Raw genomic sequence first — 57,671 nt, forward strand, 5'->3', positions numbered from 1 at the left:
GTAATTCCTTTGTGCGTCGCGCGTTCGTATCGAAAATGGCCACGATTTCGTAATGCTCGTTGCTTAGCGCTTGGTTAATAATGCGTTCGCCGACAACACCTGTACCGATAATGCCGATTGTTGTTTTTATCATCGTTAGAGGGCTCCCCTTTGTTAGAGTATTCTGATAGTTAGTGTAGCATATTTTTCGGGTTTCGGAATATAGTGGAGGGAGATTTTACTTGGCGCAGGGGTGAAAAAACTGCGTGAAAAATAGATGCCTTTCACACAAGTTTTGGGGATTCGCAAATGTAAATTGAAAATCGCAAATATCCACGTAATTTCGCAAATATCTCAACCTACATAGAAATTTACTGAAAATTCCATCGATTCAATAGACGCCGTTCATGTAAAGTAATTGGAAATATGTTTTACTAATGGTAAGTTAACTCATATATATAACATTTGACTGTAAAAAAGAAAAATAATTTCCGAATAGGGTAAAGACTTAGAGGGAGTGATAAATAATGAAGGTAGTTATTATTGGTGGAGATGCTGCGGGAATGAGCGCGGCAATGGAAATTGTGCGCAACAATCCGGATGCTCAAATTGTCGTTTTAGAACAGGGGGAGGTCTATTCGTATGGTCAATGTGGGTTGCCCTATGTGATTAACGGCAAGGTGCCACATACCGATGATTTAATCGCAAGGGATGTGGAAGAATTCCGCGAAAAATATGGGATTGATGCGCGTATTTTTCATAAGGTAACCGCGATTGATACAAAGCTCAAAAAAGTGAGTGGTATCGATGTAAATAGTGGGGAGTCCTTTGAATTTTTATATGACAAATTGTTAATCGCAACAGGGGCTGCACCTACGATTCCAAGGGTAGAAAATGCAGATATACAAGGCATTCATACGGTAAAAACCATTCCACAAATGGAGGCGTTGATGCGTGAATTACCTCAGGTGAAGCATGTAACGGTCGTTGGTGGGGGCTATATTGGCTTGGAGGTTGCGGAAACGGTTCGTGAGCGCGGGCTAGCGGTGCGTATCATCCAACGTGGGAAGCAGCTGATGACGGCATTAGATCCAAAGCTTGCACAAATCGTATTAGAGGAGGCGCAAAGGAACGGTATTGACGTCTTGCTCAACGAATCGCTGCTCGGCTTTAAGGGAGAAACACATGTCGAAGCAGTACGTACGGCAACGGGGATCTATGAAACGGATTTAGTCATTATGGCAACTGGGGTACGTCCGAACACACAGTTTGCGGCGGGCTTTGCAAAGCTTGAAAACGGTGCATTAATTGTCAATGAGCAGATGGAAACCTCTATTGAAGATGTCTATGCTGCGGGGGATTGTGCAACGCAATACCATCGCATTAAGCAACAGGTCGATTATTTACCACTCGGCTCGACAGCAAATAAGCAAGGGCGCATTGCCGGCTTGAATATCGCCGGCTTTGAGCAAAAATATCAAGGCATTGTGGGCACGTCGATTTTGAAATTTTTTGATTTGCATATTGGAATGACGGGGTTAAATAATGCGGAGGCCGATCAATTGCATGCATTGGTAGAAACATATGAGATGGAAGTCAATGATATCGCCGGCTATTATCCGAATGTACGCCCGATGAACATTCGCATGCTTGTCGAGCAGCAAAGTCGTCAGCTACTTGGGATGCAGGCCGTCGGGAAAAATGGAGTCGATAAGCGTATCGATGTTTTCGCCACAGCGCTGTATAACGACATGACATTTGAGGATTTATTGCATTTGGATTTAGCCTATGCACCGCCATTTAGTGGTGTATGGGATGCGATTATGCAAATGCCCAAGCGTTACGGCAAAAAATAAGACAATGAAAGAAGGCACGAGCTACTATTGGGAGGATAGCTCGTGCCTTCTTCTTTTTTTGTATAGGCTAGGTGTGTACTAGCCCGCTTTATGAAAGAGGTGGTAGTCAAATGGTTCAAAACTGATTAAATAATTAGACGTTTTACATGCGAGCAGCTAGGTATCCTGCATCGGTGGAATCATGTAAAAAGTGTAACCATTCGTTTGAACTTGTCCTTACTATAACGTAAAAATAGCGAAAAAATGTCATTTTAATGAAAGTGTAAATGAGATGTAACGTAGGGAAAATGGGATAAAGCTTGTTCTATCAACGTTTTGTTGGAGTTTGGTGGAATTTGCTCTGTCATGTTATGAAGATTATATAACAAATATATGACGTATATGACGGAGGAGAAAGTTGCGTGAAAGTGCTCAGAATTTTTTATGTGCGTTTTTCGAGAAATGCGTGCGAATACCCAAAATTATTCTTTTTCATTCCAATTTAACAGTGTTTACTCAATCCTTTTAATAATTTTTACGAACCTGGGTCAAACTTTATTTTGAGAAGTTTTAATTAGACGATTCGTTTGATTAAAACTTCTCAAAAAAAGAATGGAGGATGGTTATGTCAAATATGAACACAAATCGTCAGCATGCAAAAGCAAAGGAAAGACAAAGTGGAGACAAAAAAGAAGTAGCCCCAAATTATAAGAAGCTCCAGCAAGAGGAGTTCGGCGCTGAATTTGACTTTGCTCAGGGTTCAAAACAGGTAAAAGAAGGTCCTCAACAACCTGTAAGTGAGCGGACGGCATGGCATTAATTAATATTTGACAACTGTTTAATCCAAGAAACTAAAGAACTAAGGGTTATGCCTTAGTTCTTTTTATGAGTGTATTACTGACACTTCAATCTTTTAAAATCCGGCTCTCTAATAAATACGTCACCTTATATTTCTCCGCAAGTGTCTTTAACAGCTTTAATAATCCATCAAAATCGTCAGCCTGCAAGAGCTGCTCATAGGCGGTCTTTTCTTCGGCTATTGCGTATTTTTTAAAATAACCCCACATATGCATGATCGCATTGCGCTGACTGCCGAGAGTTGGTGGTACACGGAGCGCCTCAGAAATAAGCGGCTGGATGTCGGCGTAGCGTGCATTTTTCATGGCGATGCGGATCGTATTGTAATGATACTGACTATGAAACATCACATGATATTTTTCCTCACGCCACAAAATTTCGACCTGTTTTTTGTCCATCGTCTCAGCTCCTTTGAAAATAAGCATAATGTTAGTGGATGAAAAGGGGGTATTTGGGAAACTGGGCATAAAACAAGAAATCCGAGCATAAACATCAGAAAACCGCGCAAAAAATTGTCCCACCTACAACATCCTATAACTTCAGTATAAAACATGTGGAAATGTTTTACCTTTGTGACAATTCAAGTCGTAATGTAGATGAAAAAAATTGTATAATAGAGGAAGAAGCCATTTTGGTTTTTTTAAATGAGGTTACATAATCTATCAAAATTTTTGAATTTTCATATTATAGGGGGTTTTTACATGACGAATGAAGTGAATACAGCAAACAACCCTGCAATAGATGTAGGAGATACACTGACATTTATGGAGGAGCCGACTGTACAAGCGGCTGAAACATTATTTGTAAACGAATTTACAGATGGGATTTTAAATCCAAATGCGGCGATGCTAGGACCACTAAAAGATGGGGGGACGATTATTGCTAATACGGCGCCGGGTTGCTGGGGTCCGATGATTACACCAGCAATTCGTGGTGGGCATGAGGTAACAAAGCCCGTTTATGTAGAAGGGGCAGAAGTCGGGGATGCACTTGTTATTGAAATCCAATCGATTCAGGTAACTTCGCTCGCGACTTCTTCAGGGACCGATGAAGCACAGAGCGACCGATTTATTGGCGACCCGTTTGTGAAAGTGAAGTGCCCGGGCTGTGGTAAGCTTTATCCGTCAACAATTGTGCAGGGCATTGGCCAAGAAGCGATCAAATGTGCGACATGTGGGACCGATACAACGCCATTTAAAATGACGAACGGCTATACGATGGCGCTAAGTCATAAGGGGGATATCGGGTTAACACTTGGTAGAGAAGCAACACGTCGCATCGCGCAAAATGCCAAGGAATTTATGCGCACGCCTGAAAATTCGATTCAAAATCCAGTCACTGCCTTTGCGCCGAGCGATTTAATTGGGCTGATGGCGAGAATGCGTCCATTTGTTGGGCAACTGGGGACAACGCCATCAAAGGCTATGCCGGATTCACATAATGCCGGTGATTTTGGAACGGCTTTAATCGGTGCACCACATGAATTCACGATGACCGTTGATGAGCTAGACATTCACCGTACAGACGGGCATATGGATATTAGCCGTGCACGTGCGGGAGCCGTTGTCATTTGTCCGGTAAAAGTACCAGGTGGCGGTGTGTATGTTGGGGATATGCATGCGATGCAGGGTGACGGCGAAATCGCGGGGCACACAACGGATGTTGCCGGGATTGTGCAGCTAAAGGTAAGCGTACTAAAAAAGGTCGATATACAGGGGCCAATTTTATTGCCAAACAGCGAGGATTTACCGTATACAGCGAAGCCCTTTACGAAGGAAGAAAAGCGTGTTGCGCGTAATTTAGCAGAGGAATTCGGTGTCAAAACGATTGAGGATAGCTTCCCACTGTCATTTGTCGGCTCTGGCGCAAACTTAAATGTGGCGACGGACAATGCATTAGCACGTGCGGCAAAGCTCTTTGATTTAACCGTAGAAGAAGTGAAAAATCGTGCAACAATTACCGGTTCGATTGAAATTGGTCGTCATCCAGGCGTTGTGACAGCGACGATGCTGATGCCTAAAACCTTGCTAAAGCAGGCACGCATTTATAAACCAATTAAGCGCCAATATGATTGATTGCCACGTTTTTAGTCGTCACTTTTCGGGAAAACAATCTAATAGAAACGTAGAGAGGTGATCTGATGCAGCCATTAATCAAAAAAATTGAAGCACTTGTCCTCTCGATTAGCGTCCAATCGGGTGTTGGTATGATCGAAACGATGAGTGAAAAAGACGAAACGAAAAAAGCAATTTTTAAAATTACTGGGCAAACCCCGCTGCTGACAAAGGATGGACATCAAATTGGGGCATCTGCCATTCCAGTGAAGGGACGCATTATTGCATTTGTCGATTCTAAAACGCCTTTGCCAATGGTATCACCACCACAAATAACCCCGCTACTCGTTATTTTTGATCAGTATGACAAAAAGGGCGAGGTTGCGATTGGGGTGTTTGATCAGATGCTGTTTAGTGAGCAATTGAAGCTGAAATTGCACCTCAAGGACTCGACGGAAATCGTGAATTTGCAAGGAAAGCGTGTTGATAAAGAGGTGCTAAGCGGGAAAATGCTCATCGTCTTTTATAGCACAACGACGCGCAGTATCCCTGCACAAACGAATCCAACTAAAATTATTGTGACGGATGTCTTGCCAACCGAATAGAAGGAAACGACTGCATTGAATGAAAGAACGTTTAATGCAGTTTTTTTATTTTACCATTTCATGGGCGGGCATGATTTGTTATATTTTTCTATAGAAGAAAAGTGGGATGTGTTAAAGGAGGAATGGCGGTTGTTGCTTCCATTTGATGAGCAGCTTTTGAAAGAAACGCAGGGACAAATTGGGGAAGAGCTAGAGCAACGTATGCGTGAGACGTGTGGGGAGACGTCGATTTGGGGCGGCATGCTGGATAGTGAAAGCTTTTTATTTGATCAGGAGCGTGCGGAAAGATTTTGCTTTTTGCTTTTGAAAAATTATTGGGGGAAAGTGAATTTATTTTTCTATGATTCTTTTCATGAGGCTAATTTTAATGTTGAGGTGGTCAATGAAAAAATACAGCAATTTTTTGAGGAGCCGGATAATAAAAAAGCGCTCTTTGCTTTTATACATAAGCAAGGTGAGATTCAATTTTCGCAGCTAATCGAATTCCTGTTTGCCAAATCAGTTCAAACACCGATTACGGAGACAGGCTTAGCGCGGCTCGTTGTTTTTAAAGTGGGCGAGCGCTATTTCGTGCAGCCGCTTTACTCGGATCAGCAAAAGTTTTGGGCCTATATAGCGGGTAAAAAAATCTATTCGCTGTTTGTCCAACAGCCATTGTCAACGATTGAGCGACCGCTGCAAATGATGCGTACCTTTAAAGGGCTGCTGCAAGTACAATTTACGAAAAACCGAGTAGCGACGATGATTCATCAGCTTGTGCAGCATATCGATTATGAAAACCCAAAAAGCTATGCATTAAAGCAGCTGCATTTATTGAATATTTGCTCGCATTATTCGAGCGGGCGTCGTCATTTTAAGAAGCTGCGAAAATGTGTAGCCAATGTGCAGGCAGAGTGGAATCAGGGGGTCTTTGCGCTCAATGATAAGGAGCAAACCTTGCTGAGCTATATATTGTTCCAAGAAGCGATTGACCGTCATGACAATGCGACGATTATGAAGCATGGGCTGCATTTGATTGAGGATGAGCGACTGTCCAATCATGCCATTGAGCTCATTGTAGATTATGAGGAGATTTTGCAAAGCATGAACCCGCAGCCGCATGCACTGGTCAAAAATTACACGGACAATTATGTGGAGCATTTGTTTTTTGTGCTGCTCGACACGTTGGTAAAAGAGGCGCAGTGGCAGCGGGCATGGGAACTCGTGAAATGTTATGAGCTTGCAACCTGCTCGTCGATTTACGAGCTGATCCAGCAACAAAATCCACAGTCGATGCTGCATGTCATCGAGGCTACAGTGCAGCAGGATATTGCGGTATTCGTGGATGGTAAGACCCAAATGATCCGTGAGTCACTTCTGACCTGGCATGCACAGTATTTGGAAAAAAACAGTGCGTATTCGGATGTTGCCGAAATGACCTCACAACATGTATGCAATTTATTGAAAATATTATTTTATGCGGAACAAGACCTTTTAGTAGAAAAGCTATTGGTCGTGTATAAAAAATATTTACACATACCGGCACACTTTGAAAATTTGCGTCAGTTTATTGAACAGCGCACGGCAGTAACCGTGTAATGCGCAAAAAAATACAAGCTTTCGTGTGATTTTTCTCACAGCTAAAAGGCGACTCCTTCTATTACACTGAAGGTAGAAGGAGTGAGCAAAATGATTAAAGGCTTTTTATTAGGTAGTGTGGGCGTAGTATGCTCGGTATTACTAGGAATCAGTATTTATTTTAGCTTCGTATCAGTAGGATGAGTAATGAAAAAAGGTGTAGCAACGAGGAAGTAACGAATCGTTGATACACCTTTTTCTATTGCTTGGTGACAATTATTTGAGGACGCCTGCTTTCGTTAATTCCTCAATTTGCTGAGTGGAATAGCCGTATTCAGTCAAAATTTCTTCGGTATGAGCGCCCATTTTTGCACCGACATAGTGATAAGTTGGCTCAACGCCTTCAATTTTTAAGGCGGTTCCGATTTGTCGTTGTGTTGAACCGTCTAGCTTGGGTACATCGACAAGCATATGGCGCGCTTGGATTTGTGGATGTTCGCATGCTTCATCGAATGTTAGTACAGGTTCGACGCAGCCATGGAAATCCTCATTGAAAATTTCGAGCCATTGTGCGAAGGTTTTGGTACAAAAAGCGTCCTTTACGGCTTCTTTAAAGCGCTGCTGCGTATAGACCGAATCATTGAACGTGCTGTCAATCAGCTCTGGAATATCAAGCGCTTCACATAAAAGCTTGCGGAATTGCGGCTCCAAGCTCCCCACTGAAAAATAGCGCCCGTCCTTAGTACGGTAATAATCATAAAAGGTACCGCCGTTTAAAATTTCTTCCTCAGGCTGAGGTGCGCGCCCGCTTCCGAAATATTGTGCGCCGTATAGTGCGTTCATCGCAAACATTGCATCCGTCATTGACACATCGATAAATTTGCCCTCGCCTGTTTTTTCACGGTGAAGCGCGGCCGCCAAAATGCCAACTGCTGCATGCATCGTTCCCCCGGCGATATCCGCAATTTGAATCCCCATTGCGACGGGCTTTTTGTCCTTTAGGCGCGAGTGATGGAGCACGCCACCAATGGATAGATAGTTGTTGTCATGACCCGGTCTTGTAGCATATGGGCCGGTTTGTCCGTAGCCTGTAATCGCACAGTAAATCAAGCGCGGATTGATTTCACGCAGTGTTTCGTAATCAATGCCAAGACGCTTCATCACACCCGGACGGAAGCCTTCAATGACAATGTCGTAGTCCTGCACAAGCTTTTTAATAATGTCGATACCGGCATCGGTTTTTAAGTTGATTTTGAGCGATTTTTTGGAGCGATTCAAATGCTGATGAATGTACGACTCGCGCTCATCATCGTACGGTGGCATAATGCGCATTAAATCCACGCGACGCTCCGACTCCACATGAATGACTTCAGCCCCCAAATCTGCAAACATCATCGTCGCAAGTGGCCCCGGCAATAGCGAACAAAAATCTAAAATCTTTAACCCATTTAAAATTGTCATGACTCCATCCCCCTTATGCAATCAAAATTGTAAACTGTAATAATACAGTATTTCGTTATTTTAAACAGTATTATAACAGTTAAGTCGCTAAATTCCTATAATTATCCTTTTTTCTCTCTGAAAATTTTTGAAACAAAATATGAATATAAGAAAACCAACCTTATGAAAAGGTAGTAGGCTTACTAATATTATATTTTAAATTATCAGAAAATTATAGTGCGAAAACAAGTAAATTTTTTGCAAAAAAAAGGCTGTCCAGAAAATAAATTCTAGACAGCCCATCGTCTTTATAGTGAATAAAAATTAATCGTGAAATACGGTTGGTTATTGCTGTTGAAGTCAACGCCTACGAAAACATGTGTGAATTCTTTGCGTAAAATATTTTCGCGGTGGCCGAGAGAGTTCATGAGTGCCTCGTGTGCATGGATGGCGCTATATTGCCCATAGGCTAGATTTTCGCCCCACCAATTGTACGTGACCCCGCCTTTTTTCATACGATCGCCCCCGCGCAAGCCGTCGAGATCCGAATGGCCAAAGAAGTCATTGTCGGCCATGCTTGTACTATGCTCGCGTGCAATGGAATTATATGTGGGCGTGTAGATTAATGGATGTAAGCCGTGTGCCACTCGCGTTTGATTGATTAATTCGACCATTAAATCTTCAAAGCTTCCGCGCAATGCTGTGGATGGCGTCGCAAAGAAGCCCGGCTTTGACATTTCAGTTGCCGCGTTTACCCAACTCACCGAACGAACGCGATTGTTTTGATGCGCATCATAGAAAAAAGTAACGTATTGACCGTCTATTAAATAAGTCCCGCTTGTTTCTTGGTCGTACTTGTCTGTGTAGTTTAGTGTGTATTTCGTATTGTATTTGGTAATGCTTGCGAGCGGTGCGCCGTATGCTGCCTTCACCGAATCGCGCGTGCCCCCAATTTTTATGTCAAAAACGGTGTGACCGGCACGTGTTTCATAGCCGCCAACTGCTTCATGATTTTTGGTCCCAACTAAGTGAAACTGCTTATAGTCGGCGCTCGGCATTTGCCATTGTAAATCGTATTCAGAGGCAAAGGTTTTGACGGCTGTAGTTGCTGTTTCTTTGACAGTTGTGAATGGAATAATTATTTCTTCGTTCATCGCTTTTCCCTTCGTTGATTGGAGCTGATTTGTGACGATGATTTTGTAACTTGCTTGATGCTTTAGCCTTGTAGCAGGCTGGATTGTTAATTGTTTTCCGGAAGTCGTAGTTGTGATGGCGATGGGCTTGTTGTTGGCATCGATTAAGAATACATTGCCTGTGATGGACTGACGATCGATTGATTGTTGGAAGGTAATCGTCCATTTCTTATCGGTTGCTATATTGGAATAGGATTTCCACTCAGTCGAATGGTTTGCCTTCGTTGCGAGTAATGTCGTGCTAAAAATGATAGGAACGATGAGTGATACCATGAAACTAGTTTTTTTCATTTTGGCCGTTCTCCTCCATATACTGATGGTCACTACGGTATTCTATAACGGAATGAAGGGAGATTTCATGTGATTGGATTGGACGGTTTGGGTGGATCAGCCCTTGATCGTAGGGGATTTGAGAGAAATGCTCTAGGTTTTATCCTGAAAATGGTAATCACGTTTTGGGGGTGTATATTATTCGAAACTAATATTTTGTGTTGAGAGAAGGATTTTCGTACATAAACGAAGAGAATTGATAGAAAGCTAGTTTGGGTATTTTTCCTGGGTTCGGTCTTCACAATTTCGACATTTTGGAGTAGGACATTTTAATTATTTTTGCTAGGGTGCGCATGGTTGATTACTGGGAATTGGGTGGATATGGTAAAACGAGCATAAATTCCGAAAACCGAGCATAAAAGTCGAAAAACTGGTCTTAAGTCAATAAAATGGACATAAAAAATCGAGCGTTTTAGTACTACCGCCCTTCGGTTGGTCTGGTAGTCGTATCGTTAACCTCCAAATTGGAGCTTAACGATACAACTACCTCTAAGCAGATTTTGAGCGGCTAGATGTGTTTTTTGGGTTGTTGATTCGCTCATATTGATTCGGAGACACATATCCCAATGTTGAGTGACGTCTTTTCTTGTTATAAAACTCAATGATATAAGCTTGAACTACTTGTTTGGCCTCGTGTTTTGTTTGGAATCGTTGACGATAAATACATTCTTTTTTGATGGTCGAATGGAATGACTCGATACAGGCATTATCATAAGGATCGCCTTTTTTACTCATGCTTATTTCCATCTGATATTCTTTTAATAGGTTGGTATACGCGTTTGAGCAGTATTGTACCCCTCTATCGGAATGATGAATGCAACCTGCTGGTGGTTTTCTTATTAGTAACGCTTTTTCCAATGCCTCTAAAACCAAGGCTTCTTTCATGTGGTCAGCGATTGCCCAACCAATAATTTTACGTGAGTATAAATCCATAATGCTCGCTAAATAAAGCCATCCCTGCATCGTCCGTATATACGTAATATCCGCCACCCACACTTGATTTGGCTCTTTCACATCGAAGTCACGCTTCACTAAATCAGGATAAATAAAATGGTCGTGATCGGAATTGGTTGTTCGTTGATATTGTTTAGGAATGACAGCACATAAACCGAGCTCTCGCATCAAATTCGCTATTTTCTTTTGAGATAAAACATATCCCCATTCTTGTAAGTCCTTTCGAATACGAGGGCTACCATATGTACCATAGCTTTCATGAAAGGATTGATGTACCTTTTGAGTAATTTCAATTTCTCTCTCTTCACGTTCAGTTAGGGGGGCAGATTGTTTCTGAAGCCAATTATAGTAGCCACTTTTGGAGACACCAAGTACGTTACACATCTTTACAATCGTAAATTCACCTACATGTGCTTGAATAAAGGTATAAATTACGGCTGGTTTTTCGCAAAGATGTGCATCGCCTTTTTTAGGATCGCATTTTCCTCCTCAAGCGCACGCAATTTCTTTTCATAATCATTTTGCATTCGTTTTAACTCTGTCGGTGTGACATACTGAATACCCTCTGTTTCGGCTGCCTTTTGATCACGATATTCTTTTACCCAGCGTCGAATAGAAGATTCTCCAATCCCTAACTCATAGGCTAGTTGAGTGGCTTTTTTCCCTTCTTCCACTACAAGCTTTACGACATACTCTTTGTACTCTGGTGTGGGCCTTTTACTCATTTTGAACACGTCCTTTAATGTATTAGTCTTATCATACATACGCTCGCAATTACGTGTCCATTATTTATACTAACCTCAAAACCGAGCATAAAATCATAAATTCGATCACAAATCACCCGAAAACGAGCATAAAACCACAAAAACCGAGCATATTCCGCGTGAAGGAATTAGGATTGAAGAAATGAACCGTATATTTCGGTAGCGTAACCCAGAAATATGGGAATTCGCACGCAAAATTGAAATATCGCACGTATTTTCGAAAAACCGCACGCAAACACCCGAAATTCGCACGCAAATTTAAAATATCGCACACAAACACAAAAAAACCGCACGTATTTTCATAACGGCAGTCGCCCACAGCTCCCAATGGATTTAAAAAGCTTATATAAAGAGGAAAACAAATGCTAGTTTTTTGTACAGTTTTGGCTAGGAAGTGCCGATATAAAGAATGGAGTAGTATGAGTAGATTCAACATGACTTTACAATTCAAAAAGGGGAGGTTTTCTCTAGCATGGAATCGAAAAAAGCACAAAAGCTTTCAAAGGCAACCGTGGCTACTGTTTTGGCAGCAAGTGGTGTCATCGTAGCAATGCCACAGTCATCGAGTGCCAGCACATTTAGTGATGTCAGCCAATATTCAGATTATTATGAGCCGATTGTCGATTTAGTGAATCGCAAAATTGTGAGTGGCTATCCAGACGGTACATTCAGACCTAATAAATCCATCACGCGTGAAGAGGCAGCAAAAATGCTTGCACGCACGATTGATGTCAATATAACAAACCCAGCCAATCCAGGCTTTAAGGATGTCAGAACGAGCGATCCCAACTATCGCTATATCGCAGCACTTGCATCAGAGGGAATTATTAATGGCTATCCGGACGGGAAATTCCATCCGAAAGAGCCGATTACCCGCGCGCAAATGGCCAAAATTTTGTCGTTAGGCTTCAAATTAGGGATTTCGACAAAGTTAAATCATGGCTTTAAGGATGTGCCGAGCAACAATCCAAATGCGTACTTTATTCAAACGCTGTATGATTTGAATATTACAAAAGGGGTCACAGCCATCAAATTCGACCCATTCAATACCGTTACCCGCGCGCAAATGGCGACGTTTATTTGGCGTGCAGAAAAGGCCGACCGTGGTACACCCGTCTATGAGGTTGGCGATATCATCGGGGACCAAATCTACATAAACGGTGTTGCGCATACCATTGCCAGTCATCTTCGCAGTATTTTAAATGCCTCGAACAAAAATATGTTAAAGGGCGCTTATATTGAGGGCGATTTTACGGGCAATAAAATTAATAACATGACGAAGCTAACGATTAATGCAAGCGGTACGTCCTCACGCCTACTTGCGATGGATGGCGACTATACATCCTTTGCGGGCGAGCTTGTTGTTAATGGCAGCTATTTGCGCTTCAAGAATATTAATTTTACAGGGCGAGTAGAGATTGCAGAGGCTCCGCGCCGTTCGTTAGCGGAATTCGCAGGTGTTCGTGTAGCGGGCATTTCAACTTTTGCGGGCTTTATTGATTGGACGCCACCAACGAGTAATGGCGATGACGGCTCGTTAAATCCAGATGAGGACGAGACGTTAGTGGATAAGCCAGACCCGTCGAAGCCGGAGACGAAATACAAGGATCGTATGCCGAATCTAAAGAAATATGTCGATTTTGAAAGCGCGGAGTTACGTCAAGTGTATGTAACGGCCAATCATGCGTTTTTAAAGGCGGATAGCGATATTGACCGCCTATATGTACAGGGAGAAATCTCGAATTTTGAGCTTTATGCCAATGCCAATGCGATGTATGTGGATACAGATTTCAATACTACAATTTACGGGTCACATGATATTAAGTATGCGTACAAAAACTCGCTGAAAAACGTGTATCTAAGATCGGATGCAACGTACGATTATTACTACGTTACAGCGGGTAATGGCTATACCAATCTTGGGGAATTTGCCTATATTTCAAACGCCGTTATTCCGGTAAAGGAAACGGTGAATGATGTATTCGACGATTTCGAAACAGATGAACCAAATATTGGATATATTGAAGACGAGGACGGGAAAGAAGTTTCGCGTGATCCTGTTGGCGATAATGAGGTATCGGACAAAACACAGCCAATTATTACACAGCTAGATGTCAAGGCTGGTGGTACCGTGGCAGATGTGACGATGACAGCCAATGAAGATGGTACGTACTACTATGTGGTAAGACCGTCCAGCGAAAAGGCACCGTCGATTAGTGAGATTAAAACAGGTGGCTTCAAGTTCAATGGCAGTGGCCCGATCACGATGGATGAGCAAGTGAAATTCCAAGTAACTGGCTTAGAAACGAAGACGGAATACACGATTTACGCCATCGTAATTGATGATGCAGACAATGTATCGGAGAAGAAGTCTGTTGATTTCACGACGATTGACAATAGCCCACCACGCTTTACATTACAGCCGGGTGCCAAACAGCCAGGCGGTAAGCGTTTTGAGGTGAAGTTCACTAGAATTAGCGAGCCCGGAACGATTTACTACTATGTCCGACAAAAGGGCTCATCAGGTGTAGACCCAACGTTTGAGGACATCATGAAAAAGTATACAGGCACTGTCTTGGTGACAAAGCCAGAAGACCTACCAGAAATGATTCGACAAGTCGGTGCAGATCCAAATAAAAGCGCTGTTCTGCCAAATACAACCTATGAAGTCTTTGCCATCATGGTCGACAAAACCGATAACCGCTCGAATTTGGTGGAGAAGATAGAGGTTAAGACGGAAGCGCCTGATACGACTCATCCATATGTTAATAATACGGAGTTAGTATTAGAAGGAAATACAGTTTCTAATGATGGCTATTTCTATTTGACAGTAAATGAGGAATTAGACAAGGAAAGTGCTGAGAATATAGATAATTATGTGTTATCAGGTACCGGTATTGTTAACATTTCAGGGCAAAAGGAAATTAAACCGAGTGAAGTTGTTTATTCAAATAAACGAATTCGCTTAAAAATCCCTTCTGTTACGGCATTAGTAAATGGAGATACGATTCGAGTAACAGTACTACCTGGAGTAAAAGATTTAGCTGAGAATCCATTTGAAAGTACAGAAACAGCGCCAAATGGAAATCCACCGCGAAATTATGCTATATATAATCATTTAGATCCGTTAGCGCCAACCTTAAAGATTGATAAGGTTGAAAACTCGCCAACAGATAATAAATTTTTAGTGAATGTAATAACAAATAAAGCTGGTACGTACTACTACATGATTTTGGAAAATGGCTATTTTGATCGGGAAGGTAAAAACGGTATTACACCTCGTGACTTTGTTGATGAATTTGATTCGGAGACGATAACTGGTAAATTCGATACGGATACAAAAAAGGATTATTTAGCAAAAGGCTCGGGCTCTGCTGAATTAGGTAAAATTAAACTACCGCCGATTTCGCGACCAGATGGTGTAAGTGAGTTTAAAGATTACTCGATTTATATTTTATTAAAAGACCGTTCAGGTAAAATTTCGATTTGGGATCAAAAAACATTAATTACGGACACGAAACCGCCTTTAACGAAAGAATATAAAATTGAATCGCCTAAAACAGGTACGGATAAATATAAAAATGAAACAGCATCTATTACATTTAATGCGGATGAAGCAGGAACACTTCATGTAGCGGCGATTCCAAAATACAAAAAGGATGTGCCTCCAAATAATAAAAATTATATTTGGAACAAAGATTCAGCAGGTAATAGTTATTTTGATACGACTACAGGGAAATTAAATACAAATCGTTCAGACATTAGTGTTATTTATGACATGATGTATGATAATGCAACTCGTTTAAAAAACTTTAAGGACTTTGCACAAAAGGCTGGGAAATATGTTGATAAAGGGTATGAAGCTGGAAATCCTACTGTTGATATTGAAGGTCTAGATCCACATATGGAATATATGTTCTTAATGGGTGTAGAAGATACGTACGGGAACTTTACAATTCGCCAACTAAGTGATAACCCACCGCCAATCTCTTCGGATGAGCCAAACGGTGCGTTGATTGTAAAAGATTTTTATACCGACGGGGTGCAGCCGCATATTGCTAAGGATGGCATTATTGTTCGTGAAGGCCAATTAGATAATGCGGATAGTACATTTACGATCACATTTAACGAAGCTATTATGCGACAAAATGGTATTTCAAATCCTGCAAACTTTAATAAACCGTTAGATAAATCTGAAATTAAGTTAGAGGATATTTTAACTATTGCAGGTGATGCAGGTGATATTACATCTAAATTCATTGTTGAAAATTATATTTATGAAGCAGATACTACTAAATCATCTAAATTAATTATTAAAGCAAAAGATGGATTAAATACGGCAAATACAACATTTAATGTAACAATGAAAGCTAATAAAGAAAAAGCATACGACTATGTGAATCATAATACATTTGATATTAGCAAAATTGGTAAATACATTTATCGAGTACTTTCTTCAGACTTTACGGAAATTACACAAGTTGGTCCAGGCTTAACACCATCATCAAGTTATAAAGTAATTGCTGTCTTTGATTTAACGTCAACAGATCCAAACTTTGCGATTAATGAAAATCTAACATACTATTATGCAAGTTATTCTAAGGCAATGCAGTCATATGTTATGGGATTAACACCAGATAAGATTGTTGATATAGCAAATTCAAGCGTTGCCATTGATCAGGCGTTAAATAGAGGTAAAGGTACTGTTTTAGCTACTGGGGGTCGAGCAAACATCCCACTAGAACATTCTACTGGTTTCTATAAAGACGATTACATTGTAATTGTACTTGAGGATAAATATGGAAATAGGTTGCACGGATATCAAAAGGTAGGGTATTCTAGACCATAAATCTCCTTTGTGTATTGCACCGGTGCACAAATTATGTGTTGCACCGGGTGCATAAACAAATATCATGCTTGATTTCACACGTGTTGATTAACCAAAATCATCCAGTACGTATTTGATTTAAATCATAATGAAACGCGAGGATTTCTTTTAGTCCAAAACGCCACTCAATTGACAAGGTTTTTGCGCGTAACTTACGTGCAAAACTAACAAAAGATAAGGGTTTACAGTGAGTTTTCTTTTGACCTTCAGTATGCATAAATTTTAATAAGACGTAGGCAATCATAGCCGCAAAAAGCTGACTGAATACCGCATTTTTAGTCGTGCCAAATAACACTGGCACATTTAAGTTTTGCTTAATCCAGCGGAAAAAAGATTCAATTGCCCAGCGTTGTTTGTACATTCCAGCGATTTCTTCTGCAGTTACATCGCGAAGATTCGTGACAACACGTACAATTTCGCCTTCATAATCTAGAAATTCAACAACACGATGGCGGTTTTTCGTTTCATTTTGAACTGTGCCAAGTGTACAAGTGAAATCAGCGATGATATTTGAGCCTTCATCAACGTTTCTTTTTAACGATTTTTTGCGATTTAATTGGATATTCTCTTTTAAACGAATGACAAAATCTTGTTTCGTTGTCGCATATCGATCCGCCTTTTCAATTGAAAAATAGGCACGATCTGCGACTATAATGAAGCGCTTATCTTCGAGTTCAACACCGATTGGACCATCGTGCTTTAACCCAGTTGTTTCAACGATTTGAAGGGGCATTCCTGTTTTATTCGTAAAACTTACATGAGTTTAATACCTGAACGCTGCCCATGATATAAGGCCCAAGGTAAGCGGTTTTTTCCGACCGTAATCGTTGTAGAATCAATTGCGAGCAGTTCCTTTTTTAGTTTAAGTGTGCGTCTCGCCGATCGATTTAATCGACTTATAATGACTTCGAAAATACGTTTGACAATCAAATAATTTAATTCACCTAAACGTTTGGAAAGTGTGGAATTTAATGCACCGGGTGCACAAACAATTCACTACAATTCATAAATATTCATATGTGTTGTTAGTTATAGGGGAGTCGTAAGTGAGAGAAATCTTGCTTACGGCTTTTTTACGTTGGGTGAAAGGCCTAACAACAACTATTGAGCGTACAATTAATGACCTGCCACCCTAAAAGTGATAGACACCAATCATAAAAATCCCTAATTTTATTTTTGATTTATCAAATAATTAACGGAATTTTCAGTCGTTAAATGTTAAATTAGTAGTAAAAGGAAGAGCGGGTTAATTGCATAATCAATATACTTTACACGCAATTATGAATAATGGTAGTAGAAAGATATTAAGAATTGATGATGATTATTTAAAGGTACTGCTGGCTTTTGTTAATGGTACGACAATTCATGATGAAGTGATAAAAATTGTGGATATATTAACAGTGGGTGAGCTTGAATTCTTATCTAAAGTAACTTCTGGTGAATGCGATTATTTTCTTCTTACATCAAAATACTCAAAAATAATTAGACGAATCGAAACAAAGATATTCTTTGAAACGTGATGTTTTACTATACTGTTGTATTTACTGCACCGGGTGCACGGGCACTTATTGTTGAATCGCTCGGACGAGTTTGATATTGCACATCTGTTTTCATGTGTCGATCCACAAGATTATGGAGATTCAATTTTTCATGAGAGTACTCAACCTATTTAGGGGTAGATGAAATGGATATAAAAGAAGAAAAGGTGATTTTTGGTGCTAACAATGCATATAGATCCAATATAAAAAACTACAGAGAACAAATTAAATATTATATTAACGTTACTTTGGTTGAATTACAGTAATTGTAACATCCTAACCAAATATAAAATTTAATCAAAAAATCCTCTTACCTATATTTACATCCAAAGTTTAATGCCTTAGCCTATTTTGTATATTTACAAGGAAAAGCAATTTTAAGTAACTTTACATATGATGTATACTTACGATAATTAGGAGAAGGGAAGTGTGTTAAATGGATAATTTAAATGCTTTAGATCAAGAATTCCTTCAAAATAATCCTGAAATGGCTAAATTCTTTTTTTCAAAAGAAAATACTGTAGCGACTAAGTTGATTGCGGAAAGACTTAAAATATCAAAATCCACTTGTTTTCTTTCATTTCTTTGTGAATAGCCGGTGTTAATAATTCTACAAGCTCATCTACGTCAACTTGCTAATCAACAATCTAGAAGAATGTCCAAAGAAGGAATAAATCGGTATCAAATCTTCATCATATAAAATGTTGATTTAACAGCATTATTGTCACTTTATAGTGCATAGATTTTTTAAAAAAAGCCTAATTTAGCTTATATAAAGGTTAATAATTTATTAAGTGATCATTAACATTGCATTAATTTAAAACACATTATATCAAGAGTCTTTCTATCTAAAAATATCCCAAAATTAGGTATTCCATTGCACGAAAAAACTCCTTATAATTAGGTTTGGTAGTTCTGTCCAAATCCCAATTTAAAGGAGCTTACCCATGGACAAGGATACCACAAAATCCACATTAAATGAATTGTTAAAAGTACTCGATGAGAAAACATTTTTAAAAGTTGTGAACGTTTCAAATCTCGACTCTTACATTAAAAAGTTGACAGCTTATAAGTTTCTTCAGCTGTTCATCATTGCGCAATTGAATGAAAAAAGTTCGCTTAAAAAATTAGCGAAACAGCTGAAAGATACCGAAGAACTTCATACATTTATTCAAATGGATGCCATTAGTTCGTCGCAGCTTTCGCGTAAACAATCCTGCCTCACCCCTAGAATATTCGAAAAAGTCTTTCGCCATCTCGCCGTTTCCATTCAGGTGAAAATGAAAGGAAACTCACCGTTTCTTCGTGATATTGGGAAATTACTTGTCATCGATTCTTCTACGATGTCGATGAGTCTAAGCCAATATCCTTGGGCAACGTTTCGAAAAACAAAGGCAGGCGTTCGTCTACATTTGCGCGTGGTTGTCACAAAAGATGTGACACTTCCTGATCAAGCGGTCATTTTACCAGCGAAACACGCAGATCGCACGCAAATGAACAAGTTAATTGATGTCGATTCCGATGCGATTCATCTGTTTGACCGAGGCTATACGGACTATCGACAATACGATAAACTCTGCGATCGAGGAATTCGTTTTATCACACGACTGAAGAAAAATGCAAAAATCGAAGTGTTGAATGAACAAGTCCCAGACGTTGAAAATAACATCTTTTCTGATCAAGAAGTCTTTCTAGGTGATGAGCAGAACCGAACGAAAATGCAGAATACACTACGTTTAATTCGAACGAAGGACAGTGAAGGGAATGAAATTATCATTCTTACAAGTTGTTTCGATTTATCGGCGAAAGAAATTGGTGACCTCTATCGCTATCGTTGGAAAATCGAAACGTTTTTTAAATGGATGAAACAACATCTAAGAATCAAAAGCTTCTACGGAAAAAGTCAAAACGCTGTGTATACACAAATTTGGATCGCCTTAATTACGTATTGCTTACAGGTATTATTAAAACTGAAATTGAACCATAATGGACCTCTTTTAGACTTAAAAGAAACGCTCCAAAATCTACTCTTTAAGCCATTTGAAGTATTTATAAAAGCGCTATTTAGGGCGCCAACCAGAAAATCAAAAGGACGGAAAAAGTACGATTGGAACAGAGAATTTCAGCACATCGTCAGACAGTTCCACGAAAGAGAGGTGGAACATCTGGACGAATTAACGTATGATCCAATTTTCTAAGCTGTATCGGATGTAAATAATTTACAATTTGTGGATAAGAGCTACCGCTTATGCGCATGTTGACTTTTTTTAAAATCTAGGAAGAACAATTGTTCAGAAAATTCTGGAATTAATATTAAATAGGTATTTTATCTCTTTTGACAAACGTTAAAAATTTTTATGCAACGTTAATGTTAAGTGATAATTATATATAGAATTTTTAATTTCTGCTATACTATAAGTAATAAAACTTACTTCCAAAGGTGGTTAATAGTATGGAACTTCGTGAAGTAAAACTAGTAATTAAAAATATTCCTGATTTTTTTGCAGATAATGGGATAGAGGATTTTTTAACAAGAATTCCTTTAATTCAATTAGAAAAACAAGTATCTGAATTAAATAAATTAGCTGTAGTAAATTTTAAGGATGATCAGACTAATTTTTCATTAGTAATTACATCTCAACAAATACATCTAATATTAAAATCTTTAGAACAATTGAGTGAAGCTCTTAAAATTTTCGATTCAATGGATGAAATTATTAAAAAAAAATTACTAGTAGATTTTGTTATTTTTAGTGGGGTAGTTAATACTGATGAGGGTATAGATAGCTATAATTCTCTATTAAGTAAGGAACCTTCAGATTCAATTAAAGTTAAGATGCTAGGGGTAGAGTTTCAATCTACAAATTTTGAGTATAAGGTTTCTTTTAATAAACATACAAATTATACAAATATAAATATTAAATCGTTGTTACAATGTGGAGTAAACGATACCATACAGAATACAAATGATTCTTATAAGGAGTTAAGTGTTCAATTCCCAAAATTAAGTATGTTCATCTAAGGAGATGATTTTTTGGTTACAATTCAAGATTATTTTTATGATGAATATGTTGAAAGAGTGGAACATATAATGCCAACAATTCGCAATTACTGGGATATGGATATGGATATTGATAAAGATACTTTTTGGGTAGAAGGATTAAATGATTACTTTGCTGCAAATATGTGTATACCTATTTTAAAAAAGGAAAAGAGTGTACATTTGAGCAAACATAGACCTAAAAAATTGCCAGATCATTTATTGGGAAATCTTAAGATAATACAAGAAGCTAGTAAGGAAAACCCTTTAAAAATTTTAGAAACTAAAGATGAACAATTTAATTTTATCAAACAAATGGAAAAGGTTTGGGGACGAACTACTCAAGAACATATATACTATATGAAAAATAAAGGATTTGAAGGGAACGTAGATGAACGGACTTGGTATCGAACAGCCCTTCAGTTGAAGAAAATTGGCGTATTAAAGGACTTGGAGGTTTAGATTTTTGGCAGATACGGTAAAATCTATACTAGAAAGCAAATTTATATCTCATTCATATCCTTACATTGAAATGTTGCAACAATATTCAGATCAAACTTTCGATGGATTTTATTTGTTGGCGCAAGAAATTGAAAAAGAAATATGTAGAGTTTTAGAAAAAAATAAAATAGACTTTTTGCGTTCTCCAGATGTTGGTACTCTATTATCGGTTGAAGAAGAAATTAATCCTGTATTTATCTATAGAACTCCAGATAGTGAAGATGAATATGATTTTTATAAAATAGGAAGATTGACAACATACTCACCTAATAGTCATACAGAAAAGCCTAGTGGAATTATTTTAAGTGATAGTTCCTATTTACAAATAGATTTCACGTTTGCACATAATCTTGATTCTTTAAAAATGTATCTAATGTTTTTAACTTTTCATTATGGGAGATGTAATGAGAATAAAGAGGAGTTTTATTTTTTTAGGTTTGATAAAGAAAGTGATTATATGATTACAGCTGAGGATGCTGAATTATTAGATTATAAATCGTTATACCATTTCCACGGCAATTGTGATGAGCCTCATTTTCCGTTAACGGCTTTTGATTGGCGAGAAAAAATTAAGTATGTAGTCGAGTTGTTAGCAATAAATTTAAAAAGAATTGAGCTAAAAACTGGCCAAGCTACCTTTTAAAAACTTATACAGCTACAATTTATGTAAGTTTTTTGATTTTCTTAAGCTATTGATTACCTGCATCGAGCACACAAACAACTTCAACAATACCCTACAGTTCATAAAGCTGCATATAAAGTGTTAGTTAGTTTTAGAGAAGTCGTAAGTGAGAGCAATCTTGCATGCGGCTTTTTTGCGTTGGGTGAAGGGCCTAACATCAACTAGTAGGTCTAGAAATAATTACTTGGTATCCTAAAAATGGTAGACAATGACTCTAAAAAATGCTCCTTCATTTCAACAAATAGCCATTCATTTTCATGAATATGAACTATTACATAATTAGAATGACTAAATATCAACAGGCCTCATTTTATTTGGGGTTACTATACCGCACCGAGTGTATAAGAAATATTTGAATATCGAGAAAATTATGTAATACATAATTTTCCTATATTATAATAGATGTGTATTTTAACATTAGATTTGGAGGGGTTTTTTATGAAGAAATTGTTTATCTGTGTATTATTAGCAGTAGCATTTTTTTGTGTGGACAGCTCTGTAAAGGCTGCTACATTTAAAGATGTGACTAAATCCAATTCGCATTATGATACGATTTTATATTTGGCGGATAAAAAAACTATTAGTGGTTATAGCGATGGAACGTTTAAACCAAATAATCCAGTAACTAATCGCCAGGTGGCAGTGATGATTATTCGGGCGTTAAACGTTGATACGCAAAATGCTAAAGCGCCTAGCTATAAAGATGTTTCGAAAAAGGATGCAGCGTATTTAGCAATCGCAAAGGCCACAGAACTAGGTATTTTTCCAGATGGCTCAAGCTTTAAACCTGATGCTGAAATTACGCGTGATTCAATGGCAAGGGTGTTAAGTAATGCCTATCAATTAAAAGCGAGTACGGATAATACATGGTATAGTGATGTGCCGGATACATATTGGGCAGCACAATATATTTATAATCTTTCTGAAAATAATATCGCGTCAGGGTATAGTGATCATACATATAGACCAAAAGAAAAAGTAACACGTGCCCAGTTTTCATCATTTTTGGCACGGGCAATAGAAGAGAAGTATCGCCCGACAAATACAGTGGCACATCCATTTAAAAGTTTAAAAGTACAACAATCTGTAACGCCACTAAGCAAAAGCATTTTAGCCGCTTATAAAGGTGCAGAGCCGGGCTCAATTCGTGAATTCAGTTATGATGGCGGAAAGTACGCAGCGATGGAGTTTAATGAGAGCTTGTATGCGTATGATTTTACGACAAATAAACTCGTTGCAAATTTAGATAGACATTTTGAAGCTTTCCAGACGAAAAATGAGATCGTCTATGTTGAAAATGATTTTCGAACGATAAAAACTTATAATATCGATACAAAAAAAACGGATATTTTTGTTGCACATGATAAATTAGACCGTAATACTGTAAGCTTGTCAGAAAATGGTCGTTATTTAAAATTTAGAACAAGCCAAAAAAATGAATTGTTCGTTTATGACCGTAAAAATAAAGATTTAATCAATGTACCAGCTCGTATTATTGAAACCAAAGTAGATAACCCATGGGATGGCGATACTTTTTATTTCTGGGGTTATACCGAGTCGAATTTTAAGAAAAGTCCTTGGAGCGGTGGCGGTATGGTTGAAGTAGGGACGAACCAAGGTATTTGGTCTTAAATATGTCGCACCGGGTGCACAAACAATTCTGGTAATACAATGCAATTCATAAAAATACATATGCGATGTTAGTTTGAATAAAGTCGTGAGTAAGAAAAATCATACAGCGGCTTTTTAACGTTTTGCTGTCAAGTTAGTTCAGATGGTGTTTTTAACTTTTACACCATGCTAAAAACAATTTAATATCAGTTAATTATTATAGTAATAACGGATATTATATATTACAATATATGTAATAAATGTGAATTTGGAGGGCTATCATATGGGATTGGCTAAAGCGGATTTTTATTATGGAGCATTATTGTCGCAGCTTGTAAATAGTGGATTTGCACCAGCGATTATTGAAAAAGGGGAGTCTCGGAGGATCTATAAGCTAGCGAATGATTATAGCGATTATACCTTGTACTGCAAATACATAAAAGGTCCGAAATTAAATGAAAAAGGCTCGGTAACGTGGAATTTTATATTTAGCGCAGAAGAGGTACAAGTGATATTGACTAACACAGCAATTGATATGTATGGCTTTGTTTGTGGGAAGGAAAATTTAAGAGGTAGTGAAATCGCATTTTTAACTAGGGACGAGGTTATTCAGTGTATTGGGGAAGACTACTCATCACCAGAGAGACGTGTTTCCATTCAGCTGGATAAGAGCGGCATTCGAGCATTCAAAGTGTATGGTACCGCTATCGAAATAAAAGAGTCGCCTTTAAAAATTACAAGAAATATGGATACAAGATTACAAGAATTTATGCCGAGTAGGGTGTGAGCGATTGCATGGGGTGTGCTCAATTAAGAAAGCAAACCTTTTTTACAATATGACATAATAAAAGTTATACTTAAAATTAATCAAGAGGTAAACAATAAGTTCACCTCTTGATGTATCTAATAATTTATTTAGCATTAATTCTAAAATATTACTAGTCTTCTTTTTTTACCACGTTCGAATAATTTAAATTAGGTAATGTAAGTGGAGGGAAACCGCCCATACTTGTTAAATTTAAAACATAACTTTTAATATATGGATAAAGTTCTTGCAATCCTTTTTGGATACATAATTTTTCTTGTTCTGTATCATCTATATCTACAACCAAATCGTCTGTGTCAAAACGTCCCTGAACTTTTAATGAAATTTCAAATGGATAATTTTTTTCTTTACTATTTTCAAAAATATTAATGTGAATATAAACCAACAAAATTTCTTGTTCAGTTAAACCTAAAAATGCTTCAACGCTTAGGTCATAAGGAATTTCATCTTGTTTATCTGATTCAAAATCATCATTTACAATAAAATTAGACTCACTCACTCTAAAATCTTCAAATAAAAGTTTGTTAATATCAATTGTTATTTTATTTATCCCCTAATTCTGATATGAATACGTTACTTTATTAGTTTTCTTATATCCATATATATTGAATTGATTTTCGGCTTCATCAATTGAATTTAAATGTACAATATGACCTCTTTTTAAAGTCTCCATATTGATTTTATTTGATGCCCTCATTACAGGAATTTCCTTAACTGAACCATTGATCGATAAAATTCCCGATCGAAATACATCCATAGGCTTGTAATTATCTATACCCATTGGCACTATAAAAACCTTAAATTCTTCTAACTCTTTATCATCAATAGGCTCAATATATTTCATAGCATCTGCATCTTTAATATCTTGTAGCAATTTTTCCTTATTACTTTTAGCTAAATAAGAATCCAATTGTCTAAAAAGATCTTCTGCATTGAACATATAATCTACACCTCTTTCATATTTTTAGCACAATTTTCTTCTCTAACACAGAATACTAACGAATTGGGTACTCTGGACTTCACTTTATTTGGCAATTCAAGAAAAGGATAAAAATCTCTCTTTTTAATCACATCAATTGGGAATTTATTTTCCATTATTGTGTCCCACATATTGAAAAATAACCCATCAATGAACACATTATTTTTTTATAATCAATTTATGCTTCATCAAGAAGTGCTCTACCATATTTTTCTTGTAATTTAGTGATTGTATCCATCATATCAGGATTAGTTAAATCTAATAATCTTGACGATTCTACTACAATATCTGCAATCATAATACTAGGATTATTTTTGTGATTTTTTCCCCAGTTCTCAGCATGTTTCTTTCCATTTGAACTTTCATCAAAAAAATATGACCCATCACCTAACCAATGTGAATCTCCTACACTTTTGTAAGGCTTCTTGAGTTTTAATGCCCACTGTACTGTATGTGCCTCATTACAATGATATGCTTGGAATTTTTGCGTTGTCAATTTAAATACCCCATAACTCATGAAATGAATATATATACATTATTTTACATTAAAAAATTATAAAGTCACTATATTTATCAGTTTATTTGATAGATGTTGTATATAATTTACCGCATGGGGTACACAATCAATTCACTACAATCCATAAAAATGCAAATATAGTGTTAGTTTTAGAGAAGCAGCAAGTAAAAGCGATCTTTCTTGCTGATATTTTTCGTTTTGCCGCTAAGTTAATTCCCATGCTGTTTTTAGGATTCACAATAAGCTTTCTCCAGTTTAATATCAGGTATTTACTATAGTAATAAGGTGTAATTCTATTTACATTATATGTAATGTGGAAGGGATCAGCTATTTTTGGTTAACTTGTGCAATGATAACAATGGCAATCGCAATTAATGCGGTAATAAAATATAAAAAGGCGTCAACTAAGAAAGATGTGGAAGTTTAATATTAAGGGAAGAGTTACCGCACTGGTGCACAATCAATCGTATGTACCGACAATTACCCTTGATAGCCACAGCAAATAAGGTAGTGCCGCTTGCTTTTTAATTTCTAACCTAAAAATATGAATTTAGAGGGTGTAAAAACGATGAAAATAAATAAAAATATGGGGATTTTTATTGTAATATTTTACTTTATTGTATGTGCAATTGTTGCAAATCTATATGAATTGGCAACAATTATTAACTATATATTATGTGCCATTGGTTTGTTATTAGCATTATTATTCCGCTATTTATATAGCAAATCATTAACATTGCATTAAATTAAAACACTATTCATCAAGAGTCCTTCTAACTAAAAAAATTCCAAAACAAGGTATTCCGTTGCACAAAAAAACTCCTTATAATTAGGTTTGGTAGTTCTGTCCAAATCCCAATTAAAAGGAGCCAACCATGAACAAGGATACCACAAAATCCACATTAAATGAATTGTTAAAAGTACTAAATGAGAAAACATTTTTAAAAATTGTGAACGTCTCCAATCTTGATTATTACGTGAAAAAGCTGTCAGCCTATAAGTTTTTACAACTGTTCATCATTGCACAGCTGAATGAAAAAGATTCGCTCAAAAAATTGGCGAAACATCTGAAGGAAACTGAAGAGCTTCAAACCTTTGTTCAAATGGGTACCATTAGTTCGTCGCAGCTTTCACGCAGACAGTCCTGCTTGACGCCGGGCATATTTGAAAAGGTCTTTCGCCATCTCGTCGTTGCCGCCCAGGTAAAATTGAAGAGAAGGCAACCGTTTGTTCGGGATATCGATCAACTACTTGTTATCGATTCTTCTACCATGTCCATGAGTCTGAGCCAATATCCCTGGGCTACGTTTCGAAAAACCAAGGCAGGTGTTCGTCTGCATTTACGCGTCGTTGTCACAAAAGATGTGACGCTCCCAGATCAGGCGGTTCTTTTGCCGGCGAAACATGCAGACCGTACGCAAATGGATACGCTGGTGGCGTTCGATTCCGATGCCATTCATCTGTTTGACCGAGGCTATACGGACTATAAACAGTATGACAAATTGTGTGAGAAAGAGGTTCGCTTTATCACGCGATTGAGGAAAAATGCAAAGATTGAAGTGCTGAATGAGCAAGCCCCAGACGTTGAAAATAACATCTTTTCGGATCAAGAAGTCTTTTTGGGGGATGAGCAGAACCGCACGAAAATGTCGAATTCGCTGCGTTTAATCCGAACAGTCGATCGCGAGAAAAATGAAATCATTATTCTCACAAGCTGTTTCGATTTGTCGGCGAAAGAAATTGGAGACCTCTATCGCTACCGCTGGAAAATTGAAACGTTTTTTAAATGGATGAAACAGCACCTAAGAATCAAAAAGTTCTTCGGAAAAAGTCAGAACGCCGTCTACACACAAATCTGGATTGCTCTGATTACGTATTGCCTGCAAGTATTGCTAAAGCTGGAACTGAACCATGATGGACCACTTTTAGAGATGAAAGAAACGCTTCAGAATCTTCTTTTCAAGCCTTTTGAAACTTTTGTTAAAGCACTTTTCAGACCGCCGACAAGGCAATCCAAAGGACGAAAAAAGCATGATTGGGACAGTGAGTTTCAGCTCATCGTCAAACAGTTTGACGAAAGAGAGGTGGAACATTTAGACAATTTAACGTACGACCCGATTTTCTAGGTTATATCATATGTAAATAATTTACAATTTGTGGATGAGGACTACCGCTTATGCCCACGTTGACTTTTTTTCAAATACGGAGAAATCGTTCGTTCTGAATTTTCAGATATATGAGTCAGGTAGGTATTATGCCCCTTTTGACAAATGTTAAAAATTTTTATGCAACGCTAATGATAGCAAATCAATTAATTAAGTATTTCGCCCCTAGTTCAGACCAATTTTCCTCACAACTTAGTTAAAAAAGAATAGCTTCATTTTTCTGTTCCCCCCTGTATTCATAATTTCATTTATACTAAAATCCTTTGCAAAGTATTGCTCGTCTTGTCGGAAAGCACTGGCTGGATTTCCTCTATACGAAATCCACGTTTACAAAAACATACATTTTCTTGCCTTATTAATACATATATTTATCTCCTCTCCAAAAAATAATTCATCCCAGGTTCCTTATTTACCTTATAAATGCTAATTAAACCTTCTTTGTCTTCTAAGGTTTTAAATAGTAATTATTACGATTTGTGTTGACATCAAGAAAGGGTATCTCTATAATCGTAAAGTGTAATAATTACGATTTAAGGAGAGTTAATTATGAAGACAAAGGCAAGCAAATGGATGGGTGCTTTCGCAATGAGCGCATTACTAGTAGGCTGTAACGCAGCAGAAGAGAACACATCGAAAAATGAAGTAGAAGATGAAATATCAGCGGTTGAACAGCAAGAAAATCACGCCCATGACCACAATCACGATCATACGCATGTTCATGCTGAGGATGATTCAGCAAAACAAATTTATGCCGGATATTTTGAAGACAAGCAAGTTGAAGCACGTGAATTAAGTGATTGGGCGGGGGATTGGCAATCGGTCTATCCTTATTTACTGGATGGTACTTTAGATGAGGCATTTGAATATAAAGCTGAAAATGGTGGCACGATGACCGTAGATGAATACAAAAACTATTATGAAGTAGGGTATAAAACAACGGTAGAACGCATTGTCATTGAAGGCGATCAAGTGACGTTTACCGACCAAGGTCAAGAGCTTACAGGTACCTATAAAAATGATGGCTATGAAATTTTAACGTACGAAAAGGGCAATCGCGGTGTACGCTATATTTTTAAATTAGTAGAGCCGACAGAAGGGCTGCCAATGTATATTCAATTCAGCGATCACAGTATTTTCCCAACTGCAGCAGCTCACTATCATATTTATTTAGGTGATGACCGTGCAGCGTTGTTAGAAGAAGTAATAAACTGGCCAACATTCTATCCTTCTTCTATGGATGGACATACAATTGCACATGAAATGATGGCGCATTAACACTGTAAGCAACACACCTTTTAACGAAAACAGTAGCTAAATGAATTTTCAGGCTGTGTAGGATCTAAATTTTGGGGGTTCCTTTGAGGCAATAGTATTGATGCAGCCGGTGCACAAATAATTCACTACAATTTATAAATATGCATATGTACTGTTAGTTTGAACAAAGTCGTAAGTAAGAGAAATCTTGCTTGCGGCTTTTTGCCTTCTTATCAATCAGCAATATAAGTGATTGAATATTCTTATAACTATGTTATTATTAAATTTATAAAACACATCTAATTACTAAGGATTAATTTTTGATAATTAGTGAAAATCGGATAAGAAAAAGGGGAGATTTTTAATGTCGATATTAACAGTGAAGGCAAAAACAACTTTAAAGGAAAATGTCTTAGTGGAGGCAGAGGCTAGAGGTCATAAAATTATTATTGATGAACCTGCCAATTTAGGTGGCACCGATAAAGGAATGAATCCTGTTGAGGTTCTTCTATCTGCTTTAGGTGCTTGCCAATCCATCGTAGCTAGAATATATGCGGAAAAGTTCGGAATCGATTTGCAAAATTTTTGGGTTGATATAGAAGGCGATATTGATACGGATGGCTTCCTCGGTAAATCGGATGTTCGCCCTGGATTTGAATCAATCCGATATACATTCCATATCGAAACAACTGCATCAGCAGAAAAAGTGGAGGCCTATAAAGAATACATTGAAGCACATTGCCCTGTAGGCGATACAATTGCCAATACGGTTAATCTTGTATCATCAAAGGTAATTGTGGAGAATTCAGTTAAATAATGGTGAAGGAGGCTGTGTGAAAAGTAAATATTTCTCGCGCAGCCCCTTTTTTATTGCACGGGTGCATAAACATTCCTGAGAATTCACTTCAATCATGAGCGTAGATAAAGGATGAAAAGAAATGTATAAGTCATTTTTTATAGTTTTTAACCTAATTTTAACCTTTTGTTTATATAATTTTGTGAGGTGCTAAATTTTAGTGGGAAAATGTAATGAATAGATACTGATAGATACTTCTAATATGTAAAATTATTTTTAAAACAAAGTGAGGTAAAAAATATGAAAAAAATTAAGCTTGTCTTTATCACCATTTTTATTTTAATGCTGTCTGTAGCTCCTATTTTTGAAAGTGGGGTCTCTGCTGAATTTTCTGAAATTTCTATTAATGTGAATGGAAGCGACATTTCAATGGATGATTCACCTATTATTTATAATGGTACAACACTTGTGCCTTTAAAGGTTCTTCAGGATGTCCTTGATATTTCTCTTAGTTGGAACAATTCCAGTAAAATGCTGACAGTAGTTAAAGGAGATAAATCAGGATTACTGAAAATCGGCAACCCTTCAGCCAGTATTACAATGGGGAATGAAAAAAATACTTTAAATCTCACTCAACCACCTATGATTATTAACAATCGTGTTATGGCACCTATTCGTTTTATTAGTGAACTATTTGATGGGAAAATTACATGGAATGCAAATACACAAACAATTAGCATTACTACTGAGTCATCATCTTTCCAAGGGTCAGAAAACTCTAGCGGAGCCAAACAAGACGGTAATTCAAATGGAGACAAACAAGATAACGATGCAACCGGACCTCAAGGAAATAAGGGAGATAAAGGAGACGCTGGCGCAACCGGACCTCAAGGTGATAAGGGAGATAAAGGAGACGCTGGCGCTGCCGGACCTCAAGGTGATAAGGGTGATAAAGGGGGCACAGGCGCAACCGGACCTCAAGGGGATAAGGGTCATAAAGGAGACATTGGCCCAGCAGGATCTATTTATACTAATGAAGGATTTTCTGCTTCATCTAATAATATGTTTTCTAATAGCAATTCATTTACGAATTGGAGTACGTTATCACCAAATTATTCAAGTCCATATTTCGATCCAGCTACAGGGATATTCACTGCTCCAGAAACCGGGAAATATGCGATTCAAGCAACTGTTAGCTATAAGACTACAGCTCCAGTAACTATTAGTTTAGGACAAAGTATTGACCCCATGTTTACAGTAAAAAGTAATGGAACCACTGATTTGATTAAAGGATACCTACCTATACTTGATGTAAATATAGCATTGGTATTAACTTTGAGAACAATACTAGGTTCTGCTACAGTTACATTAGGTGGTGACGTAGAGTTACAAGCTGGTGATCAAGTTGCTTTATATTTTGAAGCAAATGGTCTAACACTTGTTCTAAATGTGGATACTGTATGGTCGATTCATCGACTTTCCTAATGATTAGGGATTTACTTCACCATGCACACGAGTAATTTCCACCACGAATCTCCCTCGCTTTAAACGGTAGCGTAGATGGGAGTACTTCAAAGCCTTATAAATGGATTATCGCCATTAGCCGGGGATGACATGCGGCTTTAACTTATCTGTGAATTCAATTTGATTCAAAGATGCTTAATTGTATAAAGTTACATCCGTGTTTAAGGTGAAATGTGGTTATTTGGGCATATATTTGGGGAACCGAGTACATTTCATACAAAGTGATCAAGCATTAGCCCACCCAAAGCTAATAGGAAAAATCAAGCCCCTGTTTCGATGGTGAACTTATTGAAAATGTGCCACCATCCGGATTTTTCTTAGCGCAAAACACACAGTGCAAAAAATTTATTGGATATGCATGATAATCAAAACGCATTTAGACGCTCAAAAAAGGAGCAGATAAGTGCGTTTTTTTAGTTATATTCGCCCCGTTTATATTTATACGTTATAATCATATTAATAAGTGATGGCTAAGCATCGTAAAAACCTGATACGTTTATCTGGACTGCGCGTGCCAGACGTTGGCAGGCAACATAAAAACTTAGCGTGATAAAACACAGTACTTCAAATGGAGTGCTGTGTTTTATTATGCAACAAACACAAAAAACCCGGGAACTTAATCCGGGGTTTGATTCCCACTTACTTGTAATTCTCCATGACACACTGCCTCGTTTCTGCATGAATTTTCCTTAGAAAACTTTGCAAGAATCGTATTCAGCTTTGATGGTCCTTTTGAGTTAACGATCAATCGCGCTCATCGGGTTACCCCTCCTAGTCATTAAGATTGGAAGTGAAATCAATACTAGTATGCGCGGATTATTGCCTTTTATTCATTTTTTACGGCATTATTATGGAGCATATCGAACGCTTCTACCACAAAAAAACGTTGGCTAAAAAATCTCGCCAACGCTTTTCAACAATATTATTTTTTCCAGCCTTCTACTAGCTCGCTGTTTGCTTCTACCCATTTTTCAGCAGCATCTTTTGGACTTGTGCCCGCTTGAATATCAAGCATGACCTCTTCCATATCTTCTACTGTCCAGTTAAAAGCATCTAATACTTTATATGCTTCTGCATGCTCATCCGCTAAGCCTTTGCGTGCGAATGTGTGAATGCTTTCTGCGCCACCATAAATGCCTTTAGGATCTTCTAAATATTTTAAGTCATGAGAGGCGAATTTCCAGTGAGGACTCCAGCCTGTTACGATAATTTCTTCGTTATTTTTAATTGCTTGCTCTAGTGCAACAGTCATAGCACCAGAAGAAGCGGCTTGTAATGTCCAGCCATCTAAATTGCTATATTTTTCCAAAGCATTTTCTGAGGCAGCCATAATTCCTGCACCTGGTTCAATACCTGTAATTGTCTTTTTCGCTTCGTCTGAAAGGTCTTCAATTGAATTGACATCCATATAAGAAGGAACAACTAAACCAATTTTTGCGCCATCTAAGTTTGCACCTAAATCTTCTAGGTCTGCGCCGTATTTATCAAGCTGTGCGGCGTGTGTTGCTGGTAACCAGCCCGCTACCATCGCATCGGCTTCACCTTTCGACACAGCCTCCCACATAATGGCATTATCAAGTGGTGTTAATGTTACATCATAGCCCATTTCCTCTAAAACATGCCCTACTACATGGGTAGAAGCAACTTCTGTATCCCATTCTACATAGGCTAAGTTAATGTCGCCTAAGCTTTCAGACGAGTCATCACCACTACATGCACCTAATACTAATGCAGCTGCCATTGCAACTGATCCTAACATCCATTTACGTTTAAACATTCAAATTTCCTCCTATTATTGCTCATTCTTTTTATTAAAGCTTTGTGTTAAGCGGTCCACGATAATGGCGAAAATAACTAAACTAATTCCCGCAACAAACCCATTGCCGACTTGTGCACGTTGAAGAGCCGATAATACCTCTCGCCCTAATCCCGGTGCACCAATCATGGAAGCAATGACTACCATGGAAAGCGATAATAATACGGTTTGGTTAATACCCGCCATAATTGTTGATTTGGCAAGTGGCATTTCTACTTTGAAAAGCTTCTGCGCAACAGTACTCCCGTAAGAATCGGCTGCTTCGATTAAATCTTTCGGCACTTGGCGAATCCCTAAATTTGTAAAACGCACAGTTGGTGGCAACGCAAAGATAATCGATGCGAATACACCCGGAACTACACCAATACCAAAAAAGGCAACAGCCGGAATTAAATAAACGAAGCCAGGCATCGTTTGCATAAAGTCTAAAATCGGCTTGACAATTTGCTCAACCGCCGTACTTTTCGACATAAGAATCCCAATTGGAATCCCAATAATAATAGCCAATAAACTTGAATAAATAACAAGTGTAAAGGTATTCATTAATTGCTCCCATAAGCCTTGGTTATTAATGAATAACAAGCCAAGTAATGAGAACAGCGCTAAACCAAATTTTTTACCCGTTGCAAAAAAGGAAATAATTGCAACAAGGATAATGAAAAGAATTGGTGGGATTGCGACAAGTAAATCAGTCGTACCTATCATTAAATCTTCACCAGTATTTTGAATAAATTTAAAGAATCCCGCAAACGTATCGGTTACGACATCCATTAATTTTTCAACCTGATTGGCAACATCTAGCTTTGGAATTGCATCTAACCAACTATTCATGTCGCTCACCTCCATCTGATGAGGCAAGTGATTGTAAAATTACCCCTCGAATTAATACCCCTTTTAATTTATTGTCTAAAACAACAGCGATTGGGGTTGGTGAGTCTGAAATGATTGATAAAATATCCTGTAAAATCGTATCCGGCGTAACAGTTGGCATATCCTGACGTAAAATCGATTGTAAATTTTTCTCGCCACTTTTTACTAACGCAACGGCATCCTCTGCGGTAATATAGCCGAGGAAATTACGTTGTTTGTCAATTGCCAATAACACACTAATCTCTTCTTCACGCATGCGTTGTAGCGCCACTTTTGGCCCATCATGCTCGACATTAATCGTTACCGGACGAATCATCGCATTTTCAGCAGTTAATACTTTCGAACGATCGACATCTTCTAAGAACGTTTGCACGTAATCATTCGATGGGTTCGTTAATATTTCTTCACCCGTACCTATTTGCACAATATGACCATCCTTCATAATGGCAATACGATCACCAATACGTAAGGCTTCATTTAAATCATGGGTAATAAATACGATTGTTTTTTGTAAGTTTACTTGTAAATCTAATAGCTCATCTTGCATTTCTTTACGAATAAGGGGATCGAGCGCAGAAAAAGCTTCATCCATTAAAATGATTTCTGTATCATTTGCAAGTGCACGTGCTAAGCCAACACGTTGCTGCATCCCCCCCGATAATTGGCGCGGGAATTGGTCTTTATATGCTAATAGACCTGCATTTTGTAAAGCTTTTTCTGCTTTCAATCTTCGGTCTGCCTTTGGAACCCCTCTTATTTCTAAACCGTACTCTGCATTTTCTAAAATTGTGCGATGTGGAAACAAAGCGAAATTTTGGAAGACCATGCTCATTTTTCGGCGACGAACTTCTTGTAAGTCCTTCTTCTTTAAATTTGTAATAACTTTGCCATCAATTCGGATTTCTCCAGATGTTGGTTCAATTAATCGATTTAATAAACGAATTAAAGTTGATTTACCACTACCAGAGAGCCCCATAATGACGAAGATTTCGCCTTCTTCAATTTCAAGGTTTGCATTATAAACCCCTACTGTGGCGCCTGTTTTCTTTAAAATTTCTTCCTTTGAAAAGTTTTCATGCACCATTTTTAAAGCTTGGGCATTGTTCTTTCCAAAGATTTTGGTGACATTATTAATTTCTATTTTTGCCATATAACTAACTCACTTCCCTAAAAAAATAAAAGTAACAACTAGTAAAAAAAATCAAGTTGTCACTTCCAACTACTTCATTGTTACATATAAGTTGTTACTTTGTCAAATAGATGACATATATTACAAAGGAAACAGCTAACAGACATAATTTTTCAGCAAAAAAAAAATCACCCTACTACTGCTAGAGTGATTGTGAGTTACGTTTATTTGATTTGCCCGCGCATTTAGCTCGTTAAAAATTGCTGCACGACGGAATAGCTTTGCTCATTGCCAATAAAATAGAGTACATCTCCAGCTTGTAAGATGGCATAAGGTCCTGGTGATAACAACAGCTCGGTTTGCTTTTTTATCGCAATAATCGTAGCACCTGTTTGTTGCCAAAAATGAAGCTCTCCAATGTTTTTATTTAAAAACTTACATTGATCGTTTACTTCTATTTGAAATGGAATGAATGGGTTAATTGATTGAAGGCGATTTGTACGATTAATAAATTCAAACAGTGACTCTTGAATGCCTTCCAGTTCTTTTTTCTGTCTTTCAATACTATTCTCCAACTCATTTTGTAAAATGCGCACACTTTTCACATCTTTTAAGCGATGTACAAATTCTGCAGCTCGTTCATAGGACTGAATAATGACGCCACTGCCCCTTGTTGCCTCTACAATATTTAAATCTTGTAAAACAGCAATGGCGCGGCGAGCGGTTTCAGCCGATACGCCATATTGTGTGGCAATGGAGGAACGCGCATAAATTTTTTCGCCTACTTCATATTTACCTTCGACAATTTTCCCTGCAATGTCCTCAGCAATTAATTGATATTTAGGCCGTTTCACCGGTAGCTTTTTTTCCATATAAACTGACTCCCTTTCTTCATAACATACATTGTACTATGGAAAATAAAAAACGCTATTATTATCTTATTTACTATTGCAGGAAAATGAAAAGAGTTATATTCACAATTCATTAAGGGCAAAAAAATTTTTATTATATTTTTAGTTTTTAACCTAATTTTAACCTTTGTATTTTAATGTAGGGGGATAGGTGGGTGATGGATTATGCTACAGGTTGTAGATGCTTCGGCTAAAGACGAGTTGTTTCTTTACGAGCTGTATACTACGACGCGAGTGAATGATTTTATGATGTTGGGATTAGATAAACAGCAACTAGATGCTTTGCTACATATGCAATTCGAAGCACAACAACGTTCTTATGGTTGTAAGTTTCCCCAAGCAAAACAAGAGATTATTTACTATGGCGAGGTGAAAATTGGAAGAATGATGACAGCAAGCCAAAGAGAAAGCATTCATCTAATTGATATTTCCCTATTGCCTCATTTCAGAGGGAAAGGCTATGGCACTAAATTAATACAAAAATTACTGCGTTCGGCGGTCATTCGAAATTTACCGGTTACGCTTCATGTAGCTACAGGAAATCCAGCTCAACGGTTATATGAACGGTGTGGCTTTTATGTGACGGGAGAAGCCCCGCCTTACATTGCTATGAAATGGGACAACTTTATTAAATATTAAACTAATGGAGGAGAATGGACATGAGTGATTGTTATATCGGTGAAATACGTATGTTTTCAGGAAGCTATGCGCCACAAGGATGGGCGTTTTGCAATGGTCAAACACTACAGATAGCAGAAAATGAAGCACTTTTCGTATTAATTGGCACCACGTATGGTGGAGATGGCATGACAACCTTTTCTTTACCTGATTTGCAGGGTAGGGTACCAATTCATCAAAATTCACAGTATGCAATTGGTAGTAAGGATGGAACAGAAACAGTTACATTGACACAAGCGCAGCTTCCAGCACATACACATCTGTTGAATGTTAATAATGAAGCGAATGATTCTTCGCAAAGCTCACCAGCTAATCACGTATGGGGGGTCTCAGATATTAACAACTATCAGACTAATGTAACAAGTAATTTAGTACAGATGAATACAAATCTCATAACGCCGGTTGGAGGGAATCAACCCCATGACAATATGATGCCGTCATTGGCGATTAATTTTATTATTGCATTACAGGGAATCTTCCCCTCACAGGGATAGGAAGGAGTGAGCACTAATGGCAGAACCATTTTTAGGAGAGGTTAGACAGTTTGCATTCGGAATTATTCCAAAAGGATGGCTTCCATGCAATGGACAACTATTATCCATTCAACAAAACCAAGCACTTTATTCACTTTTAGGAACAATGTATGGAGGAAATGGTACTACAAATTTTGCTGTACCTAATTTACAAGGTAGAGTACCACTGCATAAAGGAAATACGATTACGTATGGAGTAGCAGGTGGTGAGGCAATGCATACATTAATGATCAATGAAATCCCTACCCATACACACCAGGTCAATGCTAATGCTGACATTGGAACCCAGTCTTCACCGAAAGACAATGCATGGGGGTTAGTAAATGGACGTTCTATTTACGCAACAATACCGAACGCAGATATGACGATGAATGTAGCTGCAATGACAGTTACAGGGCAAAGTAACGCACATAACAATATGCAACCTTATTTAACAATATCATTTTGTATCGCAGTTCAAGGAATTTTCCCACCAAGAAACTAAGGAGGAATGAAAAATGGCAGAAGCATATACAGGCGAAATTAGAATATTTGCTGGTACCTTCCCTCCCTATGGTTGGGCGATGTGTGATGGGTCACAATTGTCAATTCAGCAAAATACAGCTTTATTCGCTATTATTGGTACAACGTATGGCGGGGATGGTAAAACCTACTTTAACCTACCTGATTTAAGGGAACGTGCACCAATGCATTATGGGCATGGGGGTGGGCTTACACCAAGAATTATAGGAGAGATGGTTGGTTCAAGTACAGTCACACTAAACACTACAGAACTTCCTAGACACAAACATATCGCACAAGGTTCATCACAGGCTACGGGTGGCGTAGTTAGCCCTGCTAATGCTATATGGGGAGGTTCATCTCCATTTTCCAAAAACCCTTATGTTAATACGGCTAATCCTACTCCTATGAATGCGACAATTATGCAGTCACAAGGGGGAGGGCAACCTCATAACAACATGCAACCCTATTTAGCAATGAATTTTATCATTTGTTTGCAAGGGAATTTTCCACCGAGACCATAGAAATTTAAGTAACATGAGAAAGAGGTGAAAGCGTGATTTTGGACTCATTTCCCAAAAAGATGCTGCATAAAAGTTTTATCTTGACTACAATTCTATTCTTGATTTTTTCTATGTTAGGGATTCAGCCAGCTAAAGCGAGTACATCTGTGAAGTTAACACCTGTTAAGCAGTTGAATGTACAAAAAAATAATACTGACGGCTCCTTTCTTGACGTAAATACTGATCCAGATATTTTTGACATATACTATCGTAATGATTCTGTTAAGAACAAAAATTACGGAAGTATGACTTTCAGCGGTGTTGATACAACGAAAAGTATTACTTCAGCAATCCTTAAATTGCAAGTAGTAAATAATAATGATGGAAAGGAATCCAAACTTCGTATTGATTTAGGTTCGAATAGCGCAGAACTTACTTCTGGATTCCCAGCTTTAGTAGAAACCATGGGGAGGGAAGTAGCTGTTCCGAAGCACGAAGAACCTCGTTTATATCAAATTGATGTAAAGGACTATTTAGAAAGTTTGTCTCCGTCTGAAAGGGCGAATCCGATATTTATCATGTCGAGTGATTCTTCCAACATGACTGTAGTAAAGTCAGGAAACACTGTGGGGCGCGAGTACGATCCGTATCTTGAGATTACGTATGGAGCTGAATCTAATAGTGCCCCAACGGACATCGCACTAAGTTCGTCATCCGTAGAGGAAAATAAACCTGTGGGTACGGCAGTGGGTATGTTAAGTGCAATAGATCCAGATGCAGGAGATAGCTTTACGTATAGTTTAGTAGCAGGTACAGGAGATACAGATAATAGCAGCTTTACGATTACAGGCACTCAGCTAAAAACAGCACAGTCCTTCGATTACGAAACGAAGAGTAGTTATAGTATTCGAGTTCGTGTTACGGACAGTACTGGTAATCCGTTTGAAAAAGCTCTTACAATCAATGTCACAGATGTTAATGAACATACTGGACCGACTATCGTATCGTTGTCACCAGTCAACAATGCATCGGGTGTTCCCATTAGTTCGAATTTAACAATGACTTTTAATGAAGCGGTCACGACAGCTTCAGGGAATATTTATATAGTTAGAAATAGTGATCAAGCCATTGTCCAAACCATTGCTGCATCCTCACCGAGCATTGTCTCCAATGGAACAATTGTTACGATTGACCTGCCAACTGATTTAGCAAGTGGTATGGCGTATCATGTGAAAATGGATGCGGGTGCATTTAAGAATGCTGCACAGCAAGATTTTCAAGGGATTGCAGATGCCATGACATGGGGTTTTACAACTGTTACACAAAGTGCAAATGCGGATTTGAGCGGTTTAACCCTATCACAGGGCATATTAAGCCCAGCCTTTGCATTAGGAATGATGAGTTATAATGCAAGTGTTGATAATAGTGTAACAGGTATAACTGTGACACCGACAGCAGCAGATAACAAGTCAAAAATTCAAATTAATGGTGCAACTGTTACTAATGGTCAGGCAAGTAGCAATATTAGCTTGAATCCGGGTTTAAACACAATTACGATTGTCGTGACAGCAGAGAATGGCAATAAAAAAACGTATATATTGGTAATAGAGAGAGCCATAGCGGCAACTATTGAACCTGCACCGACAGTTCCAACTAATATCGTAACGGTTGAAGATACGAGATCAGGAAATATTTTGATTATAGGTGCACTGGATACAAAGTTCTTTATAGTTAGCGGCATAACAGGTGGTAAACTGTATAAAGCAAATGGCCCAATAGAAATTATGAACGGTGATTTTATTACTACAGCTGAGGGAAGTGCGGGTTTGCAGTTTATGCCTAACCTTGATGCAAATGGAACTACAGGTTTTGGCTTCAATGTGCAAGCGGCTCGTGACAATGCGGGTGCCGGGTTAAGTAGTGCGACACTGGTACAGATAAAAGTCACCGAAGTAAATGATGCACCGATTGCTGTAAACGACACACTTAGTGATCTGGATGAAACGGAAACGGTTAAAACTATACCGTTTTCCGATTTACTTGCAAATGATTTACCAGGACCGCCCAATGAATTAGGACAAATACTTACCATTACAAAAGTTGAGTCTACTTTCGGAGGTACTGCTGAAATTCTTGGCAATAATATTAAATTTACACGTACGCCTGGTTATATAGGGACGGCAAGTTTTAAGTATACGGTAACAGATAATGGTACTACAAATGATTTTCTTGAATCTAAAAGTTCTCAGGCGACAGCAACCTTTCAAGTTTTAAAGAAGGTGGATAAGCCAACTGTTACACCTGCAATTACGGATGAAGATAGACAGTCTACATCGGGTTTGGTGATTAACCCTACAAATACAGGAGACCCAGCAACGACCCACTTCAAAATTTCAAATATTAAAAACGGTAAACTGTATTTGAATGATGGGACAACGCAAATTGCGGAGGGGTCGTTTATTACGGTTGCACAGGGTACTGCTGGGTTGAAGTTTACACCTGATGCTAATTTATTTACGACAGCAACGACTACATTTGGCTTTGATGTTCAAGCTGCACCAGGAACGGATGGCAGACTATTAAGTGATGTTGTTTCGGCAATTATCACTGTAAACTTTGTAAATGATGCACCAACTATTGCAATTCCAATAAGCAATCCCCAAGTTATTGTAGGAAAAAGCAATAGTATCGATGTTAGCAATACGTTTTCGGATGTTGACGGGGACACACTAACGTTAACAGTAGAATCTCATGCATCAAATGTTGCATCTGTGCAGCTCAATCAGCAGCAGTTAACGATACAAGGGCTAGCAGTTGGCACAGCCGATATTACTGTAATAGCAATTGATAATCATGGTGTAATGGTGACAGATACATTTACCGTCTTTATAACGAACACGAATCCTGTTTTTCCAAGTCCCACAATTACTGAAACCGTAGAAGCAGGTAAAACAGTTTCAGGTGCGGTTGTCGCGACTGATGTAGATGGGCATGTGCTGACGTATAGTAATGTGACTAGTCCATCATTTGGTAGTCTTAATGTAATTGATGATGGCACGTGGACTTACACAAATAGTTTAGGTTCTGGTAGAAATGATAGCTTCAAAATTCAGGTAAGTGATAGCTATGGAGGAACAGCTGAAATTACAGTGAATATAACGGTAAAGGTATCGTCGTATACAGTAAGCTTTGATGTGGATGGAGGAAGTGTGGTAGCGTCCCAAGCCATTGCAGATGGAGGGAAAGTAACAACTCCAACAACCCCAACAAAGGCAGGTTATACGTTCGGTGGTTGGTATACAAGTAGCGCATATACAACGCCGTTTGATTTCGATAAAGGTATCACTGCGAACACAGTGGTGTATGCGAAATGGATAGCGATTCCAATCCCAGTTTCACATACAGTAAGCTTCGATGTAGACGCAGGAAGTGCGGTAGCGTCTCAAACCATTGCGGATGGAGAGAAAGCAACACTACCTACACCACCAACAAAGGCAGGTCATATGTTCGGTGGCTGGTATACAAGCAACGCGTATACAACGGTATTTGACTTCAACAGTACTATCACAGCGAATACGGTAGTATATGCAAAATGGATAAAGATCCCAATCCCAATCTCGCACACAGTGAGCTTTAATGTGGATGGAGGAAGTGCGGTAGCGCCCCAAACGATTGTGGATGGAGGAAAAGTAACAGCACCAGCAACGCCGACAAAGGCAGGCTATACTTTCGGTGGTTGGTATAAAGAAACGTCATTTGCTACTGAATGGAACTTTGCAACAAATATAGTGGATGCGAACACAACGCTGTATGCACGTTGGATTCGCAATTTTACACCTCCAACAGATTCGGAAGCAGTAGCGAAGGCGAAAGCAACACTGATAATTGGCTATAGTACAGGGGATAGTGCAACGAGTATCACGCAAAAACTGACATTGCCCGTTATGGGTGAAGAGGGCACAACGGTAAGTTGGACATCTAGTAATCCAACAGTTGTGACAGAGAATGGGGTTGTACAGCGACCGTCAGTAGATGATAGTACGGTCATACTAACGGCTACAATTGTTAAAGGTAATGTGAAGGAAACGAAGCAATTTATAGTGGTAGTGAAAGGTTATAATGATCGATATCCATCAGTGACATCAACACCAGATTCACCACCATCTAATACGGAGCAGATTGTTGTAGATGTTATGAGTGGAAGTGGCGGGGTTGTTTCAACAGTTACTATAAAACGTACGAAAAATGCGGACGGGACATTTAACGATGTCGTGACGTTAACGGAGCAGAGTGCAAGAGATGTCGTTGCGAAGTTGAAGGAAAACGGGGCCAATAATGCTCGTATAATCATTCCAGATCAACAAGACAAAGTGAATGAAGTCTATATCCCGATTCCGAAAAATGTTATGGCGATTCTAAAAGATGGGAAAGTAAATGTTGAAATGGTTATCCATAATGTGCGAATCACCATTCCAGTAAGTTCATTTGAGCTACTGATGGATGATATGTATTTCCGTGTGGTGCCGATGAAAGCACAGGCGGGGCAAAGTGAAATTTTAGAGCGCGCAAGAAAAGAAGCGCGTGTAATAGAGGGCGTGGACAGCACTGTGATTCATATACTCGGTCGTCCGATGAAAATTGAGACGAATCTGCAAAATCGCCCAGTCGAACTTACATTGCCATTACCTACTGATGTAACAAAAGAACAGTTAAATCACTTAGAAATTTATATCGAGCATAGTGATGTCACGAAGGAAATGGTTAGTGGAAAAATTGTGACGCTTGCAGATGGAAAATGGGGCATTCAATTTACAGTGCAGAAGTTCTCAACATTTACTGTACTATATATGCCGAAGAAAGAAGTAGTAGAGGAAGAAGTGCCTGAGGAGATTCTACCAGAAGAAGCGAAAAACCCGTATATTCAAGGCTACACTGATGGCACATTCCGACCAAATACGCATATTACGCGTGCACAAATGGCGGTGATGTTAGCACGTAATTTAAGCGACAATGATATGCCAGCTTCGTCTAAGGTTTCTTATTCGGATACAGCCGCATCGTGGTCAAAGGATGAGATTGAGTATGTTCGGGCACAAGGCATTATGAATGGACGTGCAGACGGAAAGTTTGGTCCGAATGAGGCGATTACACGTGCGCAAATGGCAGCAATCGCAATACGTTGGATTGACAAGCAATGTGCAGCAGATGATACAGCCGCGTATTGTACAGGAGATACTACAAATATTACATTTAATGATGTGAACAGTCAGCACTGGGCTGCGACCTACATTGAGAAAATTAGTGCACTTGGCATTATGACAGGCATGAATGCATCTAGATTTAATCCAGAAGGTACTTTAACACGTGCACAGGCCGTAAAAGTGTTAAATCGTTTGTTTGAACGAGATTTAGCGACAAATGAAGTACCGCTTTTCTCAGATGTGCCAAGAAATCATTGGGCATTCGATGAGATCCAAGCTGCAGCAAAGAAATAATCTATCGAGGCTGACGTGATTCATTGCGTCAGCCTTTTGTACCGGATGCACAAACAATAAAATGCATATGCGGTGTTAGCTTGAACAAAGCCGTAAGCAATAACCATCTTGCTTGCGGCTTTTTTGCGTTTTGCTGCATTTGGCAAGTAGGTTTCACTTATAAAGGATCGTTTGATAATCTTAATTGGAATATTCGATTTTTTCAGAATTTTATATTGACTTTTTCTGTGGGTGTCGCTAATATAAAAGCATATTAAATCTATAGGGATTATACATTACGAGGGGGACTTATTTTGTTGAGTGTTGCATTACAAAATGGCCTACAGCAACAATTTGAAACAATTGTAAAAAATAGACGTTTTCTACATCAGCATCCAGAGCTATCATTTCAAGAGCAAAATACTTCGCGCTTTATTGCAGAGCAGCTAAAGGTATATGGTCTTGAAGTCTATGAAAATATCGGTGGTTATGGAGTTGTGGCGTACATTCGCGCCTTAAATCCTACTAAAACAATTTGTTTACGTGCTGATTTTGACGCGTTGCCAATTCCAGATGAAAAGGATGTTGAATATAAATCAACGGTGGAAGGTGTCAGTCATGCATGTGGACACGATGGCCACACATCAGCCTTACTAGGTGTTGCAGCTGTTTTACAGGAAAATAAACATTTACTATCAGGTGATGTAAAGTTGCTTTTCCAACCGGCTGAAGAAAAACCACCAGGCGGGGCAAAGGCAATGGTTGAAGCGGGCGTATTAGATGATGTCGATTACATTTTTGGAGCACATTTAGCATCAGATTTAGCGCTTGGAAAATATGCATCACGCGTAGGCGCAACGAAGGGTTCAGTTGATGCTTTTACGATTAAAATTTTCGGTAAAGGTGGACACGGTGCACAGCCGCATCAAACGAAAGACTCCATCGTAATTGGCGCACAATTAATCACGCAATTACAGCAAATTGTGAGTCGTCGCATTGACCCGATTGATCCAGCGGTTGTGACGGTAGGGAGCTTCCATAGTGGCAATGCTTTTAATGTCATTGCGGATACAGCAGAAATCGAAGGCACGGTGCGTACGCTAAGTGCAAAGGCGCGTGCACAAGTAGAAACAGAAATTCGCGCTATTTTAGACGGCTTAAAAGTATCGAGCCATATTGATTATGAATTAAATTATTTAAATGGTTATCCGGTGTTAATTAATCACGAGGCAGAAACACTTGTGGTGAAATCAATTGTAGAGCAGTCCTTTGGCAGTGATGCTTATGAAACCGCACAACAAAGCTTAACGGCTGAGGATTTTGCTTATTATTTAGAGAAAAAGCCAGGCGCTTACTTTTATGTAGGCTCTCATAATGATAGCGAAGCAACGAAATACCCACATCATCATCCTAAATTTGATTTTGATGAACGCGCGCTACTTAATATCGGCGACCTGTTTTTAAAAATTGTTAGTCACTATGTTGTAGAGGAGAAATAATACATGGCATTACAGTTTGATCATTTCGTTCATTTAACACCTGACCCAACGAAGGCAGCAGAGGCGTTTCAACAATTAGGCTTACATGCTGTACAAGGCGGAAAGCATGAAAAGCTAGGTACATACAACACACTTAGCTATTTTGATTTAAGTTATGTGGAGCTTATCGGGATTTTTGATGAAGCGTTAGTGAGTGAAGCAGCGAGTATTAAGTATAGCTTGCGTGATACGTTTGTAGAAAATCATTTACAAGCCGGTCCACAGCGTATTGCACTGCGCTCAGAAAATTTACAGGAGCTAGCAGAGCGCTTTAGAGCAGCGGGACTTGAAGTACATGGACCGACTGATTTTAGTCGTACTCGTCCAGATGGCACACTTGTTACATGGAAGCTACTTTTTGCTGGTAAAGAGAATGAAGGATTACGCCTACCATTCTTTATTGAGTGGGATGAAAAGGATGCAGAACGCCGAGTGGATTTAACGGAGCGCGGCGTCATCGCACCACATTTGTTAGGGGATATACAGGTAGACGGGGCGGCATTTGCTGTTCGCAATATTGAAGAAACCGCAGCACTATGGTCATCGCTTTTGCAGCTTGAAAAAGGTGAAAGCTATGAAGATGAAGTCTGGAATGCCAAGGTACAACGTTTAACATTACAAGGTGGCGACATCGTATTATATGAACCACTTGGAGACGGTGTAGTGGCAGATGTATTAGCAACGGGTGGCGAGCAATTATTTGCCCTACAATTTAAAGGCGCAACACAAAAGGTCGAAAAAATCACAAATGCACTTTATCGCTTTGTTTAAAGAAGAGGAGATCAGATGAAAAAATTATTATCAGTTTTCGGTTTAGTAGCATTACTAGCCGTGTTAACAGCTTGCTCATCAAGCGATAAAGAAGAGGTCGCGACAGGTGAGGCAGAAGGTACAGAATTAAAAACGATTAACATCGGGTATCAAAAAGGAAATACATTACACATTTTAAAAGAGTCAGGCATTTTAGATGAAGCAGCAAAAGAAAAAGGCATATCAGTCAAATGGGAGCTATTTACACATGGTAATACGTTAATGGAAGGGATTTATGCAGGTGCAATTCACTTCGGTCACGCAGCTGATGGCCCTGGTATTTTTGCGCAAGCATCAAATAAGCCGTTTTATTATGTAGGCGCAGATAATCCAAATCCAGAGGGTGTAGGGATTGTTGTTTTAAAAAGCTCAGGGATTACAAAGCTTGAGGATTTAAAAGGGAAAAAAGTTGGCGCATTAAAAGGTGGGAATCACCACTATTCAACAGTACTTGCTTTAGAATCAGTAGGCTTAACAGTGGATGATGTAGAGTGGGTATACCCAGAGGACGCAGCACAAGGTCGTGCATTATTTGAAACAGGTCAAATTGACGCTTTAGCTTCTTATGATCCATTCTTTGCATCAGCAGAGCTTGAAACAGATTCGATTACATTAGTAAATGGTGATATTGATGGCTATCCAAACCGTACATTCTATTTTGCAACAGAATCATTTGTTGAGCAGAATCCAGAGCTAGTAGAGTTCATTTTAGAAAAGATCGATGAATCGGATAAATGGGCAAACGAAAATCGCGAAGAAGTAATCGGAATTATGACGGAAGCGCTTGGTATTAAAAAAGAAGTAATTAGCGAGCAAATTAATCGTCGTACATTCGGTGCTACTGAAATTACAGAAGAAATTATTGAAACACAGCAAAAACAAGCTGATAAATACTTCGACTTGAAGTTAATTCCAGTAGAAGTCAACGTTCAAGATAAGGTTTGGGTTAAATAAGATTGTGAGGTAAGCGGGTGCAGTTATGCTCTCGCTTGCTTTATATAGGAGGATTAAGACTATGAAATTTGATGTTCGCCCATGGGTTATCCCTGCATTGCTTGTCGTTGTATGGGAAGTCATCGTTCGCTTAGAAATTATTTCAGCATCATTATTTCCGTCACCGCTGACGATTGTTGAAACAGGGTGGAACTTACTTGTAAATGGTGATTTATTATCCCATATTGGTGTTAGCTTAGGTCGTGCGTTGACGGGGATGGTTATCGGTGGCGCTATCGGTTTTGCATTAGGTGTATTAAATGGTTTATCAAAAAAGTCATATATTTATTTAGATACAACAATTCAAATGATTCGAAATATCCCTCACTTAGCCCTCATTCCACTTGTAATTGTTTGGATTGGTATTGGAGAGGATGCAAAAATCTTTTTAGTCGTTTTAGGTGTATTATTCCCGATTTATGTGAATACATTCCACGGCATTCGTAATGTGGATCCGAACTTAGTTGAAATGGGCCGTATGTACAATTTAAAGGGCTGGCGTTTATTTAAGGATGTGCTACTACCAGGTGCGTTGCCATCGATTTTTGTCGGACTACGCTACGCATTAGGCGTTATGTGGTTAACATTAATTATTGCTGAAACGATTCCTACAAATGAAGGCTTAGGTTATTTAGCGACGAATGCGCGTGAGTTCATGCAAACGGATGTCATTATTTTGAGTATTGTCATCTATGCATTACTTGGAAAAGTAGCGGATTTAATTGCACAGATTGGTGAAAATCGCGCATTAAAATGGAATGCGAGCTACACGAAATAAGGGAGGGTTGCTGAGTGAAACATGAAGCCATTCAAATCGATATTAACCATTTAAAAAAATCATTCGGTTCGAAAAAAATTTTACATGATATTTCCATTACCTTTGAAAAAGGCGAATTCATAGCGATTATTGGGAAAAGTGGTAGTGGTAAAAGTACACTGCTGCGCCTTATCGCAAGTTTAGAGAAAATTACAGAAGGCGAATTATTATTTGACGGTGTGTCAGCAAATAAATCCGATGCTAATGTCAAAATGATGTATCAGGATTCGCGTTTATTACCATGGAAAAAAGTCATCGATAATGTGGGTTTAGGATTAACGGGCGATTGGACGGCTAAGGCTGAAGAAGCATTAAATAAAGTAGGTCTTCTACATTTAAAGGATGAATGGCCATCTACGTTATCAGGTGGGCAAAAGCAGCGTGTTGCCTTAGCACGTGCATTAATCCATGAGCCATCATTATTAATGCTAGATGAGCCATTAAGTGCGCTCGATGCGCTAACACGTATTGAAATGCAAAATTTAATTGAAATGATTTTTCAAAAAAATAATTTTACAGCACTGCTTGTTACGCATGATGTAGGGGAAGCCGTTCGATTGGCGGATCGCATTATTTTAATTGAGGATGGGCATATTGCTTATGATGAAAAAGTAAGTGCTCCGCGTCCGCGTAAATTAACCAACCCAGTACTAATTGAATTAGAGGAGAAAATTTTAAATCGCTTAATGCACGGGGAGGAAGAGGCTGTAGAGCAAGCAAAACAGCAAGATTTGCAGATAGCCATAAATCATTAATGAGAAGGATGTACTTCGTTTGTTGAGGTGCATCCTTTTTGCATAGGGATTTTATTTTTATTGACCAGGTGCATAAGTTATTAGGATATTACCAAAAAACACAAAACCCTACGTTTCTACTCACGCAGGGCTTTTGTATAAATTTCTGTGTTCGACTTACAAGCTCTCGCCAAAGTCAGCGCGGAATTTTGCGGCTAATTGCTCTGGCCAATCTGTTTTGGCGTCTAATTTACCAAAGAAGAAGCGTAACACTTTTGGCTCTTCAACGAATGTCATTCCACCGATTAAGTGGCGGTTGTCGTAGAGCCAGCTAATACGGTCGACTGCGTATTTTACTTGGGATAAAGTGAAGACACGGCGCGGCATGGCCATGCGCACTAATTCCATATGTGCAAGTGTTTCGTTGCCATTTTCATCGCGCTGTTCCGACATCGTACCGCGTTCCATACCACGTGCACCACTGGCAATATAAATCGCAGCAGCCAGAGCACCAGCAGGGTAATCGGTTTGTGGCAGATGGTCTAAAAACTTAGAGGCATCAATATGACAGCCAAGACCGCCAGCCGGTAGCACGACAGGAACTCCTTTTTTCTGTAATTCATCGGACATGAACTGAATGAACTCAGGGCCCTGTGAAATGTATTGCTCGTCCATTGTTTCATCTAAACCAACAGCAATGGCCTCCATCTCACGTACCGACATCCCGCCATATGTTAAGAAGCCCTCATATAGTGTGATGTACTCACGCATCGCTAAATAATCTTCTTCGCTATTCGTAATAATTCCGCCACCACGTGCAAAGCCAAGCTTACGTGCTGAGAAGTATAAAATATGTGCTTGGTCGGCAAGCTCGCGTGTAATTTCGCGGATGGATTTGTCTTTGTATGCGTCCTCACGCGTTTTGATGAAGTGTAAATTATCGGCTAATAAACTAATATCGTACACTAATTTCAAATTGTATGTATCGCAAACTGCACGTACTTCTTTTAAGTTTTCGACAGAGTGTGGCTGCCCACCGATTAAGTTTGTGCCTGCTTCGACACGAACGAAGGCGATATTTTCAGCACCGCGCGCCTCGATTAGTGCTGTTAGCTTCGCAATATCCATATTCCCCTTGAATAAATCAGTTGAATTTAAATTAAGTGCTTCCTCTTTGAAGACCTCTTCCACCACACCACCATTGAGTGTTACATGCGCCTTTGATGTTGTAAAGTGATAATTCATAGGAACCGTTGTACCAGGCTTGACGAATACTTGCGAAATAATATTTTCACAAGCACGACCTTGGTGTGTCGGTAAAAAATATTTCGTACCGAAAATTTCAGTGAGCTTATTTTCTAAGCGTGTAAATGTAGCTGAGCCGGCATAGCTATCATCCGCCTCCAGCATAGAAGCCTGCTGACGGTCAGACATAGCGTTCACACCGCTATCTGTCAGCATATCCATATACACATCCTCATTTTTCAGTAGGAATGTATTGAAACCCGCCTCACGCATTGCCTCAACACGCGCTTCGACAGGTGGTAAATTAAGCTTTTGAATAATACGTACTTTGTGCATCTCTAATGGAATGGTTTCACCAGAGTAAAATTTGATTGACATAGGAATCCCCTTTCGATACTTTATCGCGTTAATTCGATGAACTAAATTTTATTTTACAGGAAAAAATAAATTAATGTTGTAAAATTCAGAAATCTAAATATTCCGAAAAAGAAGGATTTGTTCGTTTGAGCAGTCCTGTGAATAGCTAAAGTATGGATAAATTTAGTGAATCGAGCGTATTTCCTGGGAAACCGAGCATAATGAGGTTAGTATAAATAATGGACACGTAATTGCGAGCGTATGTATGATAAGACTAATACATTAAAGGACGTGTTCAAAATGAGTAAAAGGCCCACACCAGAGTACAAAGAGTATGTCGTAAAGCTTGTAGTGGAAGAAGGGAAAAAAGCCACTCAACTAGCCTATGAGTTAGGGATTGGAGAATCTTCTATTCGACGCTGGGTAAAAGAATATCGTGATCAAAAGGCAGCCGAAACAGAGGGTATTCAGTATGTCACACCGACAGAGTTAAAACGAATGCAAAATGATTATGAAAAGAAATTGCGTGCGCTTGAGGAGGAAAATGCGATCCTAAAAAAGGCGATGCACATCTTTGCGAAAAACCAGCCGTAATTTATACCTTTATTCAAGCACATGTAGGTGAATTTACGATTGTAAAGATGTGTAACGTACTTGGTGTCTCCAAAAGTGGCTACTATAATTGGCTTCAGAAACAATCTGCCCCCCTAACTGAACGTGAAGAGAGAGAAATTGAAATTACTCAAAAGGTACATCAATCCTTTCATGAAAGCTATGGTACATATGGTAGCCCTCGTATTCGAAAGGACTTACAAGAATGGGGATATGTTTTATCTCAAAAGAAAATAGCGAATTTGATGCGAGAGCTCGGTTTATGTGCTGTCATTCCTAAACAATATCAACGAACAACCAATTCCGATCACGACCATTTTATTTATCCTGATTTAGTGAAGCGTGACTTCGATGTGAAAGAGCCAAATCAAGTGTGGGTGGCGGATATTACGTATATACGGACGATGCAGGGATGGCTTTATTTAGCGAGCATTATGGATTTATACTCACGTAAAATTATTGGTTGGGCAATCGCTGACCACATGAAAGAAGCCTTGGTTTTAGAGGCATTGGAAAAAGCGTTACTAATAAGAAAACCACCAGCAGGTTGCATTCATCATTCCGATAGAGGGGTACAATACTGCTCAAACGCGTATACCAACCTATTAAAAGAATATCAGATGGAAATAAGCATGAGTAAAAAAGGCGATCCTTATGATAATGCCTGTATCGAGTCATTCCATTCGACCATCAAAAAAGAATGTATTTATCGTCAACGATTCCAAACAAAACACGAGGCCAAACAAGTAGTTCAAGCTTATATCATTGAGTTTTATAACAAGAAAAGACGTCACTCAACATTGGGATATGTGTCTCCGAATCAATATGAGCGAATCAACAACCCAAAAAACACATCTAGCCGCTCAAAATCTGCTTAGAGGTAGTTGTATCGTTAAGCTCCAATTTGGAGGTTAACGATACGACTACCAGACCAACCGAAGGGCGGTAGTACTAAAACGCTCGATTTTTTATGTCCATTTTATTGACTTAAGACCAATAAATTTAGAAAACCGATTATATCTCACTAGAATTCGAGCATAAAAAACCACAGCAGCGGCTCATCTAAGGCTAATCATGTGATGAGCCGTGCAAATAAAAGCTAGGCCTACTCTATATGAATCTTCCCATAAACGCCGCCCCCACCAACCGTAATGCCGAGTGTTCCTTTTCTGGCGGAGTCGATGGCATGCGCTAGTTTCTCAGGAATCACTTGTTTGAGCTCATCTAAGGACGCCTTGTGGAGAATATTCATTTCTGTGCCGAAAGCGGTTAATAACTTCTCGATCGTTTTGGGACCAATACCGGGAATAAAGTCGAGCGGCACCTGATGAATATAAGGTGGTCTGTTGATTTCCTGTACTGCCGTGTCGGATAGCTCACAGATTCGTTTGGCAACCCCTTTAATGAAATGCGATTTGCCGCAAAAAGGGCAGTGGATTGGGGTTTCCTCTATCATCTTTTCCCCGCAATTGGCGCAAACCGTGTCATGATATTTACCGAGAAGTGGATTTAATCCATAATTAGCGACAATGCCTCGTCCATCTTGCTGCTGAAGTACCTTTCTCAATTCCTCAAAATTGGCATCAGCTACGTGCATTTTTTGGTATTCACGGGCAAGCTTACCGAGTGAATGGGCATCTGAATTGGTGACAAAGCTATAGGGAAATAACTCAGAAATGGACTTTACCATATACGTATCTGAGCTGAGACCGAGCTCAATGGCGTCAATAAGCTGCGGATCAAACACTTCGCTTAAGCTGCTCTGAACGCCTTTTCCGAATAGGCTTTTAAACGGTGTAAATACATGCGCCGGGATAAATAATCCGCCCAGCTCATTCACCTTTTGCTGTAAGGTGCGCCCCTCACAATAAATGCGCTGTGAGCTTAAATGAATATTTTTCATGTGTGCGCTCATCCAATGGGAAAAGGTTTTCATCGTTTCAATGGTAGGCATATAGCAAAGGACGTGAATTGGTCCATGACAATGTGCATCGTAAATTTCAATTTCCGAGCCCAAAATAAGCGTTGTTTTTTGAAAGCGTACGCCACCTGCATCAAGCTCTGCTGCCGCGCCTGTTTGAATTAATTGCTCAATTTCCTGAATGACTTCAGGGGAATGGCAATCGATAATGCCGACCAAATCGAGCCCTTTTTTAGACGTAGCGGTTTCTAATATATTGGTTAGCGTTAAGTTGTTGCTGCCGGTAATTTTCACTGCGCGGCCTTTTTCTGTTCGACCAATATGTATATGCAAATCTGCGTAAATTTCTTTCAACTGCTTACACATCCTTTTTTATACAAGGATACCCTAAATGGTGAGAATTCATGTTGCGTAGGTTATCAATATTGAAAAATACGAGAACAAAAATCATATGAGCACAAAAATCAAAGGTTCGCATAGGTACTCCTACTTTTTGCTGACTGCTATTTCTAATGTAGAAAGCAGACAAATTCAAAATTAGCTAAGTCTAATCTCAGCGCAGTCGGCAGGGCATATGGTAAACTTTCATTGAACTAGTATTAAAAAGGAGTCGATTTGAAATGGGTCAATCATTACAAGGCAAAGTAGCCGTAGTCACAGGTGCAGCACGTGGCATCGGGAAAGCGGTAGCCATCGCATTAGCAAAAGAAGGTGTCAATGTTGGTGTGATTGCACGCTCTGAGGATGCACTGCAGCAAGTGGTGAAGGAAATGGAGAGCCATGGTGTCAAAGCAGCTTATGCCATTGCCGATGTTTCGAATCTAGAGCAAGTACAAGCAGCAGCGGCCAAATTAAAGCAAGAATTAGGGCTAACGGATATTTTAATCAACAATGCAGGTGTGGGGAAATTTGAAAAGCTTGTTGATATGGATCCAACAGAATTTAAAGAAATTGTTGATATTAACGTGATGGGTACGTTTTATGTGTCGCACACGATTGTTCCGCAATTAATTGAAAAAAATGCAGGCGATGTCATTAATATTTCATCGACAAATGGCTTAAATGGCGCAGCAACATCAAGTGCCTATAGCGCATCAAAATTTGGGGTGATTGGTCTAACAGAATCACTAGCAGCAGAAGTACGTCGCAACAATATTCGTGTAACGGCATTAGCGCCAAGTACGATAGCGACTGACTTAGCAGATGCAATGAACCTAGTGCCAGCCGATAAAAAAGAGCAATACATGCACCCAGAAGATATTGCTGAATACATCGTGGCACAATTGAAATTAAATCAACGTATGTATATCAAAACGGCAACATTAATGAATACAAATCCATTCTAATCATGGTTTGATTTTGCAAAGCCGCCCTCACCAAGAAAATGCTCTATGGGGGTGGTTTTTTGCGCTTTGAAAAACTTTTTTTCCCTCAAAATTTCGCATGAAAAATTCAATTTCCCTAGATGGAGCACTTCAAATTGTCTCTTTCAATATTTACCCGATTTTTGCCTACTTGCACGAAAAACACCGCTACATCGCAAAGTGTAACGGTGTTCTTTTCACTTAAACGCACTACCAACAGCTAGCCAATGCGAATCCCATTCCGTAATAGCGTTGCCTACGCGACATGCGATGCCACAAGCATTTCCATCTACGATAAACGAGCCGATGAGCCATTTTTTCGCATATTCCCCGTGCTGTAAACGAATGGTAATATCGGGCATTTCAATAAATTCCTGATACAAGTACAAATTATCCGTATAATGCCGGTTGGGAGAGGCGATTTGCATATCACCCTTTGCATCAAAAATTTCGACGGTATTGCCCTCGCGAGAAAATACGGGCTTTTTCACGAAAGCACGCCCCGCAGCTAAAAACGGAGCATCACTTAAAAAGGTCGGCAGCATATAACGCTTAATCGCCCCACGCTCATGCTTCGTAAAGAGTGTTTCATCATTGCGCCGTTCCCAAATCAGCCATAACAAAATTTTCGATTGCAATAAATAAGCAGCCGGCGCATTAATTATGGCAAGCTCTTTATCCCGCACAAGGTCCAATAGCTGAAGCCCAATGCGGTCACCATCTTCGGCAACATCATCCAGCAAAAATTCAAGCGGATGTGCGGGGCGGTATAAAATATCGATGCGTTCCATATTGGCGGTGTAAAGCCCTCGTTGCAAGCCATCCTTAATAATAATGAGCTCTTTAATCGGCACATATTCCACATCGAAAGGGAGCACACGTTGCATAAATCTCACCTGGCAATGCTCCTCGACATCGTCGGCTGCTTCCTTGCCGGTAATGACTACTTTTGGTGTTGTTGTTTTATTCAAATAATGCATCGCCTGGAATAATGCCTGTGACATGCCTTTGATAAATTGCTGCGTATTATTGGGATTTTTGACGCCAAACTCCGCGCACAACTTCTCGTTCATCTCAAAGGTTTCCTGCACTAAAAAGGGGGTATCGCCGTTGAGTTCAATGCATTTAATACGCCCATCTTCTGTACAAATAAAATCAAATCGAGCCAGTACGGCCATTTGGTTTAAATAATCCAGCTGTAGATATTCCAGCATTTCCTCACGTAGCCCAAGTGCCAACAACTGCTCCTTTGAAAGCGTAGGCAACACGCGCGCAACTTTACAGAAAATGCCCCACAGCATATGTGAGGCAAAGCGAATTTCTTCGATTTTTTTTTCCGGTAGCACCATCACATCGTAAAGGGCATATTCAAGATCAACAAAGTCAGCAAAAAAGCGGTCTTTATAAGGCGCGTAAAAGGCTTCGCGCTTGCTATAATCTGGCTTCATATGAAAAAATCCCCCTTACGATGATGAAGAACCACCACGAGAGGCACCACCTGAGCTAAAGCCAGATTTCCCGCTGCTATAATTCGTGGAGCCGTTGGATGGCTTATTGCTGTGTTGGTTACTATCGGTTGTATTTGTATTTGTATTTGTATTTGTATTTGTATTTGTATTTGTATTTGTATTTGTATTTGTATTTGTATTTGTATTCGTAGTTGGAGCTGTTGGTGAAGTCGTTGCGCTATTTGTTGTACTAGAAGACCCGCGTGAGCCCGTTCCGTAACTGCCTCCACCAGAAGAACCACCTGTGCTATTACTTGATTGATCCTGCTTTCTTTTCTTTGATTGATAGTAGGAACTTGCAAGCATGGCACCCATTGTTGCGTACATCATACCACCGAAAAAGTGTTGGCCGTGGTAGCTCGAGTATTCGTCTTCACAAGTATACGAGCCGTCCTCCTGCTCTGCCCATTGCTCACAGGCCTCATAAAATTCGGAATCCTCAATGGCTTGTAAATCTTCTTCCGATTCATATTCAACTGGCTCAACTGGTGCTTCAGTAGAATTTACGTCTGTATGTACAATTTCCTCAACAGTTTCCTCATACGTTGCCTGTTCTGAGCCGCATGCAGTTAATTGAAGTGTCATCGCAGAAGCTGTCGACACGGCCGCAATCTTTTTCCAAGTTGTCATAAAAATCTCTCCCCGTTTGATATTGTTAACTACTTATACGGGATATTGGTTAGGAAGGTTTCAAATAAGTAAAGCAATTTCTATTAGCGGTTACCCCCTAACGAAAAATCCCCCAAAAAACACTAAGAAAATCTTAAGAATTGATGTGCATGTTTGTTAAGATTTATTTAGTATCATATCCTTATACGAATCAGGTAGGGGTGAACGGCATGAGCCGAAAGAAATGGAGAAGTGACGAGCATTGAATATTTTGATTTGTGATGATGATAAAGAAATTGTACGTGCGATTAGTATTTATTTAGAAAACGAGGGCTACCAAGTGTTCAAGGCCTATGATGGGCTAGAGGCAATCGCGCTCATTCAAGACCATGTGATACACCTCATTATTATGGATATTATGATGCCGAAAATGGATGGGATTACGGCGACGATGAAAATTCGGCAGGAGCATATGATTCCGCTTATCATGCTTTCAGCCAAATCAGAGGATCATGATAAAATTCTTGGGTTAAATATCGGCGCGGATGACTATTTGGCCAAGCCGTTTAATCCGTTAGAGCTAATGGCACGAGTGAAATCACAGCTTAGACGCTATACCACTTTCGGCAGTCTTGAAGTGAACAATGCTGTATGCCAATCAGGCGGGCTTGTCATAGATGATGAGCGGAAAATCATTACAGTCGATAATGAAGCGGTTCATTTAACACCAGTGCAGTATAAAATTGTGAAGCTGCTGACAGCAAATGCCGGGAAAGTATTCACCATTGAAGAAATTTATGAAAAGGTTTGGAATGAACGTGCTGTTAGTCCAGAAAATACAGTGGCGGTTCATATCCG

51 protein-coding genes (2 of these 51 only partly in view) are annotated in these 57,671 nt (G+C 39.0%); 32 read left to right on the forward strand and 19 right to left on the reverse strand.

Annotated features, from left to right (window positions below; all coding sequences use genetic code 11):
- Positions 1–133, reverse strand: partial view of a Gfo/Idh/MocA family protein gene (locus MKX47_RS00880; RefSeq protein ID WP_340770114.1) — the start only. It extends 803 nt beyond the left edge of the window; only the first 133 of its 936 coding nucleotides appear in the window; its start codon is at positions 131–133; the stop codon falls past the left edge of the window.
- Positions 134–506: 373 nt separating this feature from the next.
- Here MKX47_RS00880 and MKX47_RS00885 point away from each other — a divergent pair, with 373 nt between their 5' ends.
- Both MKX47_RS00885 and MKX47_RS00890 read left to right on the forward strand, forming a co-directional pair.
- Entirely contained in the window at positions 507–1,835 is a 1,329-nt protein-coding gene (locus MKX47_RS00885) for an FAD-dependent oxidoreductase (RefSeq protein WP_340770115.1), read from the forward strand.
- Between the two features lie 604 nt (positions 1,836–2,439).
- Positions 2,440–2,634 (forward strand): hypothetical protein, encoded by a 195-nt coding sequence (locus tag MKX47_RS00890; RefSeq protein WP_340770117.1) that lies wholly within the window; start codon positions 2,440–2,442, stop codon positions 2,632–2,634.
- Between the two features lie 85 nt (positions 2,635–2,719).
- On the opposite strand, the gene MKX47_RS00895 is transcribed toward MKX47_RS00890, so the two are convergent.
- Complete coding sequence (locus tag MKX47_RS00895; RefSeq protein ID WP_340770119.1) at positions 2,720–3,070, reverse strand: YbgA family protein; 351 nt, start codon at positions 3,068–3,070, stop codon at positions 2,720–2,722.
- A gap of 366 nt (positions 3,071–3,436) precedes the next feature.
- Between MKX47_RS00895 and MKX47_RS00900 the strand changes: the two genes are divergently transcribed.
- From MKX47_RS00900 to MKX47_RS00910, 3 genes are all read left to right on the forward strand, one after another.
- Entirely contained in the window at positions 3,437–4,747 is a 1,311-nt protein-coding gene (locus MKX47_RS00900; RefSeq protein ID WP_445683601.1) for an acetamidase/formamidase family protein, read from the forward strand.
- Positions 4,748–4,812: 65 nt separating this feature from the next.
- On the forward strand, positions 4,813–5,331 hold the full coding sequence (locus MKX47_RS00905; protein WP_340770121.1) for a hypothetical protein: 519 nt from the start codon (positions 4,813–4,815) through the stop codon (positions 5,329–5,331).
- Positions 5,332–5,460: 129 nt separating this feature from the next.
- Entirely contained in the window at positions 5,461–6,909 is a 1,449-nt protein-coding gene (locus MKX47_RS00910) for a Fe-S-cluster redox enzyme (RefSeq protein ID WP_340770123.1), read from the forward strand.
- A gap of 255 nt (positions 6,910–7,164) precedes the next feature.
- Here the strand turns inward: MKX47_RS00910 and MKX47_RS00915 are convergent, their stop codons facing one another.
- The 4 genes from MKX47_RS00915 to MKX47_RS00930 form a co-directional block, all read right to left on the reverse strand.
- Entirely contained in the window at positions 7,165–8,349 is a 1,185-nt protein-coding gene (locus MKX47_RS00915) for a CaiB/BaiF CoA transferase family protein (RefSeq protein ID WP_340770124.1), read from the reverse strand.
- 287 nt (positions 8,350–8,636) lie between these two features.
- Positions 8,637–9,812, reverse strand: a complete 1,176-nt coding sequence (locus MKX47_RS00920) for a CAP-associated domain-containing protein (protein WP_340770126.1) — start codon at positions 9,810–9,812, stop codon at positions 8,637–8,639.
- Positions 9,813–10,340: 528 nt separating this feature from the next.
- A complete protein-coding gene (locus tag MKX47_RS00925) occupies positions 10,341–11,237 on the reverse strand; it encodes an IS3 family transposase (RefSeq protein ID WP_340777675.1) in 897 nt (298 codons plus the stop codon).
- Positions 11,237–11,530, reverse strand: a complete 294-nt coding sequence (locus tag MKX47_RS00930) for a transposase (protein ID WP_340770128.1) — start codon at positions 11,528–11,530, stop codon at positions 11,237–11,239. The genes MKX47_RS00925 and MKX47_RS00930 overlap by 1 nt, the downstream gene beginning before the upstream one ends.
- A gap of 511 nt (positions 11,531–12,041) precedes the next feature.
- Between MKX47_RS00930 and MKX47_RS00935 the strand changes: the two genes are divergently transcribed.
- Complete coding sequence (locus MKX47_RS00935) at positions 12,042–16,418, forward strand: S-layer homology domain-containing protein (protein WP_340770130.1); 4,377 nt, start codon at positions 12,042–12,044, stop codon at positions 16,416–16,418.
- Positions 16,419–16,515: 97 nt separating this feature from the next.
- Here MKX47_RS00935 and MKX47_RS00940 read toward each other — a convergent pair whose 3' ends face one another.
- Entirely contained in the window at positions 16,516–17,190 is a 675-nt protein-coding gene (locus MKX47_RS00940) for an IS4 family transposase (protein WP_340770132.1), read from the reverse strand.
- 20 nt (positions 17,191–17,210) lie between these two features.
- Positions 17,211–17,387 carry a hypothetical protein gene (locus tag MKX47_RS00945; RefSeq protein WP_340770135.1) on the reverse strand — a complete coding sequence of 59 codons (177 nt, stop codon included), beginning with the start codon at positions 17,385–17,387 and terminating at the stop codon, positions 17,211–17,213.
- A gap of 320 nt (positions 17,388–17,707) precedes the next feature.
- Here MKX47_RS00945 and MKX47_RS00950 point away from each other — a divergent pair, with 320 nt between their 5' ends.
- The 8 genes from MKX47_RS00950 to MKX47_RS00985 all read left to right on the forward strand — a co-directional run bounded on the left by MKX47_RS00950 (position 17,708) and on the right by MKX47_RS00985 (position 24,616).
- Complete coding sequence (locus MKX47_RS00950) at positions 17,708–17,977, forward strand: hypothetical protein (RefSeq protein ID WP_340770136.1); 270 nt, start codon at positions 17,708–17,710, stop codon at positions 17,975–17,977.
- A 454-nt stretch (positions 17,978–18,431) separates the two neighbouring features.
- A complete protein-coding gene (locus MKX47_RS00955; protein WP_340770138.1) occupies positions 18,432–18,590 on the forward strand; it encodes a hypothetical protein in 159 nt (52 codons plus the stop codon).
- Positions 18,591–18,942: 352 nt separating this feature from the next.
- On the forward strand, positions 18,943–20,193 hold the full coding sequence (locus MKX47_RS00960) for an IS4 family transposase (protein WP_340770139.1): 1,251 nt from the start codon (positions 18,943–18,945) through the stop codon (positions 20,191–20,193).
- A 254-nt stretch (positions 20,194–20,447) separates the two neighbouring features.
- A complete protein-coding gene (locus MKX47_RS00965; RefSeq protein WP_340770141.1) occupies positions 20,448–21,017 on the forward strand; it encodes a hypothetical protein in 570 nt (189 codons plus the stop codon).
- Positions 21,018–21,029: 12 nt separating this feature from the next.
- Positions 21,030–21,497, forward strand: coding sequence for a hypothetical protein (locus MKX47_RS00970; protein ID WP_340770143.1), 468 nt, complete (start codon positions 21,030–21,032; stop codon positions 21,495–21,497).
- 4 nt (positions 21,498–21,501) lie between these two features.
- Entirely contained in the window at positions 21,502–22,179 is a 678-nt protein-coding gene (locus MKX47_RS00975) for a hypothetical protein (RefSeq protein ID WP_340770146.1), read from the forward strand.
- Between the two features lie 477 nt (positions 22,180–22,656).
- Complete coding sequence (locus MKX47_RS00980) at positions 22,657–23,850, forward strand: S-layer homology domain-containing protein (RefSeq protein ID WP_340770147.1); 1,194 nt, start codon at positions 22,657–22,659, stop codon at positions 23,848–23,850.
- Positions 23,851–24,112: 262 nt separating this feature from the next.
- A complete protein-coding gene (locus MKX47_RS00985) occupies positions 24,113–24,616 on the forward strand; it encodes a hypothetical protein (RefSeq protein WP_340770148.1) in 504 nt (167 codons plus the stop codon).
- A 151-nt stretch (positions 24,617–24,767) separates the two neighbouring features.
- Here MKX47_RS00985 and MKX47_RS00990 read toward each other — a convergent pair whose 3' ends face one another.
- The 3 genes from MKX47_RS00990 to MKX47_RS01000 form a co-directional block, all read right to left on the reverse strand.
- Positions 24,768–25,154, reverse strand: coding sequence for a protein-export chaperone SecB (locus MKX47_RS00990; protein WP_340770150.1), 387 nt, complete (start codon positions 25,152–25,154; stop codon positions 24,768–24,770).
- A 54-nt stretch (positions 25,155–25,208) separates the two neighbouring features.
- A complete protein-coding gene (locus MKX47_RS00995; protein WP_340770152.1) occupies positions 25,209–25,595 on the reverse strand; it encodes a hypothetical protein in 387 nt (128 codons plus the stop codon).
- A gap of 217 nt (positions 25,596–25,812) precedes the next feature.
- Positions 25,813–26,130, reverse strand: coding sequence for a hypothetical protein (locus tag MKX47_RS01000; RefSeq protein ID WP_340770154.1), 318 nt, complete (start codon positions 26,128–26,130; stop codon positions 25,813–25,815).
- An 896-nt stretch (positions 26,131–27,026) separates the two neighbouring features.
- Here MKX47_RS01000 and MKX47_RS01005 point away from each other — a divergent pair.
- From MKX47_RS01005 to MKX47_RS01020, 4 genes are all read left to right on the forward strand, one after another.
- Positions 27,027–28,277, forward strand: coding sequence for an IS4 family transposase (locus tag MKX47_RS01005; RefSeq protein WP_340770156.1), 1,251 nt, complete (start codon positions 27,027–27,029; stop codon positions 28,275–28,277).
- Between the two features lie 585 nt (positions 28,278–28,862).
- On the forward strand, positions 28,863–29,591 hold the full coding sequence (locus MKX47_RS01010) for a metal-binding protein ZinT (protein ID WP_340770157.1): 729 nt from the start codon (positions 28,863–28,865) through the stop codon (positions 29,589–29,591).
- Between the two features lie 343 nt (positions 29,592–29,934).
- On the forward strand, positions 29,935–30,387 hold the full coding sequence (locus tag MKX47_RS01015) for an OsmC family protein (protein ID WP_340770159.1): 453 nt from the start codon (positions 29,935–29,937) through the stop codon (positions 30,385–30,387).
- Between the two features lie 279 nt (positions 30,388–30,666).
- The gene (locus MKX47_RS01020) at positions 30,667–31,851 is read left to right on the forward strand and encodes a stalk domain-containing protein (RefSeq protein WP_340770162.1); all 1,185 of its coding nucleotides are present in this window, start codon (positions 30,667–30,669) and stop codon (positions 31,849–31,851) included.
- 961 nt (positions 31,852–32,812) lie between these two features.
- Here MKX47_RS01020 and MKX47_RS01025 read toward each other — a convergent pair.
- The 4 genes from MKX47_RS01025 to MKX47_RS01040 all read right to left on the reverse strand — a co-directional run bounded on the left by MKX47_RS01025 (position 32,813) and on the right by MKX47_RS01040 (position 36,577).
- The gene (locus tag MKX47_RS01025; protein ID WP_340770165.1) at positions 32,813–33,667 is read right to left on the reverse strand and encodes a glycine betaine ABC transporter substrate-binding protein; all 855 of its coding nucleotides are present in this window, start codon (positions 33,665–33,667) and stop codon (positions 32,813–32,815) included.
- A 15-nt stretch (positions 33,668–33,682) separates the two neighbouring features.
- Positions 33,683–34,537 (reverse strand): ABC transporter permease, encoded by an 855-nt coding sequence (locus MKX47_RS01030; protein WP_340770168.1) that lies wholly within the window; start codon positions 34,535–34,537, stop codon positions 33,683–33,685.
- Complete coding sequence (locus MKX47_RS01035; RefSeq protein WP_340770169.1) at positions 34,530–35,726, reverse strand: quaternary amine ABC transporter ATP-binding protein; 1,197 nt, start codon at positions 35,724–35,726, stop codon at positions 34,530–34,532. The genes MKX47_RS01030 and MKX47_RS01035 overlap by 8 nt, the downstream gene beginning before the upstream one ends.
- Positions 35,727–35,950: 224 nt before the next feature.
- Positions 35,951–36,577, reverse strand: a complete 627-nt coding sequence (locus MKX47_RS01040; RefSeq protein WP_340770172.1) for a TrkA C-terminal domain-containing protein — start codon at positions 36,575–36,577, stop codon at positions 35,951–35,953.
- Positions 36,578–36,781: 204 nt separating this feature from the next.
- Between MKX47_RS01040 and MKX47_RS01045 the strand changes: the two genes are divergently transcribed.
- The 10 genes from MKX47_RS01045 (at position 36,782) to MKX47_RS01090 (ending at position 49,218) form a co-directional block, all read left to right on the forward strand.
- Positions 36,782–37,255 carry a GNAT family N-acetyltransferase gene (locus tag MKX47_RS01045; protein ID WP_340770174.1) on the forward strand — a complete coding sequence of 158 codons (474 nt, stop codon included), beginning with the start codon at positions 36,782–36,784 and terminating at the stop codon, positions 37,253–37,255.
- A 20-nt stretch (positions 37,256–37,275) separates the two neighbouring features.
- The gene (locus tag MKX47_RS01050) at positions 37,276–37,788 is read left to right on the forward strand and encodes a phage tail protein (RefSeq protein WP_340770176.1); all 513 of its coding nucleotides are present in this window, start codon (positions 37,276–37,278) and stop codon (positions 37,786–37,788) included.
- A gap of 16 nt (positions 37,789–37,804) precedes the next feature.
- Positions 37,805–38,311, forward strand: coding sequence for a phage tail protein (locus MKX47_RS01055; RefSeq protein ID WP_340770180.1), 507 nt, complete (start codon positions 37,805–37,807; stop codon positions 38,309–38,311).
- A gap of 13 nt (positions 38,312–38,324) precedes the next feature.
- Entirely contained in the window at positions 38,325–38,852 is a 528-nt protein-coding gene (locus MKX47_RS01060) for a phage tail protein (protein ID WP_340770183.1), read from the forward strand.
- Positions 38,853–38,962: 110 nt separating this feature from the next.
- Positions 38,963–44,326: an InlB B-repeat-containing protein gene (locus tag MKX47_RS01065; protein ID WP_340770186.1), complete on the forward strand. Its 5,364-nt coding sequence runs from the start codon at positions 38,963–38,965 to the stop codon at positions 44,324–44,326.
- 296 nt (positions 44,327–44,622) lie between these two features.
- The gene (locus MKX47_RS01070) at positions 44,623–45,804 is read left to right on the forward strand and encodes a M20 metallopeptidase family protein (RefSeq protein ID WP_340770188.1); all 1,182 of its coding nucleotides are present in this window, start codon (positions 44,623–44,625) and stop codon (positions 45,802–45,804) included.
- A 3-nt stretch (positions 45,805–45,807) separates the two neighbouring features.
- Complete coding sequence (locus MKX47_RS01075; RefSeq protein WP_340770190.1) at positions 45,808–46,614, forward strand: VOC family protein; 807 nt, start codon at positions 45,808–45,810, stop codon at positions 46,612–46,614.
- 15 nt (positions 46,615–46,629) lie between these two features.
- A complete protein-coding gene (locus tag MKX47_RS01080; RefSeq protein ID WP_340770192.1) occupies positions 46,630–47,607 on the forward strand; it encodes an aliphatic sulfonate ABC transporter substrate-binding protein in 978 nt (325 codons plus the stop codon).
- 61 nt (positions 47,608–47,668) lie between these two features.
- Entirely contained in the window at positions 47,669–48,424 is a 756-nt protein-coding gene (locus tag MKX47_RS01085; RefSeq protein WP_340770195.1) for an ABC transporter permease subunit, read from the forward strand.
- A 14-nt stretch (positions 48,425–48,438) separates the two neighbouring features.
- On the forward strand, positions 48,439–49,218 hold the full coding sequence (locus MKX47_RS01090; protein ID WP_340770197.1) for an ATP-binding cassette domain-containing protein: 780 nt from the start codon (positions 48,439–48,441) through the stop codon (positions 49,216–49,218).
- Between the two features lie 156 nt (positions 49,219–49,374).
- Here MKX47_RS01090 and MKX47_RS01095 read toward each other — a convergent pair whose 3' ends face one another.
- Positions 49,375–50,820 carry a tryptophanase gene (locus tag MKX47_RS01095; RefSeq protein ID WP_340770198.1) on the reverse strand — a complete coding sequence of 482 codons (1,446 nt, stop codon included), beginning with the start codon at positions 50,818–50,820 and terminating at the stop codon, positions 49,375–49,377.
- 279 nt (positions 50,821–51,099) lie between these two features.
- Between MKX47_RS01095 and MKX47_RS01100 the strand changes: the two genes are divergently transcribed.
- Positions 51,100–51,393 (forward strand): transposase, encoded by a 294-nt coding sequence (locus MKX47_RS01100; protein WP_340770128.1) that lies wholly within the window; start codon positions 51,100–51,102, stop codon positions 51,391–51,393.
- Between the two features lie 11 nt (positions 51,394–51,404).
- A complete protein-coding gene (locus tag MKX47_RS01105; protein WP_340777677.1) occupies positions 51,405–52,289 on the forward strand; it encodes an IS3 family transposase in 885 nt (294 codons plus the stop codon).
- Positions 52,290–52,516: 227 nt separating this feature from the next.
- On the opposite strand, the gene MKX47_RS01110 is transcribed toward MKX47_RS01105, so the two are convergent.
- On the reverse strand, positions 52,517–53,686 hold the full coding sequence (locus MKX47_RS01110) for an endonuclease Q family protein (RefSeq protein ID WP_340770202.1): 1,170 nt from the start codon (positions 53,684–53,686) through the stop codon (positions 52,517–52,519).
- Between the two features lie 266 nt (positions 53,687–53,952).
- On the opposite strand from MKX47_RS01110, the gene MKX47_RS01115 reads away from it, so the two are divergent.
- The gene (locus MKX47_RS01115; protein WP_340770204.1) at positions 53,953–54,678 is read left to right on the forward strand and encodes a 3-ketoacyl-ACP reductase; all 726 of its coding nucleotides are present in this window, start codon (positions 53,953–53,955) and stop codon (positions 54,676–54,678) included.
- Between the two features lie 215 nt (positions 54,679–54,893).
- Here MKX47_RS01115 and MKX47_RS01120 read toward each other — a convergent pair whose 3' ends face one another.
- Entirely contained in the window at positions 54,894–56,144 is a 1,251-nt protein-coding gene (locus MKX47_RS01120) for a glutathionylspermidine synthase family protein (RefSeq protein WP_340770206.1), read from the reverse strand.
- 15 nt (positions 56,145–56,159) lie between these two features.
- Positions 56,160–56,834, reverse strand: a complete 675-nt coding sequence (locus MKX47_RS01125; protein WP_340770208.1) for a hypothetical protein — start codon at positions 56,832–56,834, stop codon at positions 56,160–56,162.
- Positions 56,835–57,075: 241 nt separating this feature from the next.
- Here MKX47_RS01125 and MKX47_RS01130 point away from each other — a divergent pair, with 241 nt between their 5' ends.
- On the forward strand, positions 57,076–57,671 hold the 5' portion of the coding sequence (locus MKX47_RS01130) for a response regulator transcription factor (protein WP_340770211.1). It continues 91 nt past the right edge of the window; 596 of the gene's 687 nt are visible here — the first part of the coding sequence; its start codon is at positions 57,076–57,078; the stop codon falls past the right edge of the window.

It is taken from the genome of Solibacillus sp. FSL R7-0668 (assembly GCF_038006205.1).
Lineage (GTDB): Bacteria > Bacillota > Bacilli > Bacillales_A > Planococcaceae > Solibacillus.

What these genes read in the sequence shown, in the direction of transcription:
- MKX47_RS00885 (WP_340770115.1), top strand. Translation starts at nt 507, where the DNA reads ATGAAGGTAGTTATTATTGGTGGAGATGCTGCGGGAATGAGCGCGGCA.
- MKX47_RS00890 (WP_340770117.1), top strand. Translation starts at nt 2,440, where the DNA reads ATGTCAAATATGAACACAAATCGTCAGCATGCAAAAGCAAAGGAAAGA.
- MKX47_RS00895 (WP_340770119.1), bottom strand. Translation starts at nt 3,070, where the DNA reads ATGGACAAAAAACAGGTCGAAATTTTGTGGCGTGAGGAAAAATATCAT.
- MKX47_RS00900 (WP_445683601.1), top strand. Translation starts at nt 3,437, where the DNA reads ATGGAGGAGCCGACTGTACAAGCGGCTGAAACATTATTTGTAAACGAA.
- MKX47_RS00905 (WP_340770121.1), top strand. Translation starts at nt 4,813, where the DNA reads ATGCAGCCATTAATCAAAAAAATTGAAGCACTTGTCCTCTCGATTAGC.
- MKX47_RS00915 (WP_340770124.1), bottom strand. Translation starts at nt 8,349, where the DNA reads ATGACAATTTTAAATGGGTTAAAGATTTTAGATTTTTGTTCGCTATTG.
- MKX47_RS00920 (WP_340770126.1), bottom strand. Translation starts at nt 9,812, where the DNA reads ATGAAAAAAACTAGTTTCATGGTATCACTCATCGTTCCTATCATTTTT.
- MKX47_RS00930 (WP_340770128.1), bottom strand. Translation starts at nt 11,530, where the DNA reads ATGAGTAAAAGGCCCACACCAGAGTACAAAGAGTATGTCGTAAAGCTT.
- MKX47_RS00935 (WP_340770130.1), top strand. Translation starts at nt 12,042, where the DNA reads ATGGAATCGAAAAAAGCACAAAAGCTTTCAAAGGCAACCGTGGCTACT.
- MKX47_RS00940 (WP_340770132.1), bottom strand. Translation starts at nt 17,190, where the DNA reads ATGCCCCTTCAAATCGTTGAAACAACTGGGTTAAAGCACGATGGTCCA.
- MKX47_RS00955 (WP_340770138.1), top strand. Translation starts at nt 18,432, where the DNA reads ATGGATAATTTAAATGCTTTAGATCAAGAATTCCTTCAAAATAATCCT.
- MKX47_RS00960 (WP_340770139.1), top strand. Translation starts at nt 18,943, where the DNA reads ATGGACAAGGATACCACAAAATCCACATTAAATGAATTGTTAAAAGTA.
- MKX47_RS00965 (WP_340770141.1), top strand. Translation starts at nt 20,448, where the DNA reads ATGGAACTTCGTGAAGTAAAACTAGTAATTAAAAATATTCCTGATTTT.
- MKX47_RS00980 (WP_340770147.1), top strand. Translation starts at nt 22,657, where the DNA reads ATGAAGAAATTGTTTATCTGTGTATTATTAGCAGTAGCATTTTTTTGT.
- MKX47_RS00985 (WP_340770148.1), top strand. Translation starts at nt 24,113, where the DNA reads ATGGGATTGGCTAAAGCGGATTTTTATTATGGAGCATTATTGTCGCAG.
- MKX47_RS00995 (WP_340770152.1), bottom strand. Translation starts at nt 25,595, where the DNA reads ATGTTCAATGCAGAAGATCTTTTTAGACAATTGGATTCTTATTTAGCT.
- MKX47_RS01005 (WP_340770156.1), top strand. Translation starts at nt 27,027, where the DNA reads ATGAACAAGGATACCACAAAATCCACATTAAATGAATTGTTAAAAGTA.
- MKX47_RS01010 (WP_340770157.1), top strand. Translation starts at nt 28,863, where the DNA reads ATGAAGACAAAGGCAAGCAAATGGATGGGTGCTTTCGCAATGAGCGCA.
- MKX47_RS01015 (WP_340770159.1), top strand. Translation starts at nt 29,935, where the DNA reads ATGTCGATATTAACAGTGAAGGCAAAAACAACTTTAAAGGAAAATGTC.
- MKX47_RS01020 (WP_340770162.1), top strand. Translation starts at nt 30,667, where the DNA reads ATGAAAAAAATTAAGCTTGTCTTTATCACCATTTTTATTTTAATGCTG.
- MKX47_RS01025 (WP_340770165.1), bottom strand. Translation starts at nt 33,667, where the DNA reads ATGTTTAAACGTAAATGGATGTTAGGATCAGTTGCAATGGCAGCTGCA.
- MKX47_RS01030 (WP_340770168.1), bottom strand. Translation starts at nt 34,537, where the DNA reads ATGAATAGTTGGTTAGATGCAATTCCAAAGCTAGATGTTGCCAATCAG.
- MKX47_RS01035 (WP_340770169.1), bottom strand. Translation starts at nt 35,726, where the DNA reads ATGGCAAAAATAGAAATTAATAATGTCACCAAAATCTTTGGAAAGAAC.
- MKX47_RS01040 (WP_340770172.1), bottom strand. Translation starts at nt 36,577, where the DNA reads ATGGAAAAAAAGCTACCGGTGAAACGGCCTAAATATCAATTAATTGCT.
- MKX47_RS01045 (WP_340770174.1), top strand. Translation starts at nt 36,782, where the DNA reads ATGCTACAGGTTGTAGATGCTTCGGCTAAAGACGAGTTGTTTCTTTAC.
- MKX47_RS01050 (WP_340770176.1), top strand. Translation starts at nt 37,276, where the DNA reads ATGAGTGATTGTTATATCGGTGAAATACGTATGTTTTCAGGAAGCTAT.
- MKX47_RS01055 (WP_340770180.1), top strand. Translation starts at nt 37,805, where the DNA reads ATGGCAGAACCATTTTTAGGAGAGGTTAGACAGTTTGCATTCGGAATT.
- MKX47_RS01060 (WP_340770183.1), top strand. Translation starts at nt 38,325, where the DNA reads ATGGCAGAAGCATATACAGGCGAAATTAGAATATTTGCTGGTACCTTC.
- MKX47_RS01065 (WP_340770186.1), top strand. Translation starts at nt 38,963, where the DNA reads ATGTTAGGGATTCAGCCAGCTAAAGCGAGTACATCTGTGAAGTTAACA.
- MKX47_RS01075 (WP_340770190.1), top strand. Translation starts at nt 45,808, where the DNA reads ATGGCATTACAGTTTGATCATTTCGTTCATTTAACACCTGACCCAACG.
- MKX47_RS01080 (WP_340770192.1), top strand. Translation starts at nt 46,630, where the DNA reads ATGAAAAAATTATTATCAGTTTTCGGTTTAGTAGCATTACTAGCCGTG.
- MKX47_RS01085 (WP_340770195.1), top strand. Translation starts at nt 47,669, where the DNA reads ATGAAATTTGATGTTCGCCCATGGGTTATCCCTGCATTGCTTGTCGTT.
- MKX47_RS01095 (WP_340770198.1), bottom strand. Translation starts at nt 50,820, where the DNA reads ATGTCAATCAAATTTTACTCTGGTGAAACCATTCCATTAGAGATGCAC.
- MKX47_RS01100 (WP_340770128.1), top strand. Translation starts at nt 51,100, where the DNA reads ATGAGTAAAAGGCCCACACCAGAGTACAAAGAGTATGTCGTAAAGCTT.
- MKX47_RS01115 (WP_340770204.1), top strand. Translation starts at nt 53,953, where the DNA reads ATGGGTCAATCATTACAAGGCAAAGTAGCCGTAGTCACAGGTGCAGCA.
- MKX47_RS01120 (WP_340770206.1), bottom strand. Translation starts at nt 56,144, where the DNA reads ATGAAGCCAGATTATAGCAAGCGCGAAGCCTTTTACGCGCCTTATAAA.
- MKX47_RS01125 (WP_340770208.1), bottom strand. Translation starts at nt 56,834, where the DNA reads ATGACAACTTGGAAAAAGATTGCGGCCGTGTCGACAGCTTCTGCGATG.